Origin of the sequence: Chryseobacterium sp. CH21, from assembly GCF_004119445.1 — a bacterium.
GTDB lineage: Bacteria > Bacteroidota > Bacteroidia > Flavobacteriales > Weeksellaceae > Chryseobacterium.
The window spans coordinates 57672-104506 of the sequence record NZ_QICI01000061.1; the positions used below are offsets into that span (position 1 = coordinate 57672).

Consider the following 46835-nt stretch of genomic DNA (forward strand, 5'->3'; position numbering starts at 1 on the left):
GTGGTCACATCGCTCGGAAGAAGGGCTTTTTCCGAAACAGCATTGTCGGTAATAGGAAGTACAGCGATGATATTCACCGGAAGCTGCATTTCTGCGGCATAAATTAGTGTTCCCAAAACAGCTGTAGCACCTCCCATATCAGATTTCATATAGTGAAGGTTGGCAGAACTTTTAATAGATATTCCTCCCGTATCAAACAAAATGCATTTTCCTACCAGTCCGAAAGTTTTGGCATTTTTAACTGTAGTTTTATATTCTAAAATAGTGAAAGCAGCATCATAAGCACTTCCTTGATTAACGGCTAAGTAAGCTCCCAATCCAAGTTCTTCGCATTTCTTTCTGTTAAAAACGGTATATTTTAATTCATGTTTTTTAGCCAGATTTTTAAGATAGGCACTCAAGGTATCCGGTCTTTTTAGATTAGCTGGTTTGTTGAGCCATTCCTGGCAGGCAGTCTGCCCGTTAATCAAAGCTTCTGTTTTCTGGCTGATATGGTCTAATTTCTTTTGGCTTAAATTTTCAAAATGCAATTCAAATTTTGCATTCCAGAAAGCATGTTTTTTATCAAAAGGGTAATGGTAAGTGCCTGCCAGAAGTCCTGTTACAAATTCTTCAAACTGTTTTTCATTCAAGAAATCGGCAAGAGCTAAGGTAGGGACTGCCTGCAGTTTTTCTTTCTGTGTTTGTGAAAATTTAGCAGCAACCTGCTGGATTTCAAAATTTTGTAACGTAGATTTTCCTAGTCCAATGAAATAGGTAATTCCTTCTTCATGAGCATTTACAAAGACCTCATATTTCTTTCCTGTAAAGAAAGTAGAAATATTTTTATTAAAATTTTTACTGGTTTTTGTCCATTCTTCCTCGGTAAACAGATGGAAAACCTGCGTGTAATTTTTGTTTTTTTATTGATTAGTTTCATAAATAGATGTTATATTTTTCTAGGATCACAGATCATTGCTGTTTGAAAATTTTCTTCAGCAATTTCATGCCTCTAGCTTTTAGTACTTTGTTGTTGTGGTTTTACTTCTACAGGGTTTTCGGTATTGTCATAGAACAGCCATTCAATAGCTCTTGGGAACTCCTGAGACCAGTAAAATTCATTATGGGTACCTTCAGGATTGATATTGGTTTTAAATTCAAAATCAAAAAGCTTTTTCTCTTCCCATCTTTTCAGGTATTCTTCAAAAATGTGAATTCTTTTGACCATTTTAGAACCTTCCTGCGCTCCTCCATAAAGATAAATTTTTGTTTTATAGGGAACCCTGAAATTCATCATCGGGAAGTTGTTGTTCGGTTCTACCCAAAGAGAAGGAGAGAAGATTAACAGCTTGGAATAAACTTCCGGATAAAGAAATCCACTGTATATACTGATCAGAGCTCCTAATGAACTTCCCCCGATTCCGGTATTGTCGCGGTCTTTTTTGGTTCTGTAATTTTCGTCTACAAAAGGTTTTAAAGTATCTGCGATAAATCGGATGTATTTTTTCCCTTCAGAACCATTGGCCACATGGTCATTATCAAAAATATATTCTTTGATTCTTTCCTCGCTTCCATGTTCTATGGCAATGATAATAAGATCTCCACGGCCGTATTCTGCAAGGATGGATAGTTTCTTGTCAATCTCCCAGTTTCCGAATCCGCTTCCTTCATTGAACAGGTTTTGTGCATCCTGAAGGTACAGTACAGGGTAACTCTTGTCGGTGGTATGATAGTCATACGGAAGAACTGCCCAAACCTTACGGTAACGGTCAAGCTGTGGAATATAGAATTTTTCGGAAATAACTTCTGCAATAGGATAGTATTCTTCTTTGAAGGGCCCCCAGTTTAATCTCCATTTTTGTACAGAGTCGGAAGTTTTACCCGTTAATTTTTTTGTTTTCCGGTTGGGCGTTATGTTTCCATATTGATCCAGTTCCACATTCTCCCAGCCTCCTTTTGTAAATTTGTACTCAATTTCGTCAGTGAGAAGCTGGTCTTCAATTTCTATAAAATAATTGGAAGGATCTGTTTTTTGAGCTGGAAATTGTAATCTTTAGGATTCCAGCTGTTGAAATTTCCGGTGATAAATACCGGTCTGTCGTCTTTTTCTTCTGTATAAAGTTCAAACCTCATCGTATGTGTTTAATAAAATAGTGATGCTAAATTTATAAAAAAAGATTGTTTTGAAATCATAAAAATGTGAGGTAAAAAATGATATATTTGATAGAAAGACAAAACACGAATTGATATTGATAATTATTTGATGAATAATTAATCGCTATTGTCAGTATTTTTCGTAGTTTCAGGGAAATTATAAATGTAAACTGATCTTGATGAATTCTGTTAAAACCTATACGCTTTTCACCGATCATGATGTGTATCTTTTCAAAGAAGGTAGGCATTATAAGCTGTATGGTAAATTTGGAGCACATTCTGTGGAAAAAGATGGTGTAAAGGGAATCTATTTTTCAGTTTGGGCACCCAATGCAAAAAAAGTTTCTGTAATCGGAAATTTTAATAACTGGAATCATAAAGATCATATTTTATTTCCAAGATGGGATGAATCAGGGATCTGGGAAGGCTTTATCGAAGGCTTAACCTGGGGAACACTATATAAATATGCTATTGAAACCCCCAGAGGTGAAATTCTGGAGAAAAGCGATCCCTATGCATTGAGTTGGGAACAGAACATTCAGGCGGCTTCTCTGGTTTCTACCACATGGTATGAGTGGAGTGATAAGGAATGGATGGACAACCGCTGGGAAAAAATAAGCTTAAAGCTCCCATATCAGTCTATGAAATGCATTTGGGTTCATGGGTAAGGGAAGGTGATCAGCCCCAACGTTTTTTAAATTACAGAGATATTGCCAAAAAACTGGTTCCTTATATAAAGGATATGGGATTTACCCATGTGGAATTTATGCCCGTGATGGAATATCCTTACGAGCCAAGCTGGGGATATCAGATTACAGGTTTTTATGCAGCCACTTCGCGCTTCGGTTCACCACAGGATCTGATGTTTCTCATTGATGAACTTCATAGAAACGAGATCGGTGTTATCCTGGATTGGGTTCCATCCCATTTTCCGGGAGATGCTAATGGGCTTCATCGTTTTGATGGATCGTATCTGTATGAACATGAAGACCCAAGAAAAGGATTTCATCCGGACTGGAAATCACATATTTTCAATTATGGACGAAACGAAGTCAAATCTTTTCTGATTTCCAATGCCATGTTCTGGCTGGATCGTTATCATGCAGATGGATTGCGTGTGGATGCGGTAACCTCAATGCTTCATCTGGATTATTCAAGAAATGAAGGCGAATGGGAGCCTAATATATATGGTGATAATGTGAATCTGGAAGCGAAATCCTTTCTGCAGGAGTTTAATACAGCTGTGTATAAGGAATTTGGTGATAATATCATGACCATAGCAGAAGAAAGCTCAGATTTTCCCCTGCTCACAAAACCTGTTCATGACGGCGGTGTAGGATTTGGAATGAAATGGATGATGGGTTGGATGCATGATACGCTGGATTACTTCAAAGAAGATTTTCCTAACCGTAAATTCCATCATCATAAACTGACTTTTGCTTCTATGTATATGTATAATGAAAATTATATGATGCCCTTGTCACACGATGAAGTCGTACACGGAAAAGCAAGTATGATCTATAAAATGAAAGGTGATGAATGGCAGAAATTTGCCAATCTGCGTGCTTTGTATGTCTATATGTATACCCATCCTGGAGCTAAGCTGCTTTTCATGGGTGATGAATTCGGGCAGACCAGTGAATGGGATTTTACAAGAAGTCTCGACTGGCATTTGCTGAAATATCCTGTTCATAAAGGAATGCAGGAAATAGTTAAAGAACTGAATCACCTGTACACATCAGAAACTGCCTTTTATGAAAATCAGTTTGATAAACTTGGTTTTGAATGGGTAGAAGCAGATGATCTTGAAAACTCAGTGTATGTATATCTGAGAAAAGGGAAAAGAAAGGACGATGTAATGATGGTTGCTTTAAATCTGGCACCCAAAGTACTGGATTATAAAATAGGGATTCCTGCAGGAACCCATTGGGAAGTTGTTTTAAATTCCGATGATGAAAAATATAGCGGAAGCGGAGTAGAACCTGAGATTTTAGAGGAAAAGTACGAAGAATGGGGAGGGTATCCGAAAACAATGACCTTAAAACTTCCACCATTGGCAGGAGTTATTTTACGACAGAAGAAAGATAAAAAGTATAAATTACACAGAATTAAACACAAGAGATAAAGAATGGTTATTTATCATTTAAGTACAGAATGTTATCCTGTAGCAAAAGTAGGCGGTCTGGCAGATGTAGTAGGAGCACTTCCGAAATATCAGAATAAAATAAAAGGAATAGATGCTAAGGTAGTGATGCCTTGGTATAATAAAACCTTTGTCTATGATCATGAATTTGATCTGGTTTTTGATGGGTTTATTCATCAGGGAGATCATATGCTTCAGGTTCAGGTGTTGAAAGAAAAAACAAATGTTCTGGGATTTGAGCTGTATATGGTTAAAATTCCCGGATTGTTAGACAGAGAAAACCCTTATGGGTATCAGGATGAAAGCTTCCAGTTTATGGCTTTTCAGCATGGAGTGCTGCATTGGTTGTGCGCTATGGAAATCCGGCCGGATGTACTGCATTGCCATGACTATCATACAGGTCTGGTTCCTTTTATGGTAGAAAACTGTTCGGAATTCGGATTCTTAAAAGGAGTGAAAACCATAGGAACCATTCATAACGGAGAATACCAAGGGATGATGAGCTGGAATATGGCGAATTACATGCCTTCTTTTAATGCTTATCAATGGGGACTGATGGATTGGAACGGATTCATGAATCCTCTGGCAAGTATGATCAAATGTGCCGATGCTTTTACCACAGTTTCTGAAGGATACCTTGAAGAACTTTTTATTAGCTTCCGCGGCCTGGAAAGCCTGGTTCGTCAGGAATTTGGAAAAGCCTATGGAATCATTAACGGTATCGACACCGAAGTCTGGAATCCTGAAACCGATCCGATGCTGGATTTTAATTTTAACAGCAAGAATGCATTAGCTCAGAAAAAGAAGAACAAAGAGAAACTCTGTAAAGAATATGGTTTGAAACCCGAACTTCCTTTATTTGCCTTCATCGGAAGATTTGCAACGGAAAAAGGAGCAGATCTGTTACCGGATGTCGTATGGAAAAGTATTAAGCAAAGCTACGGAGCCTTAAATATTATGATTCTCGGCTCAGGAAATACCTACATCGAAAATAAATTAAAAGAATACGATTATACGTATACTAATTTTGCTCTGGATTTGGGTTATAAAGAACATCTTTCCCATAAGATCTATGCTTCAGCAGATTTCCTTCTGATGCCTTCCAGAGTAGAGCCCTGCGGACTGAATCAAATGTATTCCATGAGATATGGAACCGTTCCTGTAGTACGATATACGGGAGGACTTAGAGATACCGTAGAAGATATTTCAACAGGAGGAGCAGGTTTAAACTTTACTTATCCTGGTGTAGATGATGTTGTACATGCGATGAACAGGGCAATGGCAATTTATAATCAAAAAGGTGTAATGGAAGAACTTATCCATGCTAACATGAATTTTGATTTTGCATGGGAGAAATCTGCAGAAAAATACATAGCTTTATATAATAGCTGATTTGAATTTAAATATGAAAATAAAGAATGTTTTAAAGGAACATTAAACACTAAGAACCGAACCGTAAACTTAATAAAATAAAAAAACGCAAGATATTTATGAATCGAAATGTAATCTCCATTGTTTTAGGAGGAGGCAGAGGGACAAGACTATTCCCGTTAACGTATTCCAGATCAAAACCAGCTGTTCCTATTGCAGGAAAATACAGACTGGTAGATATTCCTATTTCAAACTGCCTGAATTCAGGACTGAATAAAATTCTGGTTTTAACACAGTTTAATTCCGCTTCTCTCAATTCACACATTAAGAACTCTTACCACTTTGATATTTTCAGCAAAGGCTTTGTCGATATTCTGGCAGCTGAACAAAATGTTGAAAATGACAGCTGGTATCAGGGTACTGCAGACGCAGTACGTCAGTCGATGAAGCATCTTGAAAAATATGATTATGACTATATCCTGATTCTTTCAGGAGATCAGTTGTATCAGATGGATTTCAGAGAAATGCTGGATTTTCATATCGAAAACGGAGGAGATCTTACCATTGCAACCATTCCGGTAAATGCAAAAGATGCCACTGGTTTTGGAATCTTAAAATCCGATGATGAGGGTAATATCACTTCTTTCTACGAAAAGCCGGATTATGATATGCTGGAAGGAATGAAATCTGAAGTTTCAGAAGCTAATAAACATACAGGAAAAGAATTTCTTGCTTCCATGGGAATCTATATCTTCACTAAGAATATCCTTAAAAAGATGTTTGAAGAAGGAGCTGGTGATGATTTTGGAAAAGATATCATCCCAAGTTCTATTGGAAAATATAAGACCTTGAGCTATCAGTATGAAGGCTACTGGACAGATATTGGAACGATAGAATCTTTCTACGAAGCCAATCTGGACCTATGCCTGGATCTGCCGCAGTTTAACCTTTTCTCTTCTTCACCTATCTACACCAGAGCAAGGATGCTTCCACCGTCAAAAATTAATGGTTCATACGTAAGTAAAGCCGTTTTTGGAGATGGATGTATCATTATGGCAGATAAAATTGAAAATTCCGTGATCGGAAACAGAACAAGAATAGATAAAGGAAGTACCATCGTAAATTCTTACGTGATGGGAGCTGATTTCTACCAGAATACAACAGAAATTGTCCTGAACGACAGAGGTGGCCGTCCGAATATGGGAATCGGAAAATACTGTTATATAGAAAAAGCAATTCTTGATAAAAACTGTTACATTGGTGATAATGTAAAGATCATCGGAGGAAAACATATTCCCGATGGTGATTACGGAACTTATTCCGTTCAGGATGGGATTGTAGTGGTGAAGAAAGGAGCTATAATTGCGCCGGGAACACATATCGGGTAAAAGAAAGAATGCTTGGTGCTTGGTGCTGGAAGTTATTGATGGCCAAAGTACCACTAGAAGTCTTATTATATAAATTTAGGTTTATTAAGTAAGATGAAATGTTTTAAATTATAAAATTTCTAGTGATCATTCACCAAATTGTAACTTCCAGCTTCCCTCATCCCGCTTCCCTCACCTAACAAGGTTAATTATTGTTAAACATACAATCAGAGTGATCAGCATATTGTTCACTCTTTTCCATTATTGTAAAGAAATATAATTCAATAATTCTGGTTCTTGTCAACCCATAAAAACACAATTTTAAAAAAAAGCTATTTTTGATGAAATACGAAAACATCCTTTTTAAAATATTATTAATTTTAACAACTTTAGCAGCTAAATGCTATACATCACAAACAGTTACCGTTCGAGGAATAGCCAGGGATTCTTTAAATAACCTTATAGCAATTAGTGTAAATGATACAATAAGAAAGTTTAGAGACAAAGCATTTGAAAATAAAGATTGGAAAGAGTATGATGCGTTAGATAATAATAAAAATCTTTTTACGATACCTGATTCTGTGGGGAATTATGTCATCACAGCAAAAGTTACAGATACATTGTATTTTTCTAAAAGGAAGCATGTCACCCAAAAATATAAAGTTGCGGATATAGTAAGGAATAATATTCAGGTTTATTTAAAGCGGGCACCCTGTATTCCTGATAAAGAATGTGATCAGAAAACCCCATCAAAGTTATATATTTTCGTAGGAAAAAAATAAATGTTACTTCTGTAGACAGATCGCAATATTGTGGTGAAATGATGGATAGCGAATATAAAGCGGAATATAAAATTGAACAGGAGTTTTCTGAGCATTATCCTTCGTCAACAATTGCTTTTACAGCTTATGACCACAATAGTATGTATGAGTTTGATTTTAGAAACTATGATCATATATTGGTTTTTGTGGGAGAATACTGTGGAGATTTAATTCATTTGAAATATCAGTTTTTCCCTTTATACAAAACAGCTGATGGAAGATGGGCAACCCCAGTGAAGCCTAAAGCAGAACAGATATATCAACTTGACCAATATACACCTTCTAAAATAGAATTTGATCAATCTGTTAATTTTGAGTTGTCCAATGATTTATCTCAGGAGCAAATTGCTCAATTAAGAAAATATAAATTTCCTGAAAAATATTATGATATTAAGGATCACAAAGCAATTCCAATAATGGGAAGATATGCGGAAGATTTAGTGAAAATCTGGAAGGAGATTTATGAGAAAAATAAAGAATAAATTAGTAAAAAGAAAGGAAAGGGGAAGATGAAGGTTATGAATGCCGGAATACAAAAAAGTAATCTATCTATTAGTTTGAAGAATTTTTCAATCAAAAATCCACGAGCGATTTCAGCCTAACAGTAACCTCCAGCTTCCCTCACCCCGCTTCCCGCCTTTAACCAGGTTAATTATTGTTAAACATACGATCAGAGTGATCAGCATATTGTTCACTCTTTTTATTTATACTATTTTTGTGCGATGCGTATTTTTAAGATATTAACTTTTATCGTTGTTTTGTTGGGAGGAGCTTATGCTGCTTCCATGTATTATTTTGTGGACGAAAGTAAAAATTTCACCATTGAAAAAGAGATTGATTATCCTGTAGATAAGGTTTTTGCCCAATTTAATAATCTTCAGAATTTCACAAGATGGAACAATTTTTTTACCAGTTCACAATCTATAGATATTGATTATTATACGCCTTATGAAGGGCAGGGAAGTGCCATCAGCTATGTAGATTCTAAAAATGATACCGATGGAGAAATGTTCATCAGGTATGAAAATCCTAATAAGACTTTAAAGTATCAGCTTTTCGAGGATGAAAATGAAAATCCTACACTGGTTGATGTGAAGTTTAAGCCTGTTTCTGCTGAAAAAACAAAAATCATCTGGTACGTACATACCCCAAAATTATCGGTCTGGAAAAGAGTAGGAAACTTCTGGACAGAAGACCGTTTTGCTGAAAATATCAACAAAAGTATGGCGAATCTTAAAAACTCTTTAGGAAATAAAGTGGAAAAAGATAACCAGATGGCAGCCATCAAATATGACAGTCTGATGGTGGAAAATGAAGAAGATAAACTGCTGTTGGGGATCAATGTAAGTACATCAAACAAGAAAGATGCGCTCTATAAAAATATCGTGATGAATTATAACAAGGTTTATAATTTCGTGACGATGGACCTTGGAAAAAGAGATGATGAATTCGGGTATCCGATTCTGATTACCGATGCGGATAATTACAAAGACAAGGAGGTTTCTTATTTCCTCGGAATTCCGCTTTCTAAGAAAATCGGAGTGTCTGATAATAATTTTAATTTCAGGTCTGTAAATCCGTCTCAAAACTACGTAATGTACTACAAAGGGAATTATGAGGGGCGAATTCGGGCAATTCAACAGCTTATTCAGAAAGCCAAAAAAGACGAGATGCGCTTCGGAGATATCCGCCAGACCTTTATTGAACGTCCGATGGATGGACAGGAAGTGAATGTTAAGCTCTCATTATCAGTGTATAAGTAATTTTTTTTTAATTATTTTTTTCTTAAGTTTTTTTAACGGTTTCAGACTGTTCTAACTCGGTTTTTTTATTAAATTTGAAGATTAATTCTACAAATAAATTTTAATAAATAGATAAACTGTAATAATGGACAGATTTTCATTCCTAAACGCAGCTCATTCTCAATTAATTGAGGATTTATACCAACAGTACTTAAAATTCCCAGACTCTCTAGAACCATCATGGAAAGCTTTCTTTCAAGGCTTCGATTTTGCTTTGGAGAACTATGGAGACGACGATAACATCCAGTTTATTCAGGCTTCGGCCAGCGCTGCCCCGGCAGTACAACAGATTTCTCAGGCAGTATCAAACGGAGAAGTTCCTGAGCACATCAAGAAAGAATTTAAAGTAGTAAACCTTATTGAGGCTTACAGAACAAGAGGACACCTTTTTACAAAAACTAACCCAGTTAGAGAAAGAAGACATTATACACCTACTTTAGACATCGAAAACTTCGGTCTTTCTAAAGAAGATTTAAATACAAAATTCAACTGTGCAGTTGAAACAGGAATGAAAGAACCTGCTACTCTGGCAGATTTAATCAAGCACCTTGAAAGCATCTACTGTGATTCTATCGGAGTAGAATATATGCACATCAACAATGTTGAAGAAAAAGATTTCATCAAAAGATGGCTTCAGGTAAATGAAAACCATCCAAGTCTTTCTGCCAACGAGAAAACAGAAATCTTATTAAAATTAAACCAGGCAGTTGCTTTTGAAAACTACCTTCACACAAAATTTGTAGGACAAAAAAGATTCTCATTAGAAGGTGGTGAAACATTAATCCCTGCTTTAGATCAATTGATCTCAAGATCTTCTCAGTTAGGAGTAGATGAAGTGGTATTAGGAATGGCTCACAGAGGTAGACTGAATGTACTGACTAACATCTTCGGGAAATCTTACAAACAGATCTTCTCAGAATTTGAAGGAAAAGAATTCGAAGAAGACGTATTCTCTGGTGACGTTAAATATCACTTAGGATCATCTAAAAAGATCAAAACAGCTTCAGGAGAAGAAGTTTGTATCAACCTTACGCCAAACCCGTCTCACCTTGAAACGGTTGCTGCCCTTGTAGAAGGTATCTGCCGTGCAAAAGTAGACGACAAATATAAAGATTACTCTAAAGTATTACCAATCATCATCCACGGTGACGGAGCGATTGCCGGACAAGGTATTGCTTATGAAGTGGCTCAGATGATGACATTGGAAGGATACAGAACTGGAGGTACTGTTCATATCGTTGTAAATAACCAGGTTTCATTTACAACCAACTATATGGATGCAAGGTCTTCAACATACTGTACAGACATTGCAAAAGTTACAGAATCTCCTGTAATGCACGTAAATGCTGACGATGCTGAAGCAGTTGTTCATGCTATCCACTTTGCTGCTGATTTCAGAGCAAAATTCGGAAAAGACGTTTATATTGACCTTTTAGGATACAGAAAATATGGTCACAACGAAGGTGATGAACCAAGATTCACTCAGCCTAACCTATATAAAACGATTTCAAAACACCCGAATCCAAGAGAAATTTATAAAGATAAATTGCTTAAAGACAGCGTTACTTCAAACGACGTAATTGCTAAAATGGAAACGGAATTCAAAGCTCTTCTGGACAAAGATTTTGATGCTTCTAAAGAGATTGAGAAAAACGTAATGGATCTGTTTATGGCTGAAGACTGGACCAACTATCCAATCGGAAAGAGAGGAGCAGTTCAGTTGCCTGTAGATACCAAATATGATGCAACGAAGCTTAAAGAATTAGCACTTAAAATGTCAACACTTCCTGTTGATAAAAAGTTCATCAATAAAATTACAAGACTTTTCGAAAACCGTATCAAAGCGATTGAAGGAAACTCATTAGACTGGGCGTTAGGAGAGTGGTTAGCCTATGCTACACTTCTTGTGGAAGGTCATAATGTAAGAATCTCCGGTGAAGATGTAGAAAGAGGAACATTCTCCCACAGACATGCGGTAGTAAAAACAGAAGATACAGAAGAAGAATATATCCCGTTAAGACACGTATCAGAAAGCAGATTTGATGTATTCAACTCCCACCTTTCAGAATATGGTGTTCTAGGTTTCGATTACGGATATGCAATGGCTTCTCCAAATACATTAACCATCTGGGAAGCTCAGTTCGGAGACTTCGTGAACGGTGCTCAGATCATCGTTGACCAGTACCTTGCTGCAGCAGAAGAAAAATGGAAAATCCAGAACGGATTGGTAATGTTATTGCCTCACGGTTCAGAAGGACAGGGAGCAGAGCACTCTTCAGCAAGATTGGAGAGATTCCTTACCCTTTGTGCTAATGAAAACATGGTGGTAGCCAATATTACTTCACCTGCCAACTACTTCCACTTATTGAGAAGACAGTTAAAATGGGGCTTCAGAAAACCATTGATCGTAATGAGTCCTAAATCTCTATTGAGACATCCTAAAGTGGTTTCTCCAATCGAAGATTTTGCAAACGGTACATTCCAGCCAATCTTAGATGATCCTACTGCAGATCCTAAAAAAGTAGAAAAAGTAGTTCTTTGTTCAGGTAAACTGTACTTCGAATTATTAGCGAAGAAAGAAGAACTAAACTGTGAAAATATTGCATTGGTAAGATTCGAACAGTTATATCCGCTTCAGGCAGATGCTATTGAAGCCATCTTCAACAAATACGAAAACAAAAAACAATTGGTTTGGGCTCAGGAAGAACCTGAAAACATGGGTGCTTGGTCTTATATCCTGAGAAACTTCAGAGATACAGGGATCCAGGTAGTTGCTCCGGTACCAAGCGGTGCTCCAGCTCCAGGTAGCCACAAAATGTTTGAGAAAAATCAAAATGCAGTGATCAACAGAGTTTTCGACAGAGATGATGCTCCTGCAAAAAGACCAGTTACAGCTTAATTTAAATAATATCCAATTAAAAAATAAAAAATACTCGATATGTCAGTTTTAGAAATGAAAGTTCCTTCACCGGGCGAATCAATTACAGAAGTTGAAATTGCAACTTGGCTTGTGAAAGATGGTGATTATGTAGAAAAAGATCAACCTATCGCCGAAGTGGATTCAGATAAAGCAACTCTTGAATTGCCGGCAGAACAAAGTGGTATTATCACTTTAAAGGCGGAAGAAGGTGATGTAGTACAGGTAGGTCAGGTAGTTTGTTTAATTGATATGGATGCTGCTAAGCCAGAAGGTGCTGCACCTGCTGCTGAAGCTCCAAAACAGGAAGAAGCTCCGAAAGCTGCTGAACCTGCTAAACAAGAAGCTCCAAAACCAGCTGCTCCCGTAGCTGCTCCACAAACTTATGCAACAGGAGCTCCATCTCCGGCTGCTAAGAAAATCCTTGACGAAAAAGGAATGGATGCTGCTCAGGTTTCAGGAACAGGAAGAGACGGAAGAATCACTAAAACTGATGCTGAATTAGCGGCAGTTCCTGCATTAGGAGGAAGCCCTATGACAGCTACAGGTGCCAGAACTACCACTACAACTAAACTTTCAGTTTTAAGAAGAAAAATCGCTCAAAGACTAGTTTCTGTAAAGAATGAAACTGCTATGTTGACGACTTTCAACGAAGTGGATATGTCTGAAATCTTCAGATTAAGAAAGCAATATAAAGAAGAATTTGCTCAAAAACATGGAGTAGGACTTGGTTTCATGTCTTTCTTTACAAAAGCAGTTACAAGAGCATTACAAATGTATCCGGATGTAAACGCATCTATCGATGGTGACTTCAAAGTAAATTATGATTTCTGCGACATTTCAATTGCCGTTTCAGGTCCTAAAGGATTAATGGTTCCGGTATTGAGAAACGCTGAAAATATGTCTTTTGCAAGCGTAGAAGCAAACATCAAAGATCTTGCTATCAAAGTAAGAGACGGTAAAATTACTGTTGACGAAATGACTGGTGGTACTTTCACGATTACAAACGGTGGTACTTTCGGATCTATGATGTCTACACCAATCATCAACCCTCCACAATCTGCAATCTTAGGAATGCACAACATCATCCAGAGACCAGTAGCGGTTGACGGACAGGTAGTAATCAGACCAATGATGTACGTGGCAATGTCTTATGACCACAGAATTATCGATGGTAAAGAATCTGTAGGATTCCTTGTTGCGGTAAAAGAAGGTATCGACAATCCTGTTGAAATATTATTAGGAGGTGACGAAAGAAAAGGCCTTGGATTATAGTTTTAATGAAATTATAATGTAAATATATGATCTCGCCTTATAAAAAAGGCGAGATTTTTGTATTTATTAAGAAAATGCTACAATGATGTTTTCAAAAATGACTTCCAATATCAAAGTTTCAGTTATACCTGAATATGATAGTAAAAACAGTTATCCCTCCGAAAACCGTTACGTTTTTAAATACAATATCACGATAGAAAATGACGGAAGCTTTCCTATCAAAGTATTAAAAAGAAAATGGTTGATCTTCGATGTCGGATTCGGATACACAGAGATTATAGGTGATGGCGTTATCGGCTTGACTCCTGAAATAGGAACAGGTGAAAATTTCGCTTACTTCTCCAATGTAATGCTTCGTTCCGGAGTAGGAAATATGAGCGGAAAATACCTGGTTAAAAACCTCGAAACACAAGAGACTTTTGAGATTGATATTCCAAAATTCAATCTGTTGTCTGAAGTGTTGAGTAATTAATGATAAAGAGCAGACTAAGAACCCGGTTCTTATTAAAGCTTTTTGATTTTCGCTTTCATATAATCGTTTACTTCATCATTGCTGGTGAGAAACAGTTTCTCAAAAGCCAGCAGAGATATCTTTGCACACACTTCAGCATCTGCACCCGCTCTGTGGTGGGTGAAGTCAATTTTGTGATATTCAGCCAAAGGTTTCAAGCCATATTTCGGAAGATAATTCCATGACTTCTTAGCAAGCTGTATGCTGCATAAATAGTTCAATTTTGGGGTGAACATTCCATAATGCTCCAGGCATCCTCTTAAAACAGAAGCATCAAATCCTGCATTATGAGCAATCATAAGGCTTCCATACATCATGTCCTGAGCTTCATACCAGACTTCATCAAAAGTAGGCGCATCTTTCACATCTTCAGGATGTATACCATGCACCGCAATATTAAATTTACTGAAATAAGGAAAACTTGGAGGTTTAATCAGCCAGGTCTTTGTTTCAACAATTTTAGAATCCTGCACCACACAGATTCCCATCTCACAAGCTGAACTTTTCTCGTGAGTGGCCGTTTCAAAATCTATAGCGCAGAAATCCATTGTTTTTTAATTATAAGTTGTTGGGTTGATTGTTGCTGGTTACTAGTTCTCTGGTTTTGAGTTTAATGTTCAAGGTTTAATGTTTTGAGTTTAAGGTTGGTTGAAGTTATCAATTTTTACTCTAATGAATCTTAGTTCATGATAAGTAAGGTAAACTGTAATTCCCCTAATCCCTGCAACCTATCATCTGCCACCTAAAAAATGTTTGAAAATCAGCCATTTTGATTGATAAAACTGACTCTTCTGATGTTTCTGACGAAGTTTCCATGTTCCGGGAAGCTGGGCATAAAATCCAAAATGAGCTCTTACTACAGCCCATAAATGTGGAAAACCATGTTTTAAACCAAAGTAAATCCCGGCAACACCGTCCAGACATAATCTGAAAAAGATCAGCCAGATCAGTTGTGGAAAAGGAAGGTTTTTAAGCATCATAGAAAGATTATTTCTGATGTTTAAATACGTTTTTTGTGCACTCTGTTTATTGAGCGTTCCACCGCCTACATGATATACATGGGCTTTTCCTGTATAATAAATCTTTTTCCCTGAGTTGATAAGCCTCCAGCAAAGGTCAATTTCTTCTTGATGGGCAAAGAATCTTGCATCAAACCCATTCTGTTCCCAAAAATCTTTTGAACGGATAAAAAAACAGCATCCTGAAGCCCAGAAGATCTCTGTTTCATCATTATACTGGCCTTTATCTTCTTCCAGATCATCAAAAACTCTTCCTCTGCAATAAGGATATCCAAGGTTGTCGATCAAGCCCCCGGCAGCACCAGCGAATTCAAAATGACTTTTATGGTGATAAGATAAAATTTTAGGTTGTACTGCTGAAACGGAAGGATTCTTTTCCAACAATTCCAATACAGGTTCTGTCCAGTTCTTGGTAACTTCTACATCGGAGTTCAGAAGACAGTAGTATTCATTCTTGATGGATTTTAAGCCCTCATTGTAACCGCCTGCAAACCCATAGTTTGTATCATTTTTAATAATGTTTACGGTAGGGAAATTCTTTTGTAAGAACTCTAAGGAATCATCCGTAGAAAGATTGTCTATCAAATAGATATCGGCATTCTGAGAAAATTGAACCACACCCGGAAGAAATTTTTCAAGCCAATTTCTGCCGTTCCAGTTTAAGATGGCAACTGCCAGTTTTTTCTGCATATCAATCTATTTTTTTCAGAATCAAAATTTTTGATAGAGTCTTGATATTTCCATTTTCTGTGGGACCAAAGATAGTTGTCAGGGTATTTGTGTAAAGTATTTTCCAATAATTTATGGAATTTTCTTACCACTTCATTTTCTGTAAACTTTTCGCCATCCGGGTATATTCTGTGATAATTAACCTGATAATAACCGCGCTTCACTTTTTTCATCTCACAATAGATAAAAACAAGATCCATTCTTGTGGCCAGTTTATCATATCCGATAAATGCAGGAGTTCTTTGATTCAGGAATTCCAAACCATAAGTGACATGAGCATGATGAGGCGTTTGATCTGCTACAAACATATAAGCAGAATCTCCATTGTTTTTAGATCTGAAGATATTGAGGATTACTTCATTGGCTTCCAGTGCTTCGTTTCCGAATTTATTACGAACCTTCTTCATCTGATTTTCCCAGAAATCACTGTTTACCTTTCTGTAAACAGGGTGGCAGTGGGCTTGGGGAATGATTTTTGCCAATGCATTGATCCATTCCCAGTTGAAAACATGTCCTGCAAGAAGAATAATATTTTTCCCTTCAGCCTTAGCTTCGTGGAATAAATGCTGGTTGATATGCTGCATCCTCACTCGGGATTCTGTCTCGGAAATGCTGAAAGATTTTATAGTTTCTAACAAATAATCAGAAAAATTAAGATAGAATTTCTTTCGAATCTCTTTAATTTCTTCCTCAGATTTATCAGGAAAAGACTTTATAAGATTTTGAGTGATAACCTCTTTTCTGTATCCTACAATATAATAATTGAGGAAAAAGATAACGTCCGAAAAAATATACAATATTTTAAGCGGAAGCTTAGAGATCAGATATAATATTTTGATTAGAAAATTCATAAAACACGCAAATTTAGTGATAATAAAATTATGGTTCTATTTTTGCAGAAGGATTATGTATTATTTTTTTTACTTTTATATTATGAAAAAATTGATAATATTCGCTTTCCTGGGATTAAGTGCTTTTGCCTTTTCACAGGATGTAAAGGATTTACCTGATAATGGAAAACAAAAAACAGCGCTTATAGTGCCTACGGAACAGAAAGAGTTAGAGGCAAAGAAAAAAGCAGCTGAAGAAAAAGCTAAGCTTCCTAAGCCATATGATCCAAAAGCTGATGCGCAGGCTGATATTAATAAATTGGTTGCTCAGGCTAAAAAAGAAGGCAAAAATGTGATGATCCAGGCTGGTGGAAACTGGTGTATCTGGTGTCTTCGTTTTAATAATTATGTGCAGACTACTCCAGAATTGAAGGAATTAGCAGATAAGAATTATGTATATTACCACCTGAACTATTCTCCGGAGAATAAGAATGAAAAGGTTTTTGCCCAGTATGGTAATCCGGGCGAAAAATTTGGATACCCTGTGTTTATTGTTTTAGATAAAAACGGAAAAATGATCAAAGTTCAGCAGAGTGATGTGCTGGAAGAAGGGAAAGGCTACAGTAAAGATAAAGTAAAGGAATTCTTTACTACCTGGGCTCCTAAAAAAGGATAAAATAAAAAAACTGCTTCAGTAATGAGGCAGTTTTTTATTGTCTGATTAGTAAAAACAATAATCAATATAAATTATAATAGCTTTTTAATCCAGCTTAGTTTCTTTTCTGAATAAGGTGGATATTTGATATTTGGTTCGCCCCAGGTAGCTTTTTCGAGAACTGCTTTTTGATGCGAAAAAGTTTCAAAACCATATTTGCCATGATAGTTTCCTATTCCTGAGTTTCCCACTCCTCCAAACGGAAGATTGTCATTAGTTAAATGCATCACCGTATCATTGATACATCCTCCTCCAAAAGAAAACTTTTGGGTAAATTGATCCTTCTCTTCAGAATTATTGGTGAAAAGATAAGCTGCCAGTGGCTTTTCAAGTCCTAAAATAGAATTGAGTGCAGCATTATAGTTTTGAAAGCTGATGACCGGCAGGAGAGGACCGAAAATTTCTTCCTGCATGATTTCGTCATTCCAGTCCACATGATTCAAAATAGTAGGTTCTATATATCGTTTTTCTTCGTTAAAATAGCCGCCGGAATAGATCTTTTCCTGATCAATAAGGCGTACAAGGCGCTGGAAATTCCTTTGGTTAATAATTTTGGTGTATTGTTCAGAATCCTGACCATATTTGAATTCTTTGATATATTTTCTGAGCATTTCCAGAAACTGTTCCTGAATAGTTTCTTCTACCAAAAGATAATCGGGAGCTACACAAGTTTGTCCGGCATTGAGGAATTTCCCCCAAACAATTCTTTTGGCTGCGATTTCGAGATTGGCATTTTTAGTAACAATAGCCGGAGATTTTCCACCTAATTCAAGCGTAACTGGGGTGAGATGTTCCGCTGCAGCTTTGTAGACAATCTTTCCCACTTTTGTGCTTCCTGTAAAGAATATTTTGTCGAATTTCAATTGTAAAAGAGCTGTAGTTTCTTCAATACCGCCTTCGTATACATACAGATATTCAGGGGGAAAGTTTTCATTGATGATGGATGCCATCACTTTCATGGTGTTTTCCGCTATTTCGCTGGGTTTAAGAATACAGCAGTTTCCGGCAGCCATGGCTGCAATAATGGGAGAAAGGGATAACTGATAAGGATAATTCCAGGCTCCTATGACCAATACGCAACCCAATGGATCAGCATAAATTTTACTGTTTCCTAACTGATTGGCAAGATTGGTACTTACTTTTTTAGGCTTTGAAAGAGACTTTAGGTTTTTGATATAGTAATTGATATCATTCAGAATAAAAGATAATTCTGTGGTGAAAGTATCAAATTTTGACTTGCCAAAATCGTTGTTAATAGCTTCATACAGCCTATTTTCATTAGAAATAATAAGACTTTTAAGCTTTTCAAGATACATTTTCCGGAAAGTAAGGCTCTTGGTTTGCTGTGTTGTGAAAAAATCTCTTTGCTTTAGTAAAATATTTTCAATTTCCATGAGTTGGCTTTTAGTGATTTGCGCAATATTGCGGTCTAAAAATACTAACAATAAATCGGCCAAAAATTTTAAGAAGGAAGCTTTTTTCCTTTACATGATATTCCTTACTGCTATTTTTACAGGATGATACAACAGCAGACCAATTGCGGTAACAAGTGCCAGCCAGAATAGTCCCGTGAAAATTTCCATATTGGAAAGAAGAATAGACTGAGCTGTTATTTTAGCTTTAAAAGCTCCTGCTGTCATGGATAAAGAATCATTCACAGATAATTTCGAAATATTAGCCCCGAAAATTTGATTCCACTGGCTGTAAAAAACGGGATTGGTATCTGTAAAATTTTGGCTGAGGGTATCAGAATGTTTTAATGTTAAAAATAACATCAGGTTTTGCATCAGGGCATATCCGATAGCGGTCGTCCAGAAACGGGTTGTTGTTCCCATTGCTGTAGCATTAGCCACATATTCTTCCGGAGTTCCTGAAATCAAAAAGAAAACAAGCGGTGTAAATAATAACCCCTGAGCAACTCCTTGCAAAAATAAAGGTGGACAGATCGTGGAAAGGGTAGTGTCAGGATAAAAAGTATAGGTAAACCAAGCACAATCTATGGCAAGCAGTAGAAATCCTGTGAAGAATACAATCCTTGATGATACTCCCCGAACCAGACAAATTCCTGATAATAATATCCCCAAAAGAGTTCCTGCCACATTCCAGTATTGGATGTTCACAATATAATCCCAAGGCCACTTCCATACCGTTGCCATGATGCTGTAGACATTATTCAGTCCGGAGCGGATCAGGTAAAAAATGAAAAACAGAATCATTCCTGCAATCACATTTTTTGAACTGAAAACTTCGAAATGAAACAATGGTCTCTTAGAATTTCTTTGTTTCAACATAAATAAACCTCCCGAAAGAAGGAATATAAAAAGACACATGATAATGGTATCGGATTCAAACCACATGAGTCTTTTCCCATAAATAATAGCATATCCACCAGCCTGCAGACATACCCAAAGTAAAAACCAGCTGGTAACATCCAGTTGGTACAAAGGTTTTTTAGGGAAAAATCTGTTTCTGTTGAACAGAGCAATACCAATGATCAGTACAAACACATGAAAATACACCATCATCAGGATCATATGCTGAAAATTGTAATCTTCAATACTTGATTTCAACAGGGAAGTGGTAATGGTTCCTCCGGTCAACATGATGGTATACATGAAGAGATACGCCAAAACTTTAGCATGTCTGGTCTTTAATTCCGCAATAATCAGAGGCAGAAAAATGGCACCTTCAAGCAATCCGAAAATCCCTTCCAAAAATCGGATGACCAAGATCACATGATAATCATGAGTCACCGATAAAACATAAAGGATAATCACAGAAATAGAAGCCATCAGCAGGACATAATATTTGACACTGAAATAAGCCATAAATCTTTGTATAACTAAAAGGGTAACCACAAATGTCCCGTACATCAAAATCATTAAATACTGGATGTCATCTGAATCTACATCCATAAAAGAAGAGGTGAAGGCGCTGTTTGAATGTAAAAGCGACAACAACATCAGGTGGGGAAACAATGCCAGTATCAAAAGTGGCAGTTTCAGCCATTGTGGTACCCATTTATGATAAACTGTATTATGCTGCATAATTTTTATGAAGAATAAAAATGCGAAAAGACAAAGGGCAAAGGGTGTAAATAAATCAAAGGTAAAATGGCAAATATGCGTAAGAAAAAATTGGCAGATTCGCTATTTTGCGGTTTGTCTTTTCGCTAAAAAATAATTTAATTTGAAAATTTGAAAATGGGAGAATTTGGAAATGATAATAAAACCGGATATTTTTATACTCTAAAACTCTCCAACCCTCAAACTCATATTTTCCTCGCACTCACCAGAACATTCATCCCAGAAAGCAGTTTTTCGTTGTCTTTATTGTTATCAAGAATAATTTTCACCGGAAATCTCTGCTCTATTTTCACAAAGTTTCCGGTTGCATTATCCGGTTTTACTAATGAAAACTGAGATCCTGAAGCAGGTGAAACAGAAAGTATTTTTCCTTTAAACTCAACATCGGGATAAGCATCCGCAGTAATGATAACTTCCTTGCTCTGATCTATCTGTCCAAGCTGTGTTTCCTTATAATTGGCAATAATCCATTTTTCTTTGCTTACAATCTGAACCAGAGCCTGACCTTCCTTAATCAACTGTCCTTCCTGAATGGTCTTTTTTCCTACCCATCCATCATAAGGTGCTGTAATCACAGTATAAGAAAGATATAATTTAGCATTATTAAGACTTGCAGAACTCTGCTGGATCTGGCTTTTCACGGGAGCAACTTTAGTCTGCTGTTCATTGGCTCCGGCTCTTACTGCATTTTTCTGCTGTTCCAATGCTAAAAGATTGGCTTTTGACTGTTCATAAGAAGCCTTTACATTTTCAAATTCCTGCTCTGTAGCAGCATCTTCAGACAGCAGATTTTTATATCTTTTGTAATCCTGTTCCGTTCTCCAGATATCAATTTTTGCGGAAGCAATTTTAGCATCAATGATCTTCGTATCGCTTTCTTTAGTGTTGACACCGCTTTCGATTGTCCCAATGGTTGCCGTATTAGCGTGAAGATTGGCTTCTGCCATATGAACCTGATTCACAAACTCTCTATTGTCTATGACGATTAAAGTATCTCCTTGATGTACAAACTGATTTTCGTTAAACTTAATAGTTTTAATGAACCCTGATACTTTGCTGGATACTGGCGTGATATATTGCTCAATTTGTGCATCATTTGTTGTAACATTTTTTCTCGAAAAAAGATAAAAACTTACCATCCCTGTGATTCCGCTTATAATGAGGATCCAGGCCAGTAGAGTAATGGACTTGTTGATTCTTTTTTCCTTTTGTGTCAATTGTTTCTGTGCCATAGTTTTTATAAGTTCCCAATCGTATATTGGAGTTGGTAATATTTAAGTTGTCGGTTAATTTTTACGGAAATAAGATTAGATTCAGCTTCCAGATATGTATTGTCGGCATCTATCAGTTCAGTGATAAGGCTTAGCTTATTGGCGTATTTTGTTCTTACAATACGGTAGTTTTCTTTGGCTTGATGAATAGCTTCTTCAGCAATTTTTACCTTCTGGTCTGTCTCTTCAAACTTTTTATAAGCTTCATACACATTATGTCTTACATTTTCCTCATTTTCTTCTATCTGAAGTTTAGCCAGGTCAATATTTTCCCGTGCTTCCTGCATTTTGTACTTATTTTTGTACAGATTTTCGATAGGATAGGTAAGATTCACACCCACCATTCCCAGACGATAAGCATACGGTTCCGGAGGAAAGAACATCATATTCGGATATTTTAAAAAATATTCTCCGCCAGCTGTTATTTTGGGTAAATAATTTGCTTTGATAATCTTTTGATCCAGTTCTTTCAATGAAAGGTTTTTGTGAGTGATTTCAACAGATTCATTCTTGTTTAAAGCTGTTTCTGTTAGTCCATCTACATTAGGAATCGCTGCACTGTCCGAAATAAGGTCTTCCGTATTCACATGCATTTCCTGATTTTCCGGAAGTGAAAGAATGGTTTTCAGCTTGTGCTCAGCAATCTGAATATCATTATCCAGTTCCGTCCAGCTCATCTTATGATTAGAAAGTTGCAGCGAGGTTCTCAAGACTTCATTTACCGTTACAACGCCATTAGCCTTCAATGCTTTTACCTGTTTAATGTTGACAGAATCTTCCTTCATTTTATCATTGATAAGACTCTGCTGTTCTTTTAAGTGGTGAATTTGCAGAAAAGCTGTAATGATTGACATTTTAAGCTGTCTCTCGTCCAGGTGGGTTTTTAAAGCTGAAATTTCAGTATCAATAGCTGCTTTCTTCTCTGTATTTTTTATTTTGCCACCCATGTATACCGGAATGGAAGCAGATAATGTAAAATCATACATTCCATTGATCACATCGTATTTGGTGGCTTTGTTGAATACGCCATTCTGATGCTGAAACAGATTCGTTACCTGATTGTAGCTTGTATGAAACTCAATGTCCGGAAGTTTTTCCATGTTGAGATCTTTCTCTTTTGTGATGGACATTTCCTGTTTGAGATGACTTATCTGTATGTTTTTGTTGTTTTTCAGACCAATCTCTACAGCTTGCTGTAAGCCGAGATGCTGGTAATCTATCATCTGTGAATGTAAAAAGTTGCTCAATAACAAGCACAACGCAATGCACAGATATTGGCCCGCGTTCAATATGATATTCATAAATTAATTAAAGGATTTTTGCTAAAATGATTTTGATGCAGCAAATTTACGATGGGAAGCTACTGACTCTATTTGTGAAAACAGAAAAATATTTGCTCATTTACGCCAATTTTAAAATTCTTCTTACCTTTATGGGATGAACAACAGCCATTTTAAAGAAGTAGATGAAGATGATACCGAATTTTACGTTTATCATGTCCTTACCGGAAATGTAACCACAGAGATTCATTATCACAGTTCTGCACAATTAGTATATGCGGAAGGTGGTATTGTACATGTTTTTACCGATCAGAAACACTGGTATCTTCCTGCGAGATGCTTTATGTGGATTCCCGCTGGAACTCCTCATTATATTTTTTCTACCAGTCCAAAAGTGGATTTATATAATTTTTATTTTAAAAAAGAAGAAAGTGAAAATGGCTTTTTTGATGAAATAAACATTTATTCTGTTAATGATTTACTCAGAGAGATGATTTTGTACACTAAAGAATGGGATGGGAAAATCACAAAAAATGATCCTTCCAAATATTTTTTTCTCAAAGCGCTGAAAGGTGTATTACAAGAGAAAGAATACAAACATCTTGCATTTCCTATACAGCATCCTTTTCCTAAAGATGAAACATTATTGAAGATCGCACGATATATTCATGCCAACCTTGAAAAGCCCCTTACTATCGAATCTACGGCAAAAGAATTTGGAATGAGTACAAGAACCCTTTCCCGGAAATTTAAAGAGATTCTGGGCATGAATTACGTTCGTTTTCTCAGAGCATTAAGAATCACCCGTTCTCTTGAGCTGATGCTGGAAGATAAATACAATATGTACGAAATCGCAATGATGGTAGGGTACAACAGCCTGTCGTCTTTCAGTAATATTTTCAAAAAGATCATCGGCATTGCTCCTACGGAATATCAGCGGAAACTGAGAGGGAATAAATAGCGAGTGAGAGCGTTTGTGATTTCTGATTCGTGGTAACGGGTTTTATAATGCCCCGTATAGTTTTATAAACGTTCTTGTGTATTTCAATACATGAGGCCACGGGAAAACTAATCTAACGAATAATATGGGTTAAGATTTCCTACATTCCCCTTCCCTGAAGGGGTGGATTTTTGCGACGCAAAAAGACGGGGTAGTCATATGGCATAACCCTTCCGAATTATATACAAAAACCACCTCAATAAAATTGAAGTGGTCGTATTGTGAGAAAATCTCAGTCGCTTAATTAAGCTTCTTCAGATTTAACTTCTTCTTTCTTAGCAGCAGGAGCAGCTACAACTGGAGCGTCAGATACGATATCGAATTCGAAATTGTACTCAACGTTTCTGTGTAATCTGATGTTAGCTGTTACTTTACCAGTTCTCTTAATAGTGTTCCCTGGAATTTTGATGTATTTCTTCTCTACAGAAACTCCAGCTTTAGCAAGAGCCTCAGAAAGATCTGCATTGTTGATAGATCCGAATAATTTATCACCAGAACCTACTTTTGCAGGAATAGTGATAGAAGTTTTCTTCAATTGCTCAACTACAGTGTTAGCAGCAGCGATTAATTTAGCTTCTTCTTCTTTTCTAGCTTCTAAAGTAGCTTCTAGAGCTGCTTTGTTTTTAGGTGTAGCTAAAAGTGCAATTCCTTGAGGAAGTAAAAAGTTTCTAGCATAACCTGGCTTTACGCTTACTGTATCAAACTCAAGTCCTAAGTTTTCTACGTCTTGTTTTAGGATAATATCCATTGTTGTTGTCCTTTTTGGGATTTTAGAGTGATCTAAAATCAAGTTAGAATTAATTATTTATTCAGCAACAAAAGAAGAGGGAGACCTCTTCTTTTATTTATTTTTGTCTTATTTCAATAAGTCAGCTACGTAAGGTAGTAAAGAAAGGTGTCTTGCTCTTTTGATAGCAGCAGAAACTTTTCTTTGGTATTTTAAAGAAGTTCCAGTGTATCTTCTTGGTAAGATTTTACCTTGCTCGTTTACAAATTGTAATAAGAAATCAGCATCTTTGTAGTCAACGTGCTTAATTCCGTATTTTTTGAATCTACAATATTTCTTTTCAGATTTTGTATTGATATCAAGTGGAGTAAGGAATTTTACTTCTGATTCTCCTCCTGCTGAGGCTTGTTTAGCCATTTCATCTATTGCCATGTCTTGTCTTTTTAAAAAATAGGGTTAATAATTAAGCTTTAGCTGCTTTTACTTTAGCTCTTCTTGTTACAGCGTACTCAATAGCATGCTTGTCAAGTTTTGTAGTAAGGTAACGGATTACTCTTTCGTCACGCTTAAATGCTAATTCTAAATCAGCTACTACAGTACCTTCTCCTTTAAATTCGATTAAAGTGTAGAACCCATTCTTTTTCAATTGGATAGGGTAAGCTAACTTTTTCAATCCCCAATTTTCTTTAGCAACGATTTCGCAGTTCTTTTCTTTGATAAGATCTACATACTTGTTCACTGCTTCCTCTACCTGTGCCTCAGATAGAACGGGAGTTAAAATGAAAACAGTTTCGTAATTGTTCATAATGTTAAAAAATTTGTTAATTATTTCGAGGTGCAAAAGTAGAAAATATATTTCTTATATGCAAGAATACTGGTGAAATAGTTGGTCTTTATTATTTGGGTAATAAACATGAAATCTATTTTTGTATTTTAGTGACATGAAAAACTTTTAATTAATGAAAACTAAATTGTATATCCTACCATTATTATTAATGGGCATTGTCTGCTATTCTCAGGACAAAATTTCCATGAAAAACGGAACTTCTCTAGATGTGAAACTTATAGAAATAGGAACTTCAAATATCACGTATAAAGAATTGGATAATTTGGATGGACCTAGTCATGCTATAGATAAATCCGAAGTTTTTCAGATATCATACAATAACGGTAAAACAGATGTTTTAGGGAAATATAAAACGATTGATGAAGCCAAAAATCTTATCATTTCCAAAATCAACGAATTTGGTATTGATCGCGATAGAAGCAATTTGACGCTTCAGGCTGATTTTGAAGGAGATAATGTTAAAATTAATTCAGTTAATGCAAAAGGACGTATTGTGAATGAAGGAGATTTATGGGATATGTCTAAAGTGGTAGCGTTTCATAACATTTCCAAAAGAAAAGATAATGTATTTTATTTGAATATTGTAACCTATAAAATAAAAAAGACTGAAAAGGAATTAAGCAAGCTAGTGATTAAAATGACAAACTATGAAGCCGCCGAAAGTACACTGGAAGCGATGAAGGACTTAAAAATTATGTTGAAAAAAGATTAATGGTTGATTAGTTGTTATTACTGGATATTAATCTTTCTCTCTTAATTCCGTCAAAAAATTAATCTTCAAAACATCATACAAAGAATGTCTGCTCACCAGGATAGAAGCTATGGAAGATACCATTCCGGCAAGCATCAGGTGGAATATCAATGAATGTCTATCCGTCATTTCCAGAACAATAATAGCTGAAGTAAACGGAGCTCTTGTAATTCCGGTAAGAAAAGCCACCATTCCGGCAAGGATCACTACATTGGTTTCATTGGGAGTTAAATGAATAATTCCTGAAATAACAGAACCAATACTTGCTCCCGCAGTAAGGGCCGGAGCGAAAATTCCTCCGGCACCTCCCGAAGTAAAGGAAAGGGCAGGACCAAGCATCCTCAGAATCGGAACATACCAGTCTTCATGTTTATCTTTGGTAAAAAGAACACGCTCCATAATTTCTTTTCCGGAACCCAGAATCTCTCTGTTGATGAAATAAGCAATGGAAGCAATAATTAAAGCACAAATAATCAGGAAAACGATATTGGCTTTATCTGTCTTCAGTTTTTTCTTCTTCCAACCGTTGATTTTAAGCATAATAACAGACAGCTGACTTGCTAAAATACCAGCAGTACCTGCAACAAGTATAATCGGAAACATCACCATTAAAGAAACATCATTGGTCTTCGGATATCCCAGATATAAATAAGATCCTGCCAATGTTTGTGCAGTAAGACCAGCAATGATGACAGCCGTAAACAAAGCGGTTTTAAAGTAATTGATATGCGTTTTAGACAACTCTTCCACAGCGAAAACAATTCCTCCAAGCGGCGTATTAAATGCTGCTGCAAGACCAGCTGCTGCTCCCGTCATAATCATGTTTTTCTTAGAAATCTTCGGCCACCATTCAGGAAGATATTCATTCACCTTTCTAAAAACAGAGCCTGCAATTTGAATCGTAGGACCTTCACGTCCTACTGCACCTCCTCCGATGACCAGGATAACTGAGGATAGGATTTTAAAGAAAATGATTTTAATACTTAAAAGATTTCTGATTTTCCGATGCTCTTTCGGGTTGGCAAGTTCTACCGCAGCCATCACCTGTGGAATACCGCTTCCTTTGGCATTGGGGGCAAATTCTTTTACCAGCCACCATGATAAAACAAATCCAATAGGAGCAATAATGAAAATCATCCATGCATGCCAGTCGAAAATAAAATTCATCAGATGTTCACCCCATGCAAATATCTGCGCATACAAAACGGCAAAGAAACCAGTAATAATGGATGCTATCCAAAAAGGAATAGCCTGAAGGAGATTGTTCTTCAGCTGTTCATTCCGGATATTATCAAAGGAATTTTTGAGGGATTTCTTTAAAAGGGTGAAAATTTTCAGCATTTGTTAATTTAGAGATGTAAAAGTACGTGATTTTTACAGAATTTATATTTCTTTCATAAACTTTGAAACTATCTCAGCATTTTCAACGGTAAGTTCCTTGGGTAAACCGAAACTTATAATATTGTTTTTGACTATAAGTTTAAAGTCTCCATCGGGAAATGATTTTATCACTTCTTTTCTCCTGTTGTCTAAAAATGACATGGTTTTGTACGGATCATTTCCGATCACATAAAAATCTTTAAAACCCTTATTATCTTTAAAATTAATGTTAAAATGACTGAAAATTCCAGCTACTTTATCCGCAAGACTCTTTTTATTGACAGAAACGAATCCAAAATCGTTGTCAGTTTTTTTTAATCCCCAAATCTGCAGCGTGTCAAGTTGGTTGTCCGCACGTGCTCCTCTGAAAGTGGTTCCGCCTTTACTGACAATAAAAAGATAAAAAGAATGGGCTTTGTTTTTATCTGTTACAAAATAACAAATCTTAGGTATAAATAATGGAGACAGGTCATCTTGCTCCGATTTGAACTGGTTATAAGGAGAGTTTTCAATATCAATCACAGAAATATCATACATTTCAAAAAGCTTATCATACACTTCAGAAATTAATTTCTCTTCTTCATTCGAAAAATCAAAAAGTTTGGTTATCATATCTTAATTTAAGTTGGATTGGAGTAAATAGTTTGTTTTAAAATTAATACTAATAACTTAAACTTCCAAGAAAGTGATCGGAATGTAAATATGGACTTATTTAAATTGTGAACATTTCATTAAATTGATATTTTATTTAAATTATATTTAAAATTAAAAATCAAATAGTATCAGTTTTTAGTGAAAAATAGAAAGTTTAAATCAAATAAAAAAATCCCGACTTTTGTCAGGACTTTATGTATTGAATGTATTTAATTTTAATTAATTTTTCTTGGCCATAAGATCTACTATTTTCTTAATCATACTAGAACCATTGGTGTTTTGAGGGTTTAGCTCAAGAGATTTTTTGTAATTTTTTAGTGCCAAAGGATAGTTTTTAGCCTTGAAATATCCTTCTCCCAGGCTGTCGAAAGCATTTCCGGATTGTGGATGCTCCTTCACATTGAGTTCAAAAACTTTAATTGCCTCATCAATTCTTGAATTCCCCATTAAGATATAGCCAATATTATTCAATGTTCCGTCAAAATCCCATTTTGGATTTTTGGCTTTGATAGCATAATAGTTTTTTTCTGCGTTTGGATTGTTGGTTTGGGCAAATCCGGCAATAATAGATTCCTCAGCGATAGAATAAGCATCAGTAAGGTTTTTATCAATGATGGCTGCAACATGATTGACAATATGATATTGGGCCGGGAAAAAATTATACCCATTCGACATCATAATAATAGCCATATTATTTTGTGGGAAAATCCTGTAGGCACTAACGTTTCCGCCAGAAAATCCGTAAGACGGAATATCATTTGCTTTACTGATCTCCCATCCATAAGCGAAAACATCTTTTTTGTTTCCATACTCAAACGTCTTCCACATCATTTCTTTTGTCTTTTGATTCAAAAAATCATTATTGCTGAGATGACTGCTCCATTGTAAAAAGGCGGGAAGGGTAATGGCTAATCCATTTCCGGAATGGGATCTTACACCGTTGTCAATGGTGTTTTTTCATATTGTTTGGTTTCATTGTTGTAATTATATTTCTGAACTCTGTTGGGGATTTGCTCAAGAGAATTTGATGAGAAATAAACCTTATCTTTTGTCGCAGAAAATTGATTGTTAATAATAAAATTATCGAAAGACTGTCCTGTGATCTTTTCAATGATCATGGTAATGAGCATGTAATTTGTTTGATTGTATCTGAATTCATTTCCTGTTTCAAACTCCATTTTTTCTTTAGAAAGACGCTCAATTACTTTTGCATTGGAATCATTCGCCGGAATATCCTCGAAAGCGATAAAATTTGGAATTCCGGAAGAATGGGTCAACAGGTTTTTTACTTTTACCTCCTGCCATTCTTTGGGTAGATTTTCAACGTATTTGGAGACGTTGTCTTCCAAAGATAGTTTCCCCTGTTCAATCAGTTGAAAAATGCCAACATTGGCTGCTAATTTTGAAGTAGAGTATATCCTGAACATCGAAGTTGAACTTACTTTTTTATAATCTTCCAGGTTTTCAGTTCCATAATATTGTTCAAAAATTACTTTTCCGTCTTTTATCACTCCAAGAGCCAATCCAGGGATTTTATTGTTTTTCATGACTTCTTTCACATAGGTGTTAATCATTTTTGATTGATTGGTTTGTTGTGAAAAAGCGGTTGTGGAAATGGGTAATGCAAATGCTGCTAAAAGGATATGTTTCATTTGTTGATAGTTCAGGGTTATACTTTTCATATAAGACAATTGAGTGGTATGCTCTGTTACATTGTTAACCTTTTTTCGACAAAAAAACCTCCGATTGCTCGAAGGTTTAGTATTTAAAATCAACAAAATTACTTATCGCTGATTACTCATTACTTATATTTCTGTGTTCAGATCCCAGTTTTCAAGGTAGTCGTGAACATGTTTCAGCATCATTCCTCCTAAAGATCCGTCTACCACTCTGTGATCATAAGAGTGAGACATGAACATTAAGTTTCTGATCGCAATTACATCACCGTCTGCGGTTTCAAGAACTGCAGGCTTCTTAACGATCGCTCCGATGGCTAAAATAGCTACCTGAGGCTGTGGAATAATCGGTGTTCCCATAAGGTTTCCGAAACTTCCTACGTTAGAAATAGTATACGTTGCTCCCTGAGTGTCTTCAGGTCTTAATTTTTTGTTTCTAGCTCTGTACGCTAAGTCGTTGATAGCTTTTGCAAGACCGGAAAGTGATAACTGATCTGCGTTTTTGATAACAGGTACAATAAGGTTTCCATCCGGAAGGGCAGTAGCCATACCGATGTTGATGTTTTTCTTTTTGATGATGTTTTCACCATTGATAGAAACATTGATCATTGGGAAATCCTGGATTGCTTTCACTACAGCTTTTACGAAAATAGGCATAAACGTAAGTTTTTCACCTTCACGTTTTTCGAATACTGCTTTGTTTTTATTTCTCCATTTTACAACGTTGGTAACATCCGTTTCAATGAAAGAAGTAACGTGTGGAGCAATTTGTTTAGCTTTTACCATGTTTTCAGCGATGATCTTTCTCATTCTGTCCATTGGAATGATTTCATCACCTGCACTTACCGGAATCGTAGCTGCCGGAGCAGATACTGCAGGCTGTGGAGTAGAAGCTGCCTGTACCGGAGCGGCCGGAGCTGGCTGACTTCCTCTGTTAGCAACATAAGCTAATATATCTTCTTTTGTAATTCTTCCTTCTAAACCGCTTCCTTTGATAGATTTCAGTTCAGTTTCAGAAATTTTTTCCTGTTGTGCGATAGATTTTACAAGTGGAGATAAGTAAAGATCTCCTGAGAATTCTACGTTTGAAGCAGCTACTGTCTGTAAAGGCTCTTCAATTGCTTTTAAAGTTTCAGCATCCGGAGCAGCCGCCGGAGTTTCAGTTTTTACTTCTTCTGAAGCGGAACCTTCTCCTTCGATTTCTAAAATAGCAATGGCTTCACCTACTTTTGCAACTTCATCTTTTTGCTTTAAAATTTTTACGATTTTCCCCGAAACTGGTGTCGGAACGTCTGAATCTACTTTATCTGTTGCAATTTCTACTACGGAGTCATCCTCCTTTACGTTATCACCTTCATTGAATAACCAAGTGATAATTGTCGCTTCCATAACCCCTTCTCCCATGGAAGGAAGCAATAATTTGTATTCTGCCATTTTTGATTTTTAGATTTTGACAAATATATAAAAAAATCGGTTTTTTTATGAAATATATAATCTTAGCTGAATTCAATATAAATATTTTCTCCTACATTCAGCCCAAACAGGCTTTTAGCGCCGTTTTTCTTGCTTCCTTTATAGATGGTAAGCTCCAATAATTGACTATCATTGAAGATTGCAGCAGACTGCCCATGGAATTCTGTCTCCCTTTCCCAGTCTGAAACCACTTCTGTATGGCTGGAAAATACTCTTGAAAGACTTAAATTCCTGAATTTTATAGTAAAACCGTTGTAGCCTTTACTGATATTCTCGAAAAAATCTTTGTTGATATTTGAGATTATATTTCCGAAATTATCAATATAGGTCACTTCACCAATGATCATGCCTTCAGACTCATTGTAAACTGCTCTGGGGAACATCAGCTGTTTTGCCGATTGTATTTTTCGTCCTATCACTTCAGGAAGTCCGCCATTGGCAAGATGTACCGCTGCCGGTACAAAAATGTCTGTAGAGGTAAAGTCGATGACATCATCAAAGCGGTTGTTCAGCGTAAGTTCATAGATTGCTTCTGGTTTAATATCGAAAAATATAAGGCTTAAAAGTCCGTTGTCTGCCGCCAGAAAGTAAGATCCGTCGGCTTTATAGATAATATTCCTTCTTGATTTGTGGTAAAAACTATCTACGGAAAGAATATGAATGCTTCCTTTAGGAAAATATTTATAAGCATTTCTTACAATATACGAAGTCTGTATAAGGTTGAATGCCTGGATGTCGTGGGTTATATCAATAATATTAACCTCAGGGTTTAGAGACAGAATTTTGCCTTTCACAGCAGCAACTCTGTAATCTAAATTTCCGAAATCCGAAGTAAGGGTAATAATTGACATGAGCAATTTCTAGAATAGTGTAGTATTGCAAAGTTATTTAAAATAAAAAGAACGCCCGAAAGATTGTTGAAAAGAATTTGATATAAATTTGAAAAAAAGCTTTAATTTTAAAATCTAAAAATAAAAATACTGCATGTTTGAATTAACATATGATTTGGAAGATATCGACGCAAAAATCTTCTATGGAGTTAATAACCAATATTTCAACTTAATAAAATCAAGCTTTCCAACCATTAAAATTACAGGTAGAGATCACTTTATCTTTGCCATGGGAAACCAGGAAGCATTAGACATACTGAAGCAAAAACTGAATGATATTGTCAGTTTTATCTCCAAAAACAATTCAATAGGACTGAAAGACGTTGAAAATATATTGAATATTAAAGACGAAAACGAGAAACAACTGGTATTCGATCAGGATATTATCGTAAAGGGAGTTAACGGAAAAATTATTAAAGCTAAAACAACCAATCTTAAAAAGCTGGTAAAAGAAACCGAGAAAAAGGACATGGTTTTTGCCATTGGACCTGCAGGTACCGGAAAGACATATACCAGTGTAGCATTGGCAGCAAGAGCTTTGAGAGATAAAGAAGTGAAAAGGATTATTCTGACAAGACCGGCTGTGGAAGCAGGGGAAAGTCTGGGATTTCTTCCTGGTGATCTTAAAGAGAAGCTGGATCCGTATTTACAGCCTTTATATGATGCCCTTCGTGATATGATTCCACATGAAAAGCTGGAAGGTTTCATGGAGAAAAAAGTAATTGAAGTAGCACCATTGGCTTTTATGAGAGGACGTACACTGGATGATGCGTTTGTGATTCTTGATGAAGCACAGAATACCACGCATGCACAGATGAAAATGTTCCTTACCAGAATGGGTATGAATGCTAAGTTCATTATTACAGGAGATCCAAGCCAGATTGACTTACCTAAAAATCAACAGTCCGGGCTGAAAGAAGCAATGAGGATTTTAAATGGAGTCAAAGAGATTGGTTTTGTGCATCTTACTGAAGAAGATGTGGTAAGACACCCGGTGGTAAGAAAGATTATCCTTGCTTATAATGATGAAGATAAAAGACTAAGAAACGACTAAGTCTGAATAAGTAAAAGTTTCCATTAACCTTTTGTTAACCTTAAATTGTTTAACTAAAATTTGTTAATTTGAAAAAATTAATTAGTTTTGCACACCTTAAATGTAAAAACTAATTAAACATGAAAAAACTTTTACTTGTTGCAGCGGTCGCTGTTATGGGAATTTCTGCAAACGCACAAGAATTTCGATTTGGTCCAAAAGCCGGATACTCTTACTCTACAATTAAATTAAAAGGAGACGGACAGTCTGAAACTTCAGATCCTTTACATACATTTTATATTGGTGGTATCGCTGAATATAAACTGAGTGATAAATTTGCTCTTCAGGGAGAGCTTTTATACTCTCCACTAGGAGGAAAAGTAAACGTAGCTGAAGCTGATCCGGAAGATCCGACTACTTTTTTAAATGTAAAAGCAAAGCAGACTTACCACACTTTATTAGTGCCTATTTCTGCTAAGTATTTTATCACGGAAGGATTATCTGTTTCTGCAGGAGCTAGCTTCGGAGTGATTCTTTCTGCTAAGCAAAAACTTACTGCTGATTTCGGATTCGGAATCCCGGGATTCGAGATTGATGCTAATGACGAAAGAGATATCAAAGATCAGATGAATACTTTGAATATCGCTCCATTCCTTGGTGCTGAATATGCATTAGAAAACGGATTGTTCTTTGATGCAAGATATAACCTTGGTGTTTCTAACCTTGCTAAGCATGCTGAAGGGAATGAAAAGTTGACTAACAGCTTTGTACAAGTGGGTGTAGGATTCAAATTCGGAGGAAACTAATTCTGAAAATATTATCCAGAAATAATAAAAAGCAGGACAAACATGGTCCTGCTTTTTTGTTTTGTAGTGTAACATTCATGTAAGTTCTCTATCTGATGAAAAATAATTAGTATTTTTGCGCCGTAATTCAAAGCTACTAAAAAAATGAAAAAACTATTATTACTAGGTGCTTTTGCACTTTTAGGAGGTGCTGCTCAAGCGCAGGAAGGTTTTAAAATTGGAGGACATATTGGTGTTCCCGTATCTGATGCAAGTGATGTATCTTCGTTTACATTAGGACTAGATGCTGCTTATATGTGGAATATTGCCAAAGGTTTTGATCTTGGGGTAACCACAGGATATTCTCATTTCTTCGGAAAAGATCATTTTGATGATTTCGGGTTTGTTCCGGTAGCCGTTTCTGGTAAATACAGATTCTCTGGAGCGCCTATCTTTGTTGGTTTAGACCTTGGATATGGTATTTCTACAAAAGATGGAGTAGATGGAGGTTTCTATGCACAGCCTAAATTTGGATACCAAATGTCTAAAGGAGAGTTGTACATTGGTTACCAATCTATCAGCAACAAGCGTGATCTTCCAGGATGGGGAAGCTATAGCTGGAATGTAGGAGCTGTTAACCTTGGTTATAATTTCTTTATTAAATAAGAAAGTAATTGCATATTGGAACTCCGGCCGAAGGCCGGAGTTCTTTTTTTGATAGCTTATAAATGTACTGTATGGATCTGTTATCAGAAAGGTTTGATATAACAAGCGTACAACGATTAGAAAATGGTGAAAATATCATTGAATATAAACAAATGTTTAAATTTTAAGAGATAATAACTTATATATTAGTGTTTTAGGTTAATTAATTTTAGCGTTTCCCCTGAATTCATGGGCTTTTACAAAAAAATGAAAAATTTGAAAAAGTAAATATATTTAAGTCTTGTTGAAAAAATGGAGTTTTTTTATTCATAATATTGTGAAAAACTCAACAACTTCTCTTAAGTATGATTTATTATTACAAAACCCTAAATTTTAACAATGATATTAATCACATTAACAAATTTTAATATTCGTGGTAGCCACTGTAAATTTGCCCACAGAAAGTATTAAAATTTTTTAAAATGAAAAAATATTATTAGCGGGTGCAGTTGCACTTTTCGGTTTATCAAATGCTCAGATTGCTAAAGGAACTACATATTTATCAGGATCTGTTGGTTATTCTCAAGTAGAATCTAACAACGGTAACGATAAAAAAGAAAACTTCAACGTATTACCTACAGTTGGATATTTCGTAAACACTAACTTAGCAATCGGATTAGGTGTAGGATACCAAACTGAAAAGAACACTGTATCTACTACTACAACTTTAGGAAACACTACAATCGTAAACGAAGGTGTAGTTAAAACTCCAGCATTCGTTGTTGCTCCATTCGTAAGAAAATACTGGACTTTATCTGACAAGTTATATTTCTTCGGACAATTAGCAGTACCAATGCAGTTCGGAAAAACTGAAACTGAAACTAGCTCTGTAGCTACTTCTGGAAACTCTGTGGTTTCAAACTCTACTTCTACTGAAGCTAAATACACTAAAATTGGTGTTACTGTGAAACCAGGTTTAGATTATTTCTTAAACAAAAACTGGTCTATCGAAGCTACTATCGGTGAGTTCGGTTATAGCAACTACAAACCAAAAGATGGTGATGCTACCAACAACTATAACTTCGGATTGAATTTATCTTCTGTAACTTTCGGAGTTAAATATGTATTTGCAAAATAATAAACAAAGCATATAGCAAGAAAGCCCTGAGAAATCCTTAGGGCTTTTTTATATATAAAAACTAATATAAAACTATGAAAAAAATAGTATTGATGGGCGCTGTTGCGCTTTTCGGCTTATCAAATGCACAGATTGCAAAAGGAACTTCTTACCTTTCAGGACAAGTAGAGTACAATCATAGTGAAAATAACGCGTATTATAACAGTGCCAGAAAGGATGATGTTATCAAAATTCTTCCTACAGCCGGATATTTTGTGGCAACTAATTTAGCGGTAGGATTGGGTGTAGGATACAAAAGTGCTGTTACAAAGTATGATGTAGGTGGTGACTTCTTCAGCAATGCGCTGGAAATAAAAGAGACCACTAATGCTTTTGTAGTAGCTCCATTCGTGAGAAAATACTGGACTTTATCTGATAAATTATACATCTTCGGACAGCTGCAGGTTCCATTGGAATTTGGCCAGGAAAAACTGGATGTAAACAGTGATGTTAACGGTGGAGATCCTCTTCTTGCCGCTTCCTTTGCCAATAAAAATAACTATACCAATATTGGCGTGAATATCAAACCGGGATTAGATTATTTCGTTAGTAAAAACTGGTCCATTGAAGCTACAATAGGAGAGTTTGGGTACAATACTTTCAAAAGAGATATTGATGGTGTTAAAAGAAATAATAGCTACAAATTTGATCTCAATTTAGCTGCCGTTACTTTTGGAGTAAAATATGTATTTGCAAAATAATACACAAAATATATACATTAGCCGACAGAAAGTCATCTTAGGCTTTTTAAGTTTAAAAAACTAATTAATATAATAATCATGAAAAAAATCTTATTGGCGTCTGCAATCGCTCTATTTGCAGGTCTGAATGCACAAACTACATTCGGTGTAAAAGCCGGTTACGCTTTATCAAAATTGAATTCCAGTGAGGGTGATTTTGAATTTGGTGGATTCGAAGCAAGTTTAAAATCCAAGTCAGGGTTTTATATCGGAGGCTTGGTTGAGCATAAATTCAATAATAAGTTTGCTGTTCAGGGAGAGGTAGAATATGCCAATCTTGGCGGAAAAGCTGAAGTTGGAATACCGGGTACAGGTATTACCTTAACTGAAAAGATGAACCTTAACAGAATTGTTATTCCTGTATCTGCAAGATATTATGCAACTCCGGAACTGGGAATTTATGCAGGTCCATATGTAAGCTTTAAAACGAATAATAAAGCAAAATTTGAAGTAAGTGGTCCTAATGCTGGTATGGTAGATCCTTCCGGACTTAAAGAAGGAGAACGCTATTTGGAAAGAGAGCTGAATGATGGTTTGAAATCTACCGATTTCGGTTTATTCTTAGGAGCTGATTATACTATTTATAAAGGATTATTCGTAGATGCACGCTATAGCTTTGGCCTAACGAATATGATCAAAAATCCTGTAGATGGTGAAACATTAAAAATGAATTTCTTCCAGTTAGGAATAGGATACAAGTTTAAATAAACATATCCTTATATAAAAAACAAAAAACTCTCAGAAATTCTGAGAGTTTTTTATGAATGATTTTGTCTTTCTTATTTTCCAAACATTCCGCCCATTCCAGGCATATTTGGCATTTTGCTCATCATCTGCATCATTTGCTTTCCTTGAGGTCCCTGCATCATCTTCATCATTTTACCCATTTGGTCAAACTGTTTCATCAATTGATTCACATCTTCTACCTTTCTTCCTGCACCTTTAGCAATTCTACCTTTTCTCTGAGTATTAATAATAGAAGGTCTTCTTCTTTCTTCAGGAGTCATAGAATAAATGATTGCCTCAATGTGTTTGAATGCATCATCACTGATTTCTACGTCTTTGATCGCTTTTCCAACTCCAGGAATCATTCCCATCAAGTCCTTCATGTTACCCATCTTCTTGATCTGATTGATTTGCTTAAGGAAATCATCAAAACCGAATTCGTTTTTAGCAATTTTCTTGTGAAGTTTCTTCGCTTCTTCTTCATCAAACTGCTCCTGAGCTCTTTCTACTAAGGAAACAACGTCTCCCATTCCCAGGATTCTGTCTGCCATCCTTTCCGGGTAGAAAAGATCTAAAGCTTCCATTTTTTCTCCTGTAGAGATAAATTTGATTGGTTTTTCAACAACGGAACGGATCGTTAATGCAGCACCCCCTCTTGTATCACCATCTAATTTAGTTAAAACAACTCCGTCAAAGTTCAAAGCATCGTTGAATGCTTTTGCTGTATTTACAGCATCCTGACCTGTCATTGAGTCAACAACAAATAGGGTTTCATTTGGTTTAATGAAGTAATGAACAGATTTGATCTCGTTCATCATCTGCTCATCAATCGCTAAACGACCAGCGGTATCCACGATGACAACATCATGGCCGTTTGCTTTTGCAAAATTGATTGCATTTTCAGCAATGGTAGACGGGTTTGTAGCGCCTTCTTCAGTATAAACAGGAACATTAATTTGTCCTCCTAATACTTTCAGCTGGTCAATTGCTGCAGGACGGTAAACGTCACAGGCTACCAATAAAGGTTTTTTATTTCTTTTTGTCTGTAAATAATGAGCTAGTTTTCCTGAGAAAGTAGTCTTACCAGATCCCTGAAGACCTGCAATAAGGATTACAGACGGTTTTCCTGAAAGATTGATTCCCTCCTGAGAACCTCCCATCAGGTCTACCAGTTCATCATGAACAATTTTGGTCATTAACTGTCCCGGAGTAAGGGAAGTAAGAACGTTTTCTCCTAATGCTTTATCCTGAACTCTTTTAGTAAGATCTTTTGCAACTTTATAGTTAACGTCGGCATCTACCAATGCTCTACGGATCTCCTTTACGGTTTCCGCTACATTGATTTCGGTAATTTTTCCTCTACCGGAAATATTATGTAATGCCTTGTCTAATTTATCCTGTAAACTATTAAACATATTTATTGTAAATTATAGGTTTGCAAAAATAAGGAATTTTTAGCATATCTAAAGTGTCCGGGACGTAATATTATATACATAAGAAAAAATGATATATATCAAATCTTATCATAATACGATAGAAAAAGTCTATTTTTGCGTTCAATTAAAATTTAGAATGAAAATCAATCCCAATATTCTTGTTGTCATTTTATTCTTTCTGACGTTTCTGGTGCACTTTTCCCTTTGGAAATTTGTTTTTCACCTGAATGAAATTGTGATCATTAAATTTTATCTTTTTCTGAGCGTCATGTTTATGATGATGATTACTCTTATTATTTTAATTAATAGAGTAGCACCGGAATTTTTAGGATTGTCTGTCATTGGTTTGATTCTTTTAAAATTCGGTTTAATGTACTTAATCAGAAAAAAACTGAACTTTGAAGTGATTCCAGGCTATAAATTTCATTTTATTATTCCCTATTTTGTCCTGACAGCCCTGCTTACATACTATGCCATCAAGCTGATTAATCATGATAAAAACAGTAAAATAATTTATTGAAACTAGAAAAAATATCATATTTTTGCACAACGAAAAAAACCTATCAATGTTTAAGAAATTCGCAGTTTTATTCTACAGTATTTTTGTATTAAACTTAGTGTCTGCACAGCACGGTGAGGCTACTGCTGGCGCAGCTCCTGCTCAAGAGCTTTCAGAGAAAGACAAAGTAAGCAAAGAAAACAAAGAGTTCATCGATCATCACTTGTTGGATGCACATGATTTCACATTGATGGTTGATAAAGATGGTCATCACATCGGTTTTCCTCTTCCTGTTATTGTATATGACAACGGTTTTCATGCTTTCATGAGTAACAAAGAAGGGTTTATGCACGGAGAACCTACTGAAGTAGACGGTTCTTTTTATGTGTTGCACCATGAGAAAATCTATAAGACTGATGCAGCTGGAACGATCACTCTTGATGATCACGGTCACCCGACGAACGAAAAACCAATGGATCTTTCTATTACAAAAAGTGTATTGATCATTTTGTTAGTATCAATCTTTATGTTAGTATTATTCGGAGGTATGGCTAAGTCTTATAAAAAATCAGTTGTTCCTACTGGAGCTGCAAGATTTTTAGAGCCGCTAATCATTTTCGTAAGAGATGAAGTTGCTATTCCAAATATCGGACATAAGTATAAGAGATTTATGGGTTATTTATTAACTGTATTCTTCTTTATTCTTTTCCTTAACGTTTTAGGACTAATGCCTTTCGGAATCAATGTTACAGGTAATATTACTATGACATTCTTCCTTGCAATCCTTACTTATTTGATTACGACATTCTCAGCTAATAAAGATTACTGGAAACATATCTTCTGGATGCCAGGAGTACCAGTTCCAATGAAGTTGATTATGCTTCCTATCGAATTATTAGGAACAATCACTAAACCATTCGCTTTGATGATTCGACTTTTTGCCAACATGACGGCAGGTCACATCGTAGTAATGAGTTTGATCGGATTGATCTATGTATTTAAGAATTTCATCGCAGGTGTTGCATTTCCATTCCTTACATTAGTAATTTATTTACTAGAAGTTTTGGTAGCATTCCTACAGGCTTATATCTTCACAATGTTATCAGCTTTGTTTATCGGAATGGCAGTACAAGAGCATGAGCACGAACATCATGCTGCTCACTAATTGGAATTATAAATTAAAGTAAAACAAATTTTTTAAAATTATATATTATGGAAATCCCTAAAATTGTAGGTGCTGGTATCGTAGTACTAGGTGTAGGTATCGGTCTTGGTAAAATCGGAGCTGCTGCTCTTGAAGCTATCGCTAGACAACCTGAGCAATCTGGAAAAATCCAAACAGCTATGCTTATCGCAGCTGCACTTGTAGAAGGTGTTGCGTTTGCTGCTCTATTCGCAGTAAACTAATTAAAATCAGACCATTATCTGTGACGGTTGGTTACAGATAATGGTTCTTTAAAAAAGTAATAATTATTTATACATTTATATAATGGAATTAATTCATCAGTTTTCATCAGGATTATTTATTATCCAGTCTGTAATTTTTCTAGCATTATTATTTTTGTTAGGTAAATTCGCTTGGAAACCTATTTTAACGTCTATCAATGACAGAGAAACATCTATTGTTGACGCTCTTAATCAAGCTAAATTAGCTAGAAAAGAAATGGAAACTTTAAAAGAGGATAACGAAAGAATCATTCGTGAAGCTAAAATCGAAAGAGATGCTATCCTTAAAGAAGCTAGAGAAATTAAAGACAGAATCGTAGGGGAAGCTAAAGATGTTGCTAAAGCTGAAGGAGACAAAATGATCGAAGCTGCTAAACAGACTATCAATGCTGAGAAAAATGCTGCTATGGCAGACATCAAAACTCAAATTGGTACTTTATCTGTAAACATTGCTGAGTCTATCTTGAAACAAAAATTAGACAACAGCGAAGCTCAAAACGAATTAGTTCAAAATTATTTAAACAAATCAAACCTTAACTAAGAATGCTTACATCTAAAGTAGCTAAAAGATATGCACAAGGTTTACTTGATTTCACAAACGAGTCAGGTCAAACGGCTACTGTATTTTCTGAAATGAAAGATGTAGTAAAGATCATGAAAGAGTCTGCGGACTTAAATAAATTTTTCATGACTCCTTACATCGATTCTAAAAAGAAAATAGAAGTAGCAAACGAAATTTTCAAAGGTTTATCTGTTTCTTCTCAGAACCTGATCAAATTGGTTATTAAACACGGACGTGAGAGCCAATTGAGAAATATCGCTCAGGAATTCATCAATAAAGTAGAAGACCTTAGTGGTGTACAGAGAGTAACGCTTACTACAGCAACTCCACTTTCTAAAGAGAACCTTGATCAGATTTTAAGATCTACCAATCTTGTAAATGCTGATTCAAACTTTGATCTGAAAGTAAATGTGAAACCTGAAATTCTTGGAGGATATGTTCTAAGAGTAGGTGACCAGCAGGTAGATGCGTCTGTGAAGACAAAACTGAACCAAGTTAAAAAAGATTTCCAATTAAATTAAGAAAAACAACCATACAATGGCAGAAATAAATCCGGCAGAAGTATCTGCGATCTTAAAACAGCAATTGGCCAACTTCGATACTCAATCAAACGTTGAGGAAGTAGGTACAGTTTTAACCATCGGTGATGGTATTGCTCGTGTATACGGGTTAGAAAACGTACAATACGGAGAGTTGGTGAAATTTTCTAGTGATGTAGAAGGTATTGTACTTAACCTTGAAGAAGACAACGTAGGTGTTGCTCTACTTGGTGAAAGTAAATTAGTAAAAGAAGGTGATACAGTAAGAAGAACAAACAGAATCTCTTCTATCAAAGTAGGAGAAGGTATGTTAGGAAGAGTAGTAGATACTCTTGGTAACCCTATCGATGGTAAAGGTCCTATTACTGGGGATTTATACGAAATGCCATTGGAAAGAAAGGCTCCTGGAGTTATCTTCAGACAGCCGGTAACTGAGCCTTTACAGTCTGGTATCGTTGCAATTGATGCGATGATTCCTGTAGGAAGAGGTCAGAGAGAGCTTATCATTGGTGACAGACAAACAGGTAAAACTACTGTTGCAATTGATACGATCATCAACCAAAAAGAATTCTTTGATGCTGGTAAACCAGTATATTGTATATATGTTGCTATCGGTCAGAAAGCTTCTACTGTAGCACAAATCGTTAAAACTCTTTCTGATAAAGGAGCTTTAGCTTATACGGTAATCGTTGCGGCTAACGCATCAGATCCAGTTCCAATGCAGGTATATTCTGCAATGGCAGGAGCATCTATCGGTGAATTCTTCAGAGACACTGGTAGACCGGCACTTATCGTTTATGATGATTTATCTAAACAAGCTGTTGCTTACCGTGAGCTTTCTCTACTATTGAGAAGACCACCGGGCCGTGAAGCTTACCCTGGAGACGTATTCTACCTTCACTCAAGACTATTGGAAAGAGCTGCAAAAGTAATCGCTGATGACGAAATTGCTAAGCAAATGAACGATTTGCCAGAGTCTCTTAGACCAATCGTAAAAGGTGGTGGTTCATTAACAGCCCTTCCAATTATCGAAACTCAAGCTGGTGACGTTTCTGCGTATATCCCTACAAACGTAATCTCTATTACAGACGGACAGATCTTCTTGGAGTCTGATCTATTCAACTCAGGGGTTCGTCCAGCGATCAACGTTGGTATCTCTGTATCGAGAGTAGGAGGTAATGCTCAGATCAAATCAATGAAAAAAGTATCTGGTACATTAAAACTTGACCAGGCTCAATATAAAGAACTAGAAGCGTTTGCTAAATTCGGTTCTGACCTTGATGCTTCTACTTTAGCAGTTATCTCTAAAGGAGAAAGAAACGTAGAGATCCTTAAGCAGCCGGTAAATGCACCACTTCCTGTGGAAAGTCAGGTAGCGATCGTATACGCTGGAACAGAAAACTTAATGAGAAACGTTCCATTGAACAAGATTAAAGAATTCCAATATGAATATATCGAGTTCCTGAAATCTAAGCACCCAGATACAATGGCTGCTATTAAGGCTGGAAAAATCGATAACGATATTACAGGTGTTCTTAAGCAGGCGGCTAACGATTTAGCTTCTAAATACAACTAAAAAATTCAATGTTTAAGGTTTGAAATATAGTGTTTTAAACCTTAAACTTTAGACCTTAAACTTTGAACCCAAATTAATGGCAAACTTAAAAGAAATACGAGGCAGAATTACGTCAATTTCATCTACGATGCAGATTACGCGTGCTATGAAGATGGTTTCCGCAGCGAAACTTAAAAAAGCACAGGACGCAATCGTAATGTTAAGACCTTATTCTGAAAAATTACAGGAGCTTATCCAGAATGTAAATTCTAGCTCTGATCCTGATCAGATTTCTGTATATGCTCAGAAAAGAGAGGTTAAAAGAGTACTATTCATCGCTGTTACTTCAAACAGAGGTCTTGCGGGAGCTTTTAACTCTTCTATCGTAAAAGAGCTTAACCTTCAGTTTCAGAACAATGCTCAGTACGAGGTTGAAGTTCTTCCTGTAGGTAAAAAAGTATATGATGCTGTAAGAAGAAACCGTACGGTATATACTAACGGAAGCACTGTTTATGATAACCTGAACTTTGATGCAGTTGCCCATATCACTGAAGGGGTAATGACCAGCTTCAGAGAAGGTAAATTTGACGAAGTGTATGTTATCTATAACAAATTCGTTAATGCTGCTACTCAGGAAGTAACTACAGAACAGCTTCTTCCAATCTCAATGCCAGAAAATACTGATTCACAGGTTGAAACAGATTATATCTTTGAACCTAACAGAGCTGAGATCCTGGATAACTTGATTCCAAAGTCTATCAAAACTCAGGTTTTCAAAGCAATCTTAGATTCAGTAGCATCTGAGCATGGAGCGAGAATGACTGCAATGCACAAAGCAACAGACAATGCTCAAGCATTAAAGAATGATCTTGTGATCTTCTATAACAAAGCAAGACAGGCTGCAATTACCAACGAAATCCTGGAAATTGTTTCCGGAGCAGAAGCTTTGAAAAATTCATAAAGAATTATTCTACTATACAAATAAAGCACCGAAATTATCGGTGCTTTTTTATTTAAATAAGGTGAAAACCGCTGTTTACTGCCCAAAAATCTTTCTTTTTCAGGAAAACGGATTTCTGTTCCAATTATTTTTTTATTGAAAAAGAATAGTGTTTTATCGCTCCGTTTTTCTCTTACAAAAATCATCAATCGAAATAATCAATCCCTGATTCAGGCAGGTTATTTTTATTTTACATATCTTTGTACCTAATAAAATTTATACAACCTCTAAATGGACTCGGACATAGTCAGGCTTTTGCTGGCCTTATTTCTTGTTTTACTAAATGGCTTCTTCGTAGCCGCAGAATTTTCAATTGTTAAAGTTCGTTACTCACAAATTCAGTTAAAAGCCGCAGAAGGCAATTCTATGGCTAAACAGGCAGAACATATCATTAAGCATCTTGATGAATATCTTTCCGCCACACAATTAGGAATTACATTGGCATCCCTTGCCCTTGGTTGGGTAGGAGAAAGTGCTCTGCATCATATTGTTGAAAATATTTTCACTTCTTTAAATGTTAATCTTACTCAGACAACGATTACGACCATTTCGGTCGCTACAAGTTTCGTATTGATTACCATTATGCACATTGTATTTGGCGAGCTTATCCCAAAATCAATCGCCATCAGAAAATCAGAGGCGACTACAATGGCAACAGCAGTTCCGTTGAGAGTGTTTTACACGATTTTTAAACCATTTATCTGGTTGATGAACTCGATGTCGAATGGTTTCTTAAGATTGATAAAAATTCACCCTGCTTCCGAACAGGAAATTCACTCTACAGAAGAACTTCAGCTTTTGGTAAAACAAAGTGCAGACAGTGGTGAGATTGAAGAAGAGAACTATGAAATCATTAAAAATGCATTTGATTTTACAGATCACTCTGCCAAGCAGATCATGGTTCCAAGACAGAATATTACTTCCATAGACTTTGAAGAAGACGTTAATGATATTATCAATAAGATTATGGATAGTGGTTACTCCCGTATTCCTGTTTATATTGATTCTATCGACAATGTAATCGGAATTTTCTATACAAAGGAAATTATAAGAGAATTTGTGAAGAGAAAAGGAGATCTGGATCATGAAGACCTTAAAGACTTAATGCGTGATGCCTTCTTCGTGGTGGAAAGCAAAAAAGTTTCTGACTTACTGAAAACGTTCCAGCTTAAGAAGCAGCATATCGCTATTGTTATTGATGAATTTGGAGGAACTGAAGGAATTATCACATTAGAAGACATCCTTGAGGAATTGGTAGGAGAAATTCAGGATGAAGAAGATGATGAAGAAAAAATTGTTGATAAAATAGCGGATAATACCTATTGGGTGCAGGCTACACAGCCTTTGGACGAAATCAACGAATTTCTGCCTAAAAGACTTCCTCTTTCCGAAGAAAGTGAGTACAATTCATTAGCCGGATTTATTCTTTATGAATTGGAAGAAATTCCCGAAGAAAATCAGGAATTTGATCTTGAAGACTATCACTTCAAAATTCTGAAGATGAATAACAAGAGTGTGGAACTTGTAGAATTAATTTATCAGGAGCCTAATGCCATTGATAATCTGGCAGACAAAATAGGGGAAGTTTAAAAGAATTAGAATGAATTTTTATAACAGCATAAAAGATTACGAAAACCCGAAACGTCAGTACGAAGAAGAAGTTCTTGTTTTAGATGATACGGATGAAGTTTACAAACTGGTACTGCACAACGATGATGTTCATACATTTGATTATGTAATAGACTGCCTGATCGAGATATGCAAACATAGTCTGGAACAGGCTGAGCAATGCACTATTTTGGTTCATTACAAAGGCAAGTGTACCGTAAAAACAGGCTCAATGGATGTTTTGAAGCCTATGCATGAAAAATTAATTTCACGCGAATTAACAAGCGAAATCGTATAAAATAAAATCCGGCAAATTATGGACTGCCCCCAAAAAGTTAGACGCTTTTTAGGGGCATTTTTTATGTATAGAAAAGAAAAATTTAGCATTGCTTTCAAATTAGAATGCATTGAACTTC

Annotated in this window: 46 protein-coding genes and 1 pseudogene (1 of these 47 only partly in view); 27 read left to right on the forward strand and 20 right to left on the reverse strand. The window is 36.0% G+C overall.

What is annotated here, in order from left to right; genetic code table 11:
• The 3 genes from BOQ62_RS12625 to BOQ62_RS23885 all read right to left on the reverse strand — a co-directional run.
• Window positions 1-632, reverse strand: partial view of a M17 family metallopeptidase gene (locus BOQ62_RS12625; protein ID WP_228414056.1) — the 5' portion only. It extends 496 nt beyond the left edge of the window; only the first 632 of its 1128 coding nucleotides appear in the window; the start codon lies at window positions 630-632; its stop codon lies off the left edge, out of view.
• 359 nt (window positions 633-991) lie between these two features.
• Window positions 992-1918 carry an alpha/beta hydrolase gene (locus BOQ62_RS12630; RefSeq protein WP_228414058.1) on the reverse strand — a complete coding sequence of 309 codons (927 nt, stop codon included), beginning with the start codon at window positions 1916-1918 and terminating at the stop codon, window positions 992-994.
• Window positions 1919-1983: 65 nt separating this feature from the next.
• Window positions 1984-2112 carry a hypothetical protein gene (locus BOQ62_RS23885; protein WP_262708335.1) on the reverse strand — a complete coding sequence of 43 codons (129 nt, stop codon included), beginning with the start codon at window positions 2110-2112 and terminating at the stop codon, window positions 1984-1986.
• Window positions 2113-2312: 200 nt separating this feature from the next.
• On the opposite strand from BOQ62_RS23885, the pseudogene glgB reads away from it, so the two are divergent.
• The 9 genes and pseudogenes from glgB (at window position 2313) to apaG (ending at window position 14301) form a co-directional block, all read left to right on the forward strand.
• Window positions 2313-4258, forward strand: a pseudogene (glgB, locus tag BOQ62_RS12635) (1,4-alpha-glucan branching protein GlgB).
• Between the two features lie 3 nt (window positions 4259-4261).
• Window positions 4262-5668, forward strand: coding sequence for a glycogen synthase (locus tag BOQ62_RS12640; protein WP_129039972.1), 1407 nt, complete (start codon window positions 4262-4264; stop codon window positions 5666-5668).
• A 98-nt stretch (window positions 5669-5766) separates the two neighbouring features.
• Entirely contained in the window at window positions 5767-7035 is a 1269-nt protein-coding gene (locus BOQ62_RS12645; protein ID WP_129039974.1) for a glucose-1-phosphate adenylyltransferase, read from the forward strand.
• Window positions 7036-7355: 320 nt separating this feature from the next.
• On the forward strand, window positions 7356-7796 hold the full coding sequence (locus BOQ62_RS12650; RefSeq protein ID WP_129039976.1) for a hypothetical protein: 441 nt from the start codon (window positions 7356-7358) through the stop codon (window positions 7794-7796).
• A 38-nt stretch (window positions 7797-7834) separates the two neighbouring features.
• Window positions 7835-8317, forward strand: a complete 483-nt coding sequence (locus BOQ62_RS12655; RefSeq protein WP_129039978.1) for a hypothetical protein — start codon at window positions 7835-7837, stop codon at window positions 8315-8317.
• A 240-nt stretch (window positions 8318-8557) separates the two neighbouring features.
• The gene (locus tag BOQ62_RS12660) at window positions 8558-9598 is read left to right on the forward strand and encodes an SRPBCC domain-containing protein (RefSeq protein WP_129039980.1); all 1041 of its coding nucleotides are present in this window, start codon (window positions 8558-8560) and stop codon (window positions 9596-9598) included.
• Window positions 9599-9722: 124 nt separating this feature from the next.
• Entirely contained in the window at window positions 9723-12536 is a 2814-nt protein-coding gene (locus BOQ62_RS12665) for a 2-oxoglutarate dehydrogenase E1 component (protein WP_129039982.1), read from the forward strand.
• 39 nt (window positions 12537-12575) lie between these two features.
• Window positions 12576-13829 (forward strand): 2-oxoglutarate dehydrogenase complex dihydrolipoyllysine-residue succinyltransferase, encoded by a 1254-nt coding sequence (odhB, locus tag BOQ62_RS12670; protein WP_129039984.1) that lies wholly within the window; start codon window positions 12576-12578, stop codon window positions 13827-13829.
• Between the two features lie 82 nt (window positions 13830-13911).
• Window positions 13912-14301 (forward strand): Co2+/Mg2+ efflux protein ApaG, encoded by a 390-nt coding sequence (gene apaG / locus BOQ62_RS12675; protein WP_065398091.1) that lies wholly within the window; start codon window positions 13912-13914, stop codon window positions 14299-14301.
• A 32-nt stretch (window positions 14302-14333) separates the two neighbouring features.
• Here the strand turns inward: apaG and BOQ62_RS12680 are convergent, their stop codons facing one another.
• The 3 genes from BOQ62_RS12680 to BOQ62_RS12690 all read right to left on the reverse strand — a co-directional run bounded on the left by BOQ62_RS12680 (window position 14334) and on the right by BOQ62_RS12690 (window position 16939).
• A complete protein-coding gene (locus BOQ62_RS12680) occupies window positions 14334-14888 on the reverse strand; it encodes a 3'-5' exonuclease (protein ID WP_129039986.1) in 555 nt (184 codons plus the stop codon).
• Window positions 14889-15071: 183 nt separating this feature from the next.
• Window positions 15072-16049, reverse strand: coding sequence for a glycosyltransferase family 2 protein (locus tag BOQ62_RS12685; protein WP_129039988.1), 978 nt, complete (start codon window positions 16047-16049; stop codon window positions 15072-15074).
• Window positions 16019-16939 carry a lysophospholipid acyltransferase family protein gene (locus BOQ62_RS12690; protein WP_129039990.1) on the reverse strand — a complete coding sequence of 307 codons (921 nt, stop codon included), beginning with the start codon at window positions 16937-16939 and terminating at the stop codon, window positions 16019-16021. Before BOQ62_RS12690 ends, BOQ62_RS12685 begins: the two co-directional genes overlap by 31 nt.
• Window positions 16940-17021: 82 nt before the next feature.
• Here BOQ62_RS12690 and BOQ62_RS12695 point away from each other — a divergent pair, with 82 nt between their 5' ends.
• A complete protein-coding gene (locus BOQ62_RS12695) occupies window positions 17022-17594 on the forward strand; it encodes a thioredoxin family protein (protein ID WP_129039992.1) in 573 nt (190 codons plus the stop codon).
• A gap of 71 nt (window positions 17595-17665) precedes the next feature.
• On the opposite strand, the gene BOQ62_RS12700 is transcribed toward BOQ62_RS12695, so the two are convergent.
• From BOQ62_RS12700 to BOQ62_RS12715, 4 genes are all read right to left on the reverse strand, one after another.
• Entirely contained in the window at window positions 17666-19054 is a 1389-nt protein-coding gene (locus BOQ62_RS12700) for an aldehyde dehydrogenase (protein ID WP_262708337.1), read from the reverse strand.
• 63 nt (window positions 19055-19117) lie between these two features.
• Entirely contained in the window at window positions 19118-20680 is a 1563-nt protein-coding gene (locus tag BOQ62_RS12705; RefSeq protein ID WP_129039996.1) for a hypothetical protein, read from the reverse strand.
• Between the two features lie 224 nt (window positions 20681-20904).
• On the reverse strand, window positions 20905-21951 hold the full coding sequence (locus BOQ62_RS12710) for an HlyD family secretion protein (RefSeq protein WP_129039998.1): 1047 nt from the start codon (window positions 21949-21951) through the stop codon (window positions 20905-20907).
• A gap of 5 nt (window positions 21952-21956) precedes the next feature.
• Window positions 21957-23213 carry a TolC family protein gene (locus BOQ62_RS12715; protein WP_129040000.1) on the reverse strand — a complete coding sequence of 419 codons (1257 nt, stop codon included), beginning with the start codon at window positions 23211-23213 and terminating at the stop codon, window positions 21957-21959.
• Between the two features lie 214 nt (window positions 23214-23427).
• Here BOQ62_RS12715 and BOQ62_RS12720 point away from each other — a divergent pair, with 214 nt between their 5' ends.
• Window positions 23428-24231, forward strand: coding sequence for a helix-turn-helix domain-containing protein (locus BOQ62_RS12720; protein WP_129040002.1), 804 nt, complete (start codon window positions 23428-23430; stop codon window positions 24229-24231).
• Between the two features lie 283 nt (window positions 24232-24514).
• On the opposite strand, the gene rplI is transcribed toward BOQ62_RS12720, so the two are convergent.
• The 3 genes from rplI to rpsF form a co-directional block, all read right to left on the reverse strand.
• A complete protein-coding gene (gene rplI, locus BOQ62_RS12725; protein ID WP_129040004.1) occupies window positions 24515-25018 on the reverse strand; it encodes a 50S ribosomal protein L9 in 504 nt (167 codons plus the stop codon).
• A 108-nt stretch (window positions 25019-25126) separates the two neighbouring features.
• The gene (gene rpsR, locus BOQ62_RS12730) at window positions 25127-25429 is read right to left on the reverse strand and encodes a 30S ribosomal protein S18 (protein WP_034706728.1); all 303 of its coding nucleotides are present in this window, start codon (window positions 25427-25429) and stop codon (window positions 25127-25129) included.
• A 31-nt stretch (window positions 25430-25460) separates the two neighbouring features.
• Window positions 25461-25802 carry a 30S ribosomal protein S6 gene (gene rpsF, locus BOQ62_RS12735; RefSeq protein WP_105701385.1) on the reverse strand — a complete coding sequence of 114 codons (342 nt, stop codon included), beginning with the start codon at window positions 25800-25802 and terminating at the stop codon, window positions 25461-25463.
• A gap of 154 nt (window positions 25803-25956) precedes the next feature.
• On the opposite strand from rpsF, the gene BOQ62_RS12740 reads away from it, so the two are divergent.
• Window positions 25957-26556 carry a hypothetical protein gene (locus BOQ62_RS12740; protein ID WP_129040006.1) on the forward strand — a complete coding sequence of 200 codons (600 nt, stop codon included), beginning with the start codon at window positions 25957-25959 and terminating at the stop codon, window positions 26554-26556.
• A gap of 27 nt (window positions 26557-26583) precedes the next feature.
• Here BOQ62_RS12740 and BOQ62_RS12745 read toward each other — a convergent pair whose 3' ends face one another.
• The 6 genes from BOQ62_RS12745 to BOQ62_RS12765 all read right to left on the reverse strand — a co-directional run bounded on the left by BOQ62_RS12745 (window position 26584) and on the right by BOQ62_RS12765 (window position 32629).
• A complete protein-coding gene (locus BOQ62_RS12745; RefSeq protein ID WP_129040008.1) occupies window positions 26584-27936 on the reverse strand; it encodes a chloride channel protein in 1353 nt (450 codons plus the stop codon).
• A gap of 42 nt (window positions 27937-27978) precedes the next feature.
• Entirely contained in the window at window positions 27979-28587 is a 609-nt protein-coding gene (locus BOQ62_RS12750; protein ID WP_129040010.1) for a hypothetical protein, read from the reverse strand.
• A gap of 261 nt (window positions 28588-28848) precedes the next feature.
• The gene (locus tag BOQ62_RS23270) at window positions 28849-29460 is read right to left on the reverse strand and encodes a tetratricopeptide repeat protein (RefSeq protein WP_262708336.1); all 612 of its coding nucleotides are present in this window, start codon (window positions 29458-29460) and stop codon (window positions 28849-28851) included.
• A 101-nt stretch (window positions 29461-29561) separates the two neighbouring features.
• On the reverse strand, window positions 29562-30311 hold the full coding sequence (locus tag BOQ62_RS23275) for a serine hydrolase domain-containing protein (RefSeq protein ID WP_228414060.1): 750 nt from the start codon (window positions 30309-30311) through the stop codon (window positions 29562-29564).
• 123 nt (window positions 30312-30434) lie between these two features.
• Window positions 30435-31739: a dihydrolipoamide acetyltransferase family protein gene (locus tag BOQ62_RS12760; RefSeq protein WP_129040012.1), complete on the reverse strand. Its 1305-nt coding sequence runs from the start codon at window positions 31737-31739 to the stop codon at window positions 30435-30437.
• 62 nt (window positions 31740-31801) lie between these two features.
• Window positions 31802-32629 carry an S-adenosyl-l-methionine hydroxide adenosyltransferase family protein gene (locus BOQ62_RS12765; protein ID WP_129040014.1) on the reverse strand — a complete coding sequence of 276 codons (828 nt, stop codon included), beginning with the start codon at window positions 32627-32629 and terminating at the stop codon, window positions 31802-31804.
• 133 nt (window positions 32630-32762) lie between these two features.
• Here BOQ62_RS12765 and BOQ62_RS12770 point away from each other — a divergent pair, with 133 nt between their 5' ends.
• The 6 genes from BOQ62_RS12770 to BOQ62_RS12795 all read left to right on the forward strand — a co-directional run bounded on the left by BOQ62_RS12770 (window position 32763) and on the right by BOQ62_RS12795 (window position 37756).
• Window positions 32763-33722 (forward strand): PhoH family protein, encoded by a 960-nt coding sequence (locus BOQ62_RS12770; protein ID WP_129040016.1) that lies wholly within the window; start codon window positions 32763-32765, stop codon window positions 33720-33722.
• 119 nt (window positions 33723-33841) lie between these two features.
• On the forward strand, window positions 33842-34507 hold the full coding sequence (locus BOQ62_RS12775) for a porin family protein (RefSeq protein WP_129040018.1): 666 nt from the start codon (window positions 33842-33844) through the stop codon (window positions 34505-34507).
• Window positions 34508-34651: 144 nt separating this feature from the next.
• Entirely contained in the window at window positions 34652-35152 is a 501-nt protein-coding gene (locus tag BOQ62_RS12780) for a hypothetical protein (RefSeq protein ID WP_129040020.1), read from the forward strand.
• 517 nt (window positions 35153-35669) lie between these two features.
• Window positions 35670-36269 carry a porin family protein gene (locus BOQ62_RS12785; RefSeq protein ID WP_262708338.1) on the forward strand — a complete coding sequence of 200 codons (600 nt, stop codon included), beginning with the start codon at window positions 35670-35672 and terminating at the stop codon, window positions 36267-36269.
• 74 nt (window positions 36270-36343) lie between these two features.
• On the forward strand, window positions 36344-37009 hold the full coding sequence (locus BOQ62_RS12790; RefSeq protein WP_129040023.1) for an outer membrane beta-barrel protein: 666 nt from the start codon (window positions 36344-36346) through the stop codon (window positions 37007-37009).
• Window positions 37010-37087: 78 nt separating this feature from the next.
• Window positions 37088-37756 carry a porin family protein gene (locus tag BOQ62_RS12795; protein ID WP_129040025.1) on the forward strand — a complete coding sequence of 223 codons (669 nt, stop codon included), beginning with the start codon at window positions 37088-37090 and terminating at the stop codon, window positions 37754-37756.
• 71 nt (window positions 37757-37827) lie between these two features.
• Here BOQ62_RS12795 and ffh read toward each other — a convergent pair whose 3' ends face one another.
• Window positions 37828-39189, reverse strand: coding sequence for a signal recognition particle protein (gene ffh / locus BOQ62_RS12800; RefSeq protein WP_129040027.1), 1362 nt, complete (start codon window positions 39187-39189; stop codon window positions 37828-37830).
• A gap of 157 nt (window positions 39190-39346) precedes the next feature.
• On the opposite strand from ffh, the gene BOQ62_RS12805 reads away from it, so the two are divergent.
• The 9 genes from BOQ62_RS12805 (at window position 39347) to BOQ62_RS12845 (ending at window position 46717) form a co-directional block, all read left to right on the forward strand.
• The gene (locus BOQ62_RS12805; RefSeq protein WP_129040029.1) at window positions 39347-39730 is read left to right on the forward strand and encodes a hypothetical protein; all 384 of its coding nucleotides are present in this window, start codon (window positions 39347-39349) and stop codon (window positions 39728-39730) included.
• A 46-nt stretch (window positions 39731-39776) separates the two neighbouring features.
• The gene (atpB, locus tag BOQ62_RS12810) at window positions 39777-40874 is read left to right on the forward strand and encodes a F0F1 ATP synthase subunit A (RefSeq protein WP_129040031.1); all 1098 of its coding nucleotides are present in this window, start codon (window positions 39777-39779) and stop codon (window positions 40872-40874) included.
• Between the two features lie 47 nt (window positions 40875-40921).
• Window positions 40922-41116, forward strand: coding sequence for an ATP synthase F0 subunit C (atpE, locus tag BOQ62_RS12815; RefSeq protein ID WP_002979108.1), 195 nt, complete (start codon window positions 40922-40924; stop codon window positions 41114-41116).
• 82 nt (window positions 41117-41198) lie between these two features.
• Window positions 41199-41696, forward strand: coding sequence for a F0F1 ATP synthase subunit B (locus BOQ62_RS12820; protein ID WP_034695422.1), 498 nt, complete (start codon window positions 41199-41201; stop codon window positions 41694-41696).
• Window positions 41697-41698: 2 nt separating this feature from the next.
• Window positions 41699-42238: an ATP synthase F1 subunit delta gene (gene atpH, locus BOQ62_RS12825; RefSeq protein WP_129040033.1), complete on the forward strand. Its 540-nt coding sequence runs from the start codon at window positions 41699-41701 to the stop codon at window positions 42236-42238.
• 16 nt (window positions 42239-42254) lie between these two features.
• A complete protein-coding gene (atpA, locus tag BOQ62_RS12830; RefSeq protein ID WP_129040035.1) occupies window positions 42255-43832 on the forward strand; it encodes a F0F1 ATP synthase subunit alpha in 1578 nt (525 codons plus the stop codon).
• 76 nt (window positions 43833-43908) lie between these two features.
• Window positions 43909-44772 (forward strand): ATP synthase F1 subunit gamma, encoded by an 864-nt coding sequence (gene atpG, locus BOQ62_RS12835; protein ID WP_129040037.1) that lies wholly within the window; start codon window positions 43909-43911, stop codon window positions 44770-44772.
• Window positions 44773-45042: 270 nt separating this feature from the next.
• Window positions 45043-46401: a hemolysin family protein gene (locus tag BOQ62_RS12840; protein WP_129040039.1), complete on the forward strand. Its 1359-nt coding sequence runs from the start codon at window positions 45043-45045 to the stop codon at window positions 46399-46401.
• A 10-nt stretch (window positions 46402-46411) separates the two neighbouring features.
• Window positions 46412-46717: an ATP-dependent Clp protease adaptor ClpS gene (locus BOQ62_RS12845; RefSeq protein WP_129040042.1), complete on the forward strand. Its 306-nt coding sequence runs from the start codon at window positions 46412-46414 to the stop codon at window positions 46715-46717.
• The last annotated feature ends 118 nt before the right edge of the window (window positions 46718-46835 follow it).

Bases quoted from the DNA above. Each gene is read 5' to 3' on its own strand.
- BOQ62_RS12760 (WP_129040012.1), bottom strand. From the start codon at position 31,739: ATGGCAGAATACAAATTATTGCTTCCTTCCATGGGAGAAGGGGTTATG.
- rpsR (WP_034706728.1), bottom strand. From the start codon at position 25,429: ATGGCAATAGATGAAATGGCTAAACAAGCCTCAGCAGGAGGAGAATCA.
- BOQ62_RS12765 (WP_129040014.1), bottom strand. From the start codon at position 32,629: ATGTCAATTATTACCCTTACTTCGGATTTCGGAAATTTAGATTACAGA.
- BOQ62_RS23270 (WP_262708336.1), bottom strand. From the start codon at position 29,460: ATGATGTGGAAGACGTTTGAGTATGGAAACAAAAAAGATGTTTTCGCT.
- BOQ62_RS12660 (WP_129039980.1), top strand. From the start codon at position 8,558: ATGCGTATTTTTAAGATATTAACTTTTATCGTTGTTTTGTTGGGAGGA.
- BOQ62_RS12745 (WP_129040008.1), bottom strand. From the start codon at position 27,936: ATGCTGAAAATTTTCACCCTTTTAAAGAAATCCCTCAAAAATTCCTTT.
- BOQ62_RS12840 (WP_129040039.1), top strand. From the start codon at position 45,043: ATGGACTCGGACATAGTCAGGCTTTTGCTGGCCTTATTTCTTGTTTTA.
- BOQ62_RS12805 (WP_129040029.1), top strand. From the start codon at position 39,347: ATGAAAATCAATCCCAATATTCTTGTTGTCATTTTATTCTTTCTGACG.
- BOQ62_RS12820 (WP_034695422.1), top strand. From the start codon at position 41,199: ATGGAATTAATTCATCAGTTTTCATCAGGATTATTTATTATCCAGTCT.
- BOQ62_RS12720 (WP_129040002.1), top strand. From the start codon at position 23,428: ATGAACAACAGCCATTTTAAAGAAGTAGATGAAGATGATACCGAATTT.
- BOQ62_RS12685 (WP_129039988.1), bottom strand. From the start codon at position 16,049: ATGCAGAAAAAACTGGCAGTTGCCATCTTAAACTGGAACGGCAGAAAT.
- BOQ62_RS12770 (WP_129040016.1), top strand. From the start codon at position 32,763: ATGTTTGAATTAACATATGATTTGGAAGATATCGACGCAAAAATCTTC.
- BOQ62_RS12680 (WP_129039986.1), bottom strand. From the start codon at position 14,888: ATGGATTTCTGCGCTATAGATTTTGAAACGGCCACTCACGAGAAAAGT.
- BOQ62_RS12710 (WP_129039998.1), bottom strand. From the start codon at position 21,951: ATGGCACAGAAACAATTGACACAAAAGGAAAAAAGAATCAACAAGTCC.
- apaG (WP_065398091.1), top strand. From the start codon at position 13,912: ATGATGTTTTCAAAAATGACTTCCAATATCAAAGTTTCAGTTATACCT.
- BOQ62_RS23275 (WP_228414060.1), bottom strand. From the start codon at position 30,311: ATGAAAAGTATAACCCTGAACTATCAACAAATGAAACATATCCTTTTA.
- BOQ62_RS12695 (WP_129039992.1), top strand. From the start codon at position 17,022: ATGAAAAAATTGATAATATTCGCTTTCCTGGGATTAAGTGCTTTTGCC.
- BOQ62_RS12690 (WP_129039990.1), bottom strand. From the start codon at position 16,939: ATGAATTTTCTAATCAAAATATTATATCTGATCTCTAAGCTTCCGCTT.
- odhB (WP_129039984.1), top strand. From the start codon at position 12,576: ATGTCAGTTTTAGAAATGAAAGTTCCTTCACCGGGCGAATCAATTACA.
- BOQ62_RS12705 (WP_129039996.1), bottom strand. From the start codon at position 20,680: ATGCAGCATAATACAGTTTATCATAAATGGGTACCACAATGGCTGAAA.
- BOQ62_RS23885 (WP_262708335.1), bottom strand. From the start codon at position 2,112: ATGAGGTTTGAACTTTATACAGAAGAAAAAGACGACAGACCGGTATTT.
- BOQ62_RS12715 (WP_129040000.1), bottom strand. From the start codon at position 23,213: ATGATAGATTACCAGCATCTCGGCTTACAGCAAGCTGTAGAGATTGGT.
- BOQ62_RS12795 (WP_129040025.1), top strand. From the start codon at position 37,088: ATGAAAAAAATCTTATTGGCGTCTGCAATCGCTCTATTTGCAGGTCTG.
- atpH (WP_129040033.1), top strand. From the start codon at position 41,699: ATGCTTACATCTAAAGTAGCTAAAAGATATGCACAAGGTTTACTTGAT.
- BOQ62_RS12640 (WP_129039972.1), top strand. From the start codon at position 4,262: ATGGTTATTTATCATTTAAGTACAGAATGTTATCCTGTAGCAAAAGTA.
- BOQ62_RS12790 (WP_129040023.1), top strand. From the start codon at position 36,344: ATGAAAAAAATAGTATTGATGGGCGCTGTTGCGCTTTTCGGCTTATCA.
- atpG (WP_129040037.1), top strand. From the start codon at position 43,909: ATGGCAAACTTAAAAGAAATACGAGGCAGAATTACGTCAATTTCATCT.
- BOQ62_RS12655 (WP_129039978.1), top strand. From the start codon at position 7,835: ATGATGGATAGCGAATATAAAGCGGAATATAAAATTGAACAGGAGTTT.
- ffh (WP_129040027.1), bottom strand. From the start codon at position 39,189: ATGTTTAATAGTTTACAGGATAAATTAGACAAGGCATTACATAATATT.
- atpA (WP_129040035.1), top strand. From the start codon at position 42,255: ATGGCAGAAATAAATCCGGCAGAAGTATCTGCGATCTTAAAACAGCAA.
- rpsF (WP_105701385.1), bottom strand. From the start codon at position 25,802: ATGAACAATTACGAAACTGTTTTCATTTTAACTCCCGTTCTATCTGAG.
- BOQ62_RS12645 (WP_129039974.1), top strand. From the start codon at position 5,767: ATGAATCGAAATGTAATCTCCATTGTTTTAGGAGGAGGCAGAGGGACA.
- BOQ62_RS12665 (WP_129039982.1), top strand. From the start codon at position 9,723: ATGGACAGATTTTCATTCCTAAACGCAGCTCATTCTCAATTAATTGAG.
- BOQ62_RS12740 (WP_129040006.1), top strand. From the start codon at position 25,957: ATGAAAACTAAATTGTATATCCTACCATTATTATTAATGGGCATTGTC.
- BOQ62_RS12845 (WP_129040042.1), top strand. From the start codon at position 46,412: ATGAATTTTTATAACAGCATAAAAGATTACGAAAACCCGAAACGTCAG.
- BOQ62_RS12775 (WP_129040018.1), top strand. From the start codon at position 33,842: ATGAAAAAACTTTTACTTGTTGCAGCGGTCGCTGTTATGGGAATTTCT.
- atpE (WP_002979108.1), top strand. From the start codon at position 40,922: ATGGAAATCCCTAAAATTGTAGGTGCTGGTATCGTAGTACTAGGTGTA.
- BOQ62_RS12780 (WP_129040020.1), top strand. From the start codon at position 34,652: ATGAAAAAACTATTATTACTAGGTGCTTTTGCACTTTTAGGAGGTGCT.
- BOQ62_RS12650 (WP_129039976.1), top strand. From the start codon at position 7,356: ATGAAATACGAAAACATCCTTTTTAAAATATTATTAATTTTAACAACT.
- rplI (WP_129040004.1), bottom strand. From the start codon at position 25,018: ATGGATATTATCCTAAAACAAGACGTAGAAAACTTAGGACTTGAGTTT.
- atpB (WP_129040031.1), top strand. From the start codon at position 39,777: ATGTTTAAGAAATTCGCAGTTTTATTCTACAGTATTTTTGTATTAAAC.
- BOQ62_RS12750 (WP_129040010.1), bottom strand. From the start codon at position 28,587: ATGATAACCAAACTTTTTGATTTTTCGAATGAAGAAGAGAAATTAATT.